Below are 56,943 nucleotides of genomic sequence, written 5' to 3'. Positions count from 1 at the left end.
CCCGGCCGCGGCCAGGCACCTGGCTACCCCGCCCAGTACGGGGGTGGCTACGGCTCCGGCGCGCCTGCCGCGGGCTACGGCCAGGCCGACAACACCGATACCCCGCCGACCGGGTTCCCGGCCTACACCCCGCCGTCGTCCGGGTCCGTTCAGCCGTCCGAGCCGTCCACGGACCCCTCATCGGGCTTGGGGTCTGGCGCGGCGCCGGGCTCGACCCAGCCCTGACCGGGCGCCGTTAGCCCGCGCAATTCCTGTTTGAGACGACGAGTGACACGGATCCAAGGAAGGGCGCCCACCGCGGTCGGCGCCCCGCAGTCCCGGGACCTGGTCCGGGTCGCGTTCGGCCCGTCGTTGTTGGCGCTCGTCGTCATCGCGGCGGTCGTCCTGGTCCAACTGGTCGTCGCCAACAGCGACCTGACCGGCACCTTCGGTGCGGTCGCCACGCTGTGGCTCGCCGTTCACGAGGTGCCGGTGAAGATCGCCGGCCAGCAGCTGGGGGCGCTGCCGCTCGTCCCGGTGGGTCTGATGGTCTGGGCGACCGCGCGCACCACCGCCCGCGTCACGCCTGACCGCGCTTCCTGGTTCGTCGTCCGCTGGATCATCGCCTCGGCGCTCGGCGGTCCGCTGCTGATCGCGGCGATGATGCTGGCCGTCATTCACGACGCGGCATCGGTGATCACCGATCTGCAGACCCCCAACGCTTTTCGCGCGTTCGTCGGGGTCGCGGCCGTGCACGGTCTGGGGGCGCTGATCGGAGTGTGGCCGCGAATCGGATCGCGGGTGTCGTCACTGCTCGGCCTGCCCCGGTGGGTCGGCGACGCGGTACGGCCCGCGATGATCGGTGTGGCGGCGCTGCTGGCGCTGTCGACGGCCGTCGTCGCCGCGTCCCTGGTCGTGCACTGGGGGACCATGCAGGAGCTGTACGGCATCACCGACTCGTTCTTCGGCCAGTTCAGCCTCACCGTGCTGTCGCTGCTGTACCTGCCCAACGTGGCGGTCGGTGCTGCCGCGGTGGCGGTCGGCTCCAGCGCCCACATCGGGTTCGCGACGTTCAGCGCGTTCACCGTCTTCGGCGGTGACATCCCGGCGCTGCCGATCCTGGCGGCCGCGCCCACCCCGCCACTCGGTCCGGTGTGGGTGGCACTACTGATCATCGGCGCCTCGGCAGGCGTTGCCGTCGGCCAGCAGTGCGCCCGGCGCCCGCTGCCGTTCCCCCTGGCCTTCGCCAAGCTCGCGGTCGCCTCGCTGCTGGCGGCTGTCGTGCTGGCGCTACTGGCCGTGGCGGCCGGCGGACCACTGGGCAACTTCGGCGATATCGGCGTCGATCAGACGACGTTCGCGCCGGGTGTGTTCTTCTGGTTCTTCCTCACCGGCGGGCTCACGGTGGCGATGGCCGGCGGCATCAGCGCGCGGCCGCCCCGACCCGCTCCGGTTCCTGCCCCGGTTCCCGCTCCGGTTCCGGTTCCCGACCCTGACGTCGAGCCTGCGCGCAGCGCGGAAAACGCCGCCGAATCCCGCCCTGAGCGCAGTGCCGACGAGGTTGGACCAGTGCCCGAGATGGAAGACGTCGAGGATCTGATGTTCGTCGACGCCGACATCGAAGTCGACCCGCAGCCGCCGGCGGGCACCGGATAACGGTCGTTGCCGCAGGTATCGCAGGGCGGGCTGCCCGGTCCCCGGCACCGACGAACTCCCGCCCCACCACTAGGCTCTTCGCCGTGGCTGAACCGATCCGCGTGCCGCCCAGCGCGCCGGCACGCGTGGTGGTGCTGGCCTCCGGCACCGGTTCGCTGCTGCAGTCGCTGCTGGACGCCGCGGTCGGCGACTACCCGGCCCGGGTGGTGGCGGTCGGTGCGGACCGGGACTGCCGGGCCGCGAAGATCGCCGCCGACGCCGGGATTACGTCGTTCACCGTCCGGCTGGGGGACTACCCCGACCGGGCCGCCTGGGACGCCGCGGTCTCCGACGCCACCGCCGAGCACAGTCCGGACCTGGTGGTTTCGGCCGGCTTCATGAAGATTCTTGGGCCGCAGTTCCTTTCCCGTTTCCCCGGCAGGGTGGTCAACACCCACCCGGCGCTGCTGCCGTCGTTCCCCGGAGCGCACGCCGTGCCGGACGCCCTCGCCTACGGGGTGAAGGTCACCGGATGCACGGTCCACCTGGTGGACGCTGGCATGGACACCGGGCCGATCCTGGCCCAGCAGGCCGTCGAGGTGCTGACCGGCGATGACGCAGAGACGTTGCACGAACGGATCAAGGCCGTCGAACGGCGGCTGCTGGTGGACGTGCTGGCCGCGCTGGCCACGCGCGGTGTGACCTGGACCGGAAGAAGGGCGACCCTGGGGATGGTGGAGGCATGACGGCTCAGACTGTGATCGGCAAGAAACCCATCCGGCGCGCGTTGATCAGCGTCTACGACAAGAGCGGCCTGATCCCGCTGGCCCAGGGCCTGCACGAGGCCGGCGTCGACATCGTCTCCACCGGATCCACCGCGAAAACCATTGCCGACAAGGGCATTCCGGTCACTCCGGTGGAGTTCGTCACCGGCTTCCCCGAAGTGCTCGACGGGCGCGTCAAGACCCTGCATCCGCACATCCACGCGGGCCTGCTCGCCGACACCCGCAACCCGGCACACCTGGCCGCGCTGGAGAAGCTCAAGATCGAGCCGTTCGATCTGGTCGTGGTCAATCTCTACCCGTTCAGCGAGACCGTGGACTCCGGCGCCGAGGTCGACGAATGCGTCGAGCAGATCGACATCGGTGGTCCGTCGATGGTGCGCGCGGCCGCCAAGAACCACGCCAGCGTCGCGGTGGTCGTCGAGCCGCTGGGCTATGACGGTGTGCTGGCCGCTGTCCGGGGCGGCGGCTTCACCTTCGAGGAGCGAAAAAAGCTGGCGTCGTTGGCATTCCGGCACACCGCCGAATACGACATCGCGGTGGCCGGCTGGATGGAGTCGACGCTCTCACCGGGGGCCGAGGCCGAACCGGGCTTTCTGCCCCGGTGGTTCGGTCGCAGCTGGCGGCGCACCTCGTTGCTGCGCTACGGCGAGAACCCGCACCAGCAGGCCGCCCTCTACAGCGACGAGGTGGGCTGGCCCGGACTGGCGCAGGCCGAGCAGCTGCACGGAAAAGAGATGAGCTACAACAACTTCACCGACGCCGACGCCGCCTGGCGCGCCGCATTCGACCACCAGCAGATCTGCGTGGCGATCATCAAGCACGCCAACCCGTGCGGCATCGCGGTCTCGGCTGAGTCGGTGGCCGACGCGCATCGCAAAGCCCATGCCTGCGATCCGCTGAGCGCGTTCGGCGGGGTGATCGCCGCGAACACCGAGGTCACCCGAGCGATGGCTGAGCAGGTGAGCGAGATCTTCACCGAGGTGATCATCGCCCCCGCTTACGAGCGCGGTGCGGTGGAGATTCTGGCCCGCAAGAAGAACATCCGGGTGCTGCTGGCGGCCGAACCGGCGGTGGGCGGTGCGGAGATCCGGCAGATCAGCGGCGGCCTGCTGATCCAGGAGCGCGACGAGATCACCGCTGCCGGCGACGACCCGGCCAACTGGGCCCTGGCCACCGGCGACCCCGCCGACGAGGCCACCCTGGCCGACCTGGCCTTCGCCTGGCGTACCTGCCGGGCGGTCAAGTCCAACGCGATCGTCATCGCCGGCGACGGCGCCACCATCGGGGTCGGCATGGGTCAGGTGAACCGGGTCGACGCGGCACGGCTGGCGGTGGAACGCGGCGGGGAGCGGGTCCGCGGCGCGGTCGCCGCATCCGACGCCTTCTTCCCGTTCCCGGACGGTCTGCAGGTGCTGACGTCGGCCGGGGTGACGGCCGTCGTCCATCCCGGCGGCTCGGTGCGAGACGACGAGGTCACCGCCGCGGCTGCGGCAGCCGGGATCACGCTGTACCTGACCGGCGCCCGGCACTTCGCGCACTAGATCGGCACCGGGTCGGCTTCGGCGGTCACCGAACGGTCAGCAGTCACCCGGGGCGCGCACTCGACAGCAGTCGTAGCGTGGAGGGCGTGACTTCTGCCCCCACCGAAGATTCCTCCCTGCCGACCACTCTGGGCGCCCTGCGCGCCTCCGGGTACCGGGAGCGCAGCGTCAAGCAGGAGATCAGGGAAAACCTCTTGACCGCGCTGGCTGGCGGTGACGACGTCTGGCCGGGCATCTTCGGGTTCGAAGACACCGTGCTGCCCCAATTGGAGCGGGCGCTGATCGCCGGACACGATTTCGTGTTGCTCGGCGAACGCGGCCAGGGCAAGACCCGGCTGCTGCGCTCGCTGGCCAGCCTGCTCGACGAGTGGACCCCGGTGATCGCCGGCTCCGAGCTGGGGGAGCATCCGTACTCGCCGATCACCCCGGAGTCGATTCGCCGGGCCGCCGAACTCGGCGACGATCTGCCGGTCGCCTGGCGGCACCGCAGCGAGCGCTACACCGAGAAGCTGGCCACCCCTGACACCAGCGTGGCCGACCTGGTGGGCGACATCGACCCGATCAAGGTGGCCGAGGGCCGGACCCTGGGCGATCCGGAGACCATTGCCTACGGGCTGATCCCGCGGGCGCACCGCGGCATCGTCGCGGTCAACGAACTGCCCGACCTGGCCGAACGGATCCAGGTGTCCATGCTCAATGTCATGGAGGAGCGGGATATCCAGGTCCGTGGGTACACCCTGCGGCTGCCGCTGGACGTGCTCGTGGTGGCCAGCGCCAACCCGGAGGACTACACCAACCGCGGCCGGATCATCACCCCGCTTAAGGACCGTTTCGGCGCGGAGATCCGCACCCACTACCCGCGCGAACTGGATGCCGAGGTGGGCGTCATCGAGCAGGAAGCGCACCTCACCGCCGAGGTGCCCACGTACCTGCTGCAGGTCATCGCCCGGTTCACCCGGCTGCTGCGGGAATCGCAGTCGGTCGACCAGCGGTCCGGGGTGTCGGCGCGGTTCGCCATCGCGGCGGCCGAGACGGTGGCCGCCTCCGCCCGGCACCGAGGCGCGATCCTTGGAGAGGACGAACCGGTGGCCCGGATGGTCGACCTCGCCACCGTGATCGACGTGCTGCGCGGCAAGCTGGAGTTCGAGTCCGGCGAGGAGGGTCGCGAACTGGCGGTGCTGGAGCACCTGCTGCGCCGCGCCACCGCCGACACCGCGCAGAAGGCGCTCGGCGGCGTCGACGTCGGCCCGCTGGTCAAGGCGGTGGAGGACTCCGAGGTGACCACCGGCCAGCAGATCTCGGCCAAGAACGTGCTCGCGGCACTGCCGAATCTGCCGGTCATCGAGAAGATCGCCGAACGGCTGGGGGCCAAGAGCGAGGGCCAGCGCGCCGCCGCGCTGGAGTTGGCGCTGGAGGCGCTGTATCTGGCTAAGAAGATCGACAAGAACACCGACGACGGCGAAACGGTCTATGGCTAGTCGGCACTCCCACGACCGCCGCTACTCGGCCTACACCGGCGGCCCGGACCCGCTGGCGCCACCGGTGGATCTGCGCGAGGCACTCGAACAGATCGGTCAGGACGTCATGGAGGGCGCCTCGCCGCGCCGCGCGCTGCAGGAGCTGCTGCGTCGCGGTAACAAGAACCTCAAGGGCGCTGATCGGCTGGCCGCCGAGGTGAACCGGCGGCGCCGGGAGTTATTGCAGCGCAACAATCTTGACGGGACGCTTCAGGAAATCAAGAAGCTGCTCGACGAGGCGGTGCTCGCCGAGCGCAAGGAATTGGCCCGCGCGCTCGATGACGACGCACGATTCGCCGAGATGCAGATCGAGTCATTGTCGCCGTCGCCGGCCAAGGCGGTTCAGGAGCTCTCCGAGTACCCGTGGCGCAGCCCCGAGGCCCGGCAGCGCTACGAGCAGATCAAGGACCTGATGGGCCGAGAGATGCTCGATCAGCGGTTCGCCGGGATGAAGCAGGCGCTGGAGAACGCCACCGACTCCGACCGCCAAGCGGTCAACGAGATGCTCAACGATCTCAACGAACTGCTCGACAAACACGGCCGCGGCGAGGACACGCCCGAGGACTTCCAGGACTTCATGGCCAAGCATGGCCAGTACTTCCCGGAGAATCCGCGCAATGTCGAGGAGCTGCTGGACTCGCTGGCCCAGCGCGCCGCGGCCGCCCAGCGGTTCCGCAACAGCCTCACCGCTGAGCAGCGCGCCGAGCTCGATGCCTTGGCGCAGCAGGCTTTCGGCTCGCCGCAGCTGATGCAGGCGTTGAGCCAGCTGGACTCCCACCTGCGTGCGGCCCGGCCGGGGGAGGACTGGGACGGTTCCGCAGAGTTCTCCGGCGACAACCCGCTGGGCATGGGGCAGGGCGCGCAGGCGATGGCCGACATCGCCGAACTGGAGCAGCTCGCCGAACAGCTGTCACAGAGCTATCCCGGCGCCGCCATGGCCGACGTCGACCTGGATGCGCTGGCCCGCCAGCTGGGCGATCAGGCTGCCGTCGACGCGCGCACACTGGCCGAATTGGAGCGGGCCCTGATGAATCAGGGTTTCCTGGATCGCGGGTCGGACGGCAAGTGGCGGCTGTCGCCGAAGGCCATGCGTCAGCTCGGGCGTGCGGCGCTTCGCGATGTGGCACAACAGCTTTCGGGTCGTCACGGTGAACGGGAGACCCGCCGGGCCGGTGCCGCCGGCGAGCTGACCGGTGCGACCCGGGCGTGGGAATTCGGGGATACCGAGCCGTGGAACGTCACCCGTACCGTCACCAACGCGGTATTGCGCCGCGCGGGTGCGGCCGGCGGGCAGGAGCGCAGCGACCCGGGGATCAGGACCGTCGACGCGCCCCTGCGGATCGCCGTCGACGATGTCGAGGTCTCCGAGACCGAGACCCGCACCCAGGCGGTGGTCGCCCTGCTGGTGGACACCTCGTTCTCGATGGTGATGGAGAACCGGTGGCTGCCGATGAAGCGGACGGCTCTGGCGCTCAACCATCTGGTGAGCACGCGGTTCCGGTCGGATGCATTGCAGATCATCGCTTTCGGGCGGCACGCCCGCACCGTCACCGCCGCTGAGCTCACCGGGCTGGAAGGCGTCTACGAGCAGGGCACCAACCTGCACCATGCGCTGGCGTTGGCGGGGCGGCACCTGCGCCGCCACCCGAGCGCCCAGCCGGTCGTGCTGGTCGTCACCGACGGGGAGCCCACCGCGCACCTGGAGTCCTTCGAAGGGCGGCGCTCGCCGACAGTCTTCTTCGACTACCCCCCGCACCCTCGGACCATCGCCTACACGGTCCGTGGTTTCGACGAGGTCGCCCGACTGGGGGCGCAGATCACCATTTTCCGACTCGGAGACGACCCGGGGCTGGCTCGCTTCATCGACCAGATGGCCCGTCGGGTGGAGGGCCGGGTGGTGGTTCCCGATCTGGACGGGCTGGGGGCGGCCGTCGTCGGTGATTACCTGAGATCACGACGCCGCCGGCGCTGAGCGCCACGTCGCCGGTTCGTCCCGGCGGTTCTGCGGCCCCACCGCGGTAGGCGTGAACAGCGCGAATGCGCCGATTCATTGCTCAGTGGCCGTTACCGCCCTGTTATCTCGTGGTCACCCTACGGAACCGGTTCGGACCGAGTTTGCTGGCGGCTAATGGCGGGTCCGGGCGGAAGCTCCGTTCGCCCTGAGAGAACTGAACACCTTGGCAAACATTTACCGGCGCTTGGAAAACTGAGAGCAAGGTTAAAATTTGCCTTGTCTGCGCTGATGACGGCCAGCAAACTTCGCTGAGTCTGAAAAAAGGCCCGTTCACCGGGTGATGTACCCACGGCCTCTGAACTGGACGGGCGTCGACGCGGGTCGATCGATTTGCCCGATGGCAAACCTCGCCGTAGTATGTGACCGGCCATCTACGATGGAGCTCAGCAAAGCATTGAGCCCGCCGGTGCGGCGGGCCGAACGAAGGAAACAGGGATCCATGGCGACTCTTTCCAAGCCCCTCATTTCTGCAGCAGCGCTGGCGGGAGCCGCTGCGGTAGCAGTCGCCACCCCGGCGATCATGCCGTCGGTCGGTGCGCCCACCCCGACCGCTCTGTCGCGGGCCGCGGTCGAACTGACCACGCTCTCCGACGTGCTGAGCATCCCGCCGGTGGTGTGGACCGACGTTCTGTTCGGCAACCAGACCTGGGGCGGCACGCTGAGCTCCGAAACCTTCGGGCCGGCCTGGGCTCAGCCCGCCGACCAGTTCGGTCAGTCCGCCTACGTGAACCCCTGGGCCGCCTACTGCGACGGGCGCTGCGACCAGTCGGGTATCTCCGGCGTGAGCTATATGTTCTTAGACGCCCTGGTCAACGGCAACGGCAACGGCTACGCCGACTACGACAACTGGCCGATCGGCTTCGTCAACTACTTCGCCGAGCCCAACGGCTACTTCCGGATCGGTAGCGGCGGCGGCAGCTCGCCGAGCTACCAGTACGAGAGTCTGGGCTACAGCGCCGCGGCCTGGTACGTGCTGCAGGGAACGCTCGGCCAGGCGGTTCCGGAACTGACCGTTCCGATCGCCGCCCTGTTCTGGGGTCCCAACAACGTGACCGTCGGCTACAACCTGGCGCTGACCATCGCGGCGGCGGTGGCACAGCTGGTGCCAGTCGTCGGGCCCGTCACGGGCAACACCATCCTGGCCTACCTCGGTGACCTGTTGATCGATCCCACCGACCCCGACTTGGGCTACTACCAGTACGGTCTGTCCGGCGCGCTGAACTACTGGATCGACATCGCCACCGGTGCGGTGCCGTTCCCGACCGCGGCCGTGGCGGCCCCGCCCGCTGCTGCGGTGGCCGCGCCCGTCGAGGTCGTGAGCGCAGCTGCACCGGCTGTCGAGACCGGTACCGATGTCGCCGCGACCCCGGTGAAGCCGGACACCACCGCGATCGTCGTCTCCACCCCGGCGGTGGAGGCTCCGGTGGAGGCCCCGGCCGCTGATAACACGGCGGACGCACCGGAGGCTCCGGTGGAGACCCCGGCTGCTGAGGTTGTCGACTCCACCCCGGTCGACTCCACCCCGGTTGCCGACGTGACGGCTGACCTTCCGGAGGCTCCCGAGAGCAGCCCGGTTGTCGAGGTCACGCCGGATGCTCCGGAGAGCACCCCGGCCGCCGATGCTGAGCCCGTCGAGGACCCGGACGTCAAGGACCTGCCTGCCGCTGACGAGGCTGACAGCGCTCCCGCGGGCTCGTCGGCCGGTGCCGGTGACGAGCAGCCGTCCAAGGCCGACAACTCCGCTTCCGCCGCCTCGGACGCTTCCGACGCCGGTGCCGCGTCTGACGCCGGTGCCGCCAAGTCGGATTCGGCCGGCGGCGACGCGGGCGACAGCGCCGAGTAGTCAGCTGCACAACACATCGGCCCCCTCCAGCAGGAGGGGGCCGATGTGTCTTTTACGCAAAAACTAGGTGGCGCGGGCGCGGCGTTTGCGGCGCTTGATACCGACGTCGCCCCACAGTGAGAAACCCTTGATGGTCACCTTGGGCGCACCAGGTGTGCCGCTGCCGTCGACATCATGGTCGAAACCGCCCATCACTCCGTAGCCTTTGATGTCGACATTGACCTCGGGCGGCAGCAGGATGGTTTGCCCGCCGAAGATCGAATAGGCGTGGATCTCCACGTTCGGCGCGGTGAAGTCGGCGTAGCGCAAGTCCACCACGCCGCCGCCGAAGAGCGTGAACGTCGTCATCCGGCCCGGTACGTTCCAGCGCCCGCGCCGCTCGAATCCGCTGAGGATGGCCAGCAGCATGGTCGACGGGGCGGGTCGGCTCTTGCGGCGGCGGTACTCCAACGCCTCGGGCAGGTCGTAGGTGATCCGCTCCAGCTGCGCATACGACGTGGCGGCATAGGTCCGGGACAGCCGGGCCTCGTACTGCTCCAACGTGAGTCGCCCGTTCGCCGCGGCCTCGGACAGCAGCTGGGCCACCTGAATGCGGTCGTCGGCGGACGCCTGTGTCGACGTTCTCGACGGCATCGACGATTCCCGGGGAGAAAGGTTGCCGCTCATGTCCCTTCGAGCGTACGACCCGTCATCGCCAGGGCAAAAGGCCGTTCATCAGTTCGTGACCGGCCACTGTGGCTGCCGTTTCTCCAGGAACGCCAGCATGCCTTCGCGGGCCTCCGCGGAGACGAACAATCGCGCCGACTCCTCGGCCAGCCGTTCGGCATCGCGGTCGAATCCCGCCAGTACCCCGGCGGTGGTCAGCGCCTTGGACGCCGCCAGCCCCTGCGGTGAGCCCTTGGCCAGCTCAGCCGTCATCGCCTTGACGGCGAAGCCGACATCGCCGGCGGTGGTGGTGACCAGTCCGATCTCAACGGCCCGGCGGGCATTGAACGTCTCGCCGGTGAGGTAGTAGCGAGCAGCGGCCCGCGGCTTGAGTTTCGGCAGCAGCGTCAGCGAGATGATGGCCGGCGCCACCCCGATCCGCGCTTCGGTGAGTGCGAACGTGCATCGCGGCCCGGCGATCACGATGTCGCAGGCGCCGACGAGTCCCATACCGCCGGCCCGCACATGGCCGTCGACGGCGGCGATCACCGGCCTCGGGCATTCCACGATCGACCGCAACAGGCCGGCCAGTTCGTGGGCCCGGCCGGCGGCGGCCTCCTGCGGGTCGCCGCCGGTGGCTTCCGAGAGGTCCGCACCCGCGCAGAACGTGTTGCCGGTATGGCCCAGCACCACGGCCCGCACCGCCGGGTCGTTCGCGGCCCGATCCAGCCCGTCGCGCAGCTGACGCACCAGTGTCGACGAGAGCGCGTTGCGGTTGCGCGGAGAGTCCAGGGTGAGCCGGGCGACGCTGCCGTCGACGGCGTACTGAACGACAGTGTCGGACATCAGTATGACCGCGGCAGGCCGAGGGAGGTCTGGGCGATGAAATTCAGCACCATCTCCCGACTCACCGGAGCGATCCGCGACAGCCGCGATCCGACCAGCATCGCCGCCACCCCGTACTCCTGGGACAAGCCGTTGCCGCCCATTGACTGCACCGCCTGGTCCACGGCTTTGGTAGAGGCCTCACCGGCGGCGTACTTGGCCATATTGGCCGCCTCCGCGGCGCCCATGTCGTCGCCGGCGTCGTAGAGAATGGCCGCCTTCTGCATCATCAGCCTGGCCAGTTCCAGCTCAATGTGGTTCTGGGCCAACGGATGTGCGATGCCCTGGTGCGCCCCGATCGGAGTCTTCCACACCTGCCGGGTCTTGACGTAGTCGCAGGCCTTGTCCAGGGCCAGCCGGCCCATCCCGACCGCGCTGGCCGCGCCCATGATGCGCTCGGGGTTCAGCCCGGCGAACAGCTGCGCGATCGCGGCGTCCTGCGCGCCCACCAGCGCGTCGGCAGGCAGTCGCACCTCGTCGATGAACACCTGGAACTGGCTTTCCGGCATGGTCAGTTCCATCGGGATCTTGGTGAAGCTCAGCCCGGGTGCGTCGGTCGGAACCACGAACAGCGCCGGACGCAGATTGCCGGTTTTGGCGTCCTCGGTGCGGCTCACCACGAGAACGGATTGGGCCTGATCCAGTCCGGAGATCCACACCTTCTGACCGGACAGGATCCAGTCGCTGCCGTCGCGCCGGGCGGTGGTGGTGATGCGGTGCGAGTTCGATCCGGCGTCGGGTTCGGTGATGGCGAAGGCCATGGTGATCGACCCGTCGGCGATCCCGGGCACCCAACGCTTCTTTTGCTCATCGGTGCCGAACTTGGCGATGACGGTGCCGTTGATGGCGGGGGAGACCACCATCATCAGCAGCGGGCAGCCGCCGGCGGAGAGTTCCTCCATCACCAGCGCCAGCTCGTACATGCCGGCGCCACCGCCGCCGTACTCCTCGGGCAGGTTCACCCCGATAAAGCCGAGTTCGCCTGCCTCCTTCCACAATTCCTCGGTATGCCCGCCGGCGCGGGCCTTGCCGAGGTAGTAGTCCGGGCCGTAGTTGGAGGCCAATGCGGCGACGGACTTGCGCAGCGCCTGCCGCTCGGGGCTCTCGATGAAGTCGGTGCTCATTGCTGTTCTCCCTCGTGGTTTTCCGGACTGTCGACGCGCGCCAGCACAGCGCCCACCTCGACCTGCTGGCCGACGGCGACGTCGAGTTGGACGAGCACACCGTCAGCCGGCGCGGTGATGGTGTGCTCCATTTTCATCGCTTCCAACCACACCAGCGGTTGGCCGGCACTGACCGTGTCACCCAGGGCGGCACCCAGGCGGATCACCGATCCCGGCATCGGCGCTAGCAGCGACCCCTTCTCCAGCGCCGAACCCGCCTCGGGGAAACGGGGCACCCGGGTGAAGGCCACCGATCCCAGCGGGGAGTCGACCCAGACCTCTCCAGCCGCCTGGTCGCCGTAGCGGGACACCACGAACTCGGTGCCCACCCCGCCGTCGCGCAGAACCACCCTATCCATTGTGGCGCAGTCTAATTCGACGCCCGGGTCGTCCGGTAGGTGCAGGCCGCTGCGGGTGGACCGGTATTCGACGCGGTGCTCCGATCCCGCCGCGTCCCGGAAGGTCTTGTGCTGGTTGCCCGACACCACGTTGCGCCAACCGGAGGGCACCGCGGCCAGCACCGGCGCGCCGGCCCGGTTGGCGGCGGCGTCGGCCAGGGCGGCGGCGATGGCCGACAGCCGCACCGCGCGGTCGCCGGCCAGTGGCGCGGCGAGGGTTTCCAGGCCGTGGCTGTCGAAGAATCCGGTGTCGGTGGCGCCGGCGAGGAACGCCGGGTGGCGCAGCACGTTGACCAGAAGGTCCCGGTTGGTGCGCAACCCGTGCAAGCGGGTGCGGGCCAACGCCTCGGCGAGTACCTGCGTGGCGCGGGCACGGGTCGGTGCGCGAGCGATCACCTTGGCCAGCATGGGGTCGTAGTAGATCGACACCACCGAGCCGTCCTCGATGCCGGAGTCCAGCCGGATACCGGTGGTGGGCAGCGGCCCGAACCGGCTCGCCGTACCCGGTACACCGAAGTGATGGACCCGGCCGGCTTGCGGCTGCCAGGACCGGGCGGGATCTTCGGCGTAGAGCCGGGCTTCGATGGAATGCCCCGTCGCACCGGGCGGTTCGCCTGGCAGCCGGTCCCCGTCGGCGATGCTGAGCTGAAGCTCCACCAAGTCCAGACCGGTGGTCAGTTCGGTCACCGGGTGTTCCACCTGGAGGCGGGTGTTCATCTCCAGGAAGAAGAACTCACCGGCATCGTCGGCCAGGAACTCCACCGTCCCCGCCCCGGTGTAGCCGATGGCTGAGGTCGCCAGCCGGGCCGCGTCGAACAACCGCTCCCGCATCCCGGGGACGCGCTCGACCAGCGGCGACGGCGCCTCCTCGATGATCTTCTGGTGACGGCGCTGGATCGAGCACTCCCGCTCGCCGACCGCCCAGACCGTTCCGTGCGCGTCGGCCATCACCTGCACCTCGACGTGGTGGCCGCTGGGCAGGTACCGCTCGCAGAACACGGCGGAATCGCCGAAGGCCGACTGTGCCTCCCGGCGGGCGGCCTGCACCTGCGTGTGCAGGTCGTCGAGTTCATCGACCACCCGCATGCCCCGGCCGCCGCCGCCGGCGGAGGCCTTCACCAGCACCGGAAGCTGTTCGGGGCGCACCGCGTCGGGGTCCAGTTCGTCGAGCACCGGGACGCCGGCCGCCGCCATCATCTTCTTGGCTTCGATCTTGGAGCCCATCGCGGTCACCGCCGCCGCCGGCGGGCCGATCCACGTCAGCCCGGCGTCGGTGACGGCCATCGCGAAAGACGCGTTCTCCGAGAGGAATCCATAGCCCGGGTGGACGGCGTCGGCGCCGGCGGCGCGGGCGGCGTCCAGCAGGGCGTCGATGTCGAGGTAGCTGTTGATGCACACCCGGGCGTCGGCCTCGGCGACATGCGGTGCGCCCGCGTCGTGTTCGGTGTACACGGCGACGGTGCCGATGCCCAAACGGCGGCAGGTGGCGAACACCCGGCGGGCGATCTCCCCGCGGTTGGCTACCAGAACTCGATCAATCATGGGTCATCACATCCGGAAGACGCCGAACTTCGACGTCCCCTCAATCGGGCCATTGGAGATGGCGGACAGGCACATTCCCAGCACGGTGCGGGTGTCGCGGGGATCGATGACTCCGTCGTCGTAGAGGCGGCCGGACAGGAACATCGGCAGTGACTCGGCCTCGATCTGCGCCTCGACGGCCGCGCGCAGGGCGGCGTCGGCCGCCTCGTCGACGATCTGCCCGCGGGCCGCCGCAGCGCCCCGGTTGACGATCGAGAGCACCCCGGCCAATTGCGCCCCGCCCATCACGGCGGATTTGGCGCTGGGCCAGGCGAACAGGAACCGCGGGTCGTAGGCGCGCCCGCACATGCCGTAATGGCCGGCGCCGTACGATGCGCCGATCAGCAGCGAGATGTGCGGGACGGCGGAATTGGACACGGCGTTGATCATCATCGAGCCGTGCTTGATCATCCCGCCTTCCTCATAGGCCTTACCCACCATGTAGCCGGTGGTGTTGTGCAGGAACAGCAACGGCGTATTGGACTGGTTGGCGAGCTGAATGAACTGGGTGGCCTTCTGGGACTCCTCGCTGAACAGCACCCCGCGTGCGTTGGCCAGGATCCCCACCGGGTAGCCGAAGACGCTGGCCCACCCGGTGACCAGCGAGGCGCCGTAAAGCGGCTTGAACTCGTCGAAGTCCGAGCCGTCGACGAATCGGGCGATGACCCCCCGCGGATCGAACGGGATACGCAGATCCGCCGGGACGATGCCGAGCAACTCGTCGGGGTGTGCGAGTGGTTCGGTGAACGGCCTTGGCGCTGGGCCCTTCTTGACCCAGTTAAGCCGGGCGACGATGCGCCGGCCGATGCGCAGCGCGTCGAGTTCGTCGGCGGCGAAGTAGTCGGCCAACCCCGAGATTCGGGCGTGCATCTCCGCCCCGCCCAGCGACTCGTCGTCAGACTCCTCACCGGTGGCCATCTTCACCAGCGGCGGTCCGGCCAGGAACACCTTGGAGCGTTCCTTGATCATCACCACGTAGTCGGACATGCCCGGAACGTAGGCACCACCCGCGGTGGAGTTGCCGAAAACCAAAGCGATGGTGGGGATCCCGGCTGCCGACAGCTGAGTCAGGTCGCGGAACATCCGCCCGCCGGGGATGAAGATCTCCTTCTGGGTGGGCAGATCCGCGCCGCCGGACTCCACCAGGGAGATCAGCGGCAGCCGGTTCTCCATCGCAATCTGGTTGGCCCGCAACACCTTCTTCAGCGTCCACGGATTCGAGGTGCCGCCTTTGACGGTCGGGTCGTGGGCGACCAGCATGCACTCGGTGCCTTCGACCACCCCGATGCCGATCACCAGGCTGGCGCCCACCTGGAACTCGGTGCCGTAGGCCGCCAGCGGGCACAACTCCAGGAAGGGGGAGTCGGGATCCACCAGCAGCTCGATCCGCTCGCGGGCGGTGAGCTTGCCGCGGGCGTGGTGGCGCTCGACGTATTTCGCGCCGCCGCCGCCGAGCGCCTTGGCAAGTTCGACGTCGAGTTCGGCGAGCTTGGCCGACATCGCGGCGGCGGCATCGGCGTAGGACGGTGCTGAGGTGTCGACAACGCTACGCACAGTCGTCATTTCCGATCCGCTCCGCTTCTCGTCGAGGCCGTCACGCCTGATACCCGAGTGTCTTGGCAGCCAGGCTGGTCATGATCTCCGTGGTGCCGCCACCGATACCGAGAATCCGCATGTCGCGGTACTGCCGCTCGATCTCGGACTCCGCCATGTAGCCCATCCCGCCGAAGAGCTGCACCGCCTGGTTGGCCACCCATTCACCGGCCTCGACCGCGGTGTTCTTGGCGAAACACACCGGGGCGATCAGATTCTCATCGGCGATCAGATTCTCATCGCCCGCCAATTGCCGCTCGACGACGTGGCGGGAGTACACCCGCGCCACGTCGATCCGCCGGGCCATCTCAGCGAGGGTGTTCTGCACACTCTGGCGGGCGATCAGCGGCTTGCCAAACGTCTCCCGGTCGCGGCACCACTGCGCGGTGATGTCCAGGCAGCGTTGCGCGCTGGCATAGGCCTGCACTGCCAACCCGATCCGTTCGGAGACGAACGCCTGCGCGATCTGCAGGAAACCGGTGTTCTCGGCGCCCACCAGGTTCTCCGCCGGCACCCGCGCGTCGGTGAAGGACAGCTCGGCGGTGTCGGAGGAGCGCCAGCCCATCTTGGCCAGTTTGCGGCTGACCTCGAAGCCGGGTGTGCCCTTCTCGACCACCAGCAGCGAGATGCCCGCCGCGCCCGGTCCTCCGGTGCGCACGGCGGCCACCACGTAGTCGCCGCGCACGGCCGAGGTGATGTAGGTCTTGGCGCCGTTGACCACGTAGTGATCGCCGTCCCGGACGGCGGTGGTGCGCAAATGCCCGACGTCCGAGCCGCCGCCGGGTTCGGTGATGGCCAGCGACCCGATGAGTTCGCCACGCAGCGTGGGTCTTACGAAGGTGTCGATCAGCCGTTGGTCGCCCGAGGCGATCATGTGCGGCACCGCGATACCGACGGTGAACAGCGACGCGAACACCCCGCCGGGCACCCCGGCCTCATGGAGTTCCTCGCAGACGATGGCGGTGTCGGCGGCGTCGCCGCCGTCGCCGCCGACCTCTTCGGGGAACCCGACGCCGAGCAGACCCGCCTCGGCGGTGCGTCGGCTCAGCTCCCGCGGCAGTTCACCGGCCTGTTCCCACTCGTCGACGTGCGGGAGGATCTGCCGCTCGGCGAAGGTGCGCACACTCTTGCGGAGCTGCTCGCGTTCCGGTGTGGTCCAGATGCTCATCTATCGGCGCTCCTCGAGGAGGTCCAGCGGAATGTCCACGTGCCGGCTGCGCAGCCACTCGCCGAGGCCCTTGGCCTGCGGATCGAACCGCGCCTGGTAGGCGACGCCCTTGCCCAGGATGCCGTCGATCACGAAGTTGACCGCCCGGATGCTCGGCAGCAGATGCCGGGTGACCGGCAGTTCGCCCGCTTCGGGCAGCAGTGCGCGGAGCAGGTCCACGGTCAGGGTGTTGGCCAGCCAGCCGTACTGCGCATCGGTGCGCACCCAGACGCCGATGTTGGCGGCGCCGCCCTTGTCGCCGCTGCGGGCACCGACGATGGTGCCCAGAGCAACGCGCCGGGTGGGGCCGGGTGGTGGCGGCGCGGGCGCCGGGACCTCATCCACCGCGGCCAGTTCCAGCGTCTCGGCGGCCGGCGGGATGGGGACGACGGTGCCGTCCTGCCAGACGGCCACGTGTTCCACCTGCTCGGCCGGCACGTAGCCCGGCGTGAACAGTCCGTAGACCGCGCCGTCCGCCGGAGGTGCGGTGGTGTGGAAGCCCGGGTAGCTGGCTAGCGCCAATTCCACTGCGGCAGAGGAGAATCGGCGACCCGCCTTCTCCGAACTCGGGTCGCGGACGGTGCAGGTCAGCAGCGCGCTCGCGGTCTGCTCGGTGTCGGCGTCCGGCTGATCGGTGCGGGCCAGCGTCCACTGCACCTCGGCCGGGGGGTCGGTCAGGGCCGCGTCGAGTTGCCGCCGCACCAGTGCGGCCTTGGCGTCGATGTCGAGTCCGGTGAGCACGAACGTCGCCGCGTTGCGGTACCCGCCGATGCTGTTCAGCGAGACCTTCAACGTCGGTGGTGGCGGCTCACCGCGCACGCCGGCGATGCGAACCCGGTCGGGGCCGTCGTCGCTGAGTTCGATGCTGTCGAACCGGGCCGTCGCGTCCGGGTTGGCGTAGCGGGGACCGGTGATCTCGTAGAGCAGCTGCGCGGTGACGGTGCCCACGCTGACCTGCCCGCCGGTGCCCGGATGTTTGGTGATCACCGAGGAGCCGTCGGCGTACATCTCAGCCAGCGGGAAGCCGGCGTAGTTCAGATCGGGAATCTCGGTGAAGAAGGCGTAGTTGCCGCCGGTGGCCTGTGTGCCGCATTCGATGACGTGCCCGGCGATCACCGCCCCGGCGATCCGGTCGTAGTCGTGGCGCGCCCAGCCGAAGTGGGCGGCAGCCGGGCCGACCACCACCGAAGCGTCGGTGACCCGGCCGGTGACGACGATGTCAGCGCCTGAGTTCAGACACTCGACGATGCCCCAGGCGCCCAGGTAGGCATTGGCGGTCAGGACGCCCGGGAAGCCCAGTTCGTCGGCTCGCGGCAGCAGATCATCGCCCTCTACATGTGCCACCGTGACGGCGACGCCGAGCTTGTCGGCCAGCGCCCGGACCGCGGTGGCCAGGCCGGCGGGGTTGAGGCCGCCGGCGTTGGTGACGATGCGCACACCGCGTTCGGCAGCCAGGCCCAGGCATTCCTCCAACTGGGTCAGGAAGGTCCTGGCGTAGCCCCGCTCGGGGTACTTCATCCGATCGCGGCCCAGGATCAGCATTGTCAGTTCGGCGAGATAGTCGCCGGTCAGGTAGTCCAGCTCGCCGCCGGTGAGCATCTCCCGCATCGCCGACACCCGGTCGCCGTAGAAGCCTGAGCAGTTGCCTATCCGCACGGGTCCGGGGGCAGCTGTCATTGATGCGTTCTCCCTCGGCGCGTCGGGCAGACCGACAACCGGCCAACCAACCGGTAGGTTATCCGCTGCGGCGGGGCCGGTGTCAACGGTTGCCCGCTTTGGCGAAGCCGCACATGGCGGCTATCCTTTGAGGCTGGCCGCGCCGGATGTCTGCGTGGCAGCACTCACGAGGAGACCTTTCGTCATGGCTGTGCCCAAGCGCCGGATGTCGCGTTCGAACACCCGTAGTCGGCGTTCGCAGTGGAAGGCGACCGAGCCCGGCCTCGTCACCGTGTCCGTCAGCGGCCGTCAGCACAAGGTGCCGCGTCGCCTGCTCAAGGCCGCCCGGCTCGGTCTGATCGACCTCGACAAGCGCTGACGTCGCCATCGCCGGGCGCGAACGCCGCGCTGGCACCGGCGCGTCTCTCAGCCGAATCTAAGTCGATTGGTTGAGACTAGGCCCCGTGCGAATTCTTGTGGTCGATGACGACCGAGCGGTGCGGGAGTCCCTACGCCGGTCGCTGTCCTTCAATGGGTATACCGTCGACCTGGCCGAGGACGGTGTCGAGGCGCTGGAGGCGATCACCAACGAGCGGCCCGACGCGGTCATCCTGGACGTGATGATGCCGCGGCTGGACGGCCTGGAAGTGTGCCGCCAGTTGCGCAGCACCGGTGATGACCTTCCCATCCTGGTCCTGACCGCCCGCGATTCGGTTTCCGAGCGGGTTGCCGGTCTGGATGCCGGCGCCGACGATTACCTGCCCAAGCCGTTCGCCCTCGAGGAACTGCTGGCCCGGCTGCGCGCGCTGCTGCGCCGCACCGGTCCGGACGAGTCGGCCGAGAGCGCGGTGATGACGTTCGCCGACCTCACGCTGGACCCGGCGACCCGTGAGGTGCACCGCGGCAAGCGGGGGATCAGCCTTACCCGCACCGAGTTCGCGCTACTGGAAATGCTCATCGCCAACCCGCGCCGGGTTCTGACCCGCAGCCGGATACTGGAGGAGGTGTGGGGGTTTGACTTCCCCACCTCGGGTAACGCGCTGGAGGTGTACATCGGCTATCTCCGGCGTAAGACTGAGGCCGAAGGAGAACCGCGACTGATCCACACCGTTCGGGGTGTGGGTTACGTCCTGCGTGAGACTCCTCCCTAAATGTTTGGACCCTAAAATGTTTGGACCCTAAATGGTTGGACATTGATGCTGGGATTGAAGCCGCGCACCCAGGCCATCGGTGTGCCGGCGAAAGCCACCACATCGTTGTCACTGCGCTGGCGGGTGATGCTGCTGGCCATGTCGATGGTGGCGATGGTGGTGGTGTTGATGGCCGTCGCCGTCTACGCCGTGGTGTCCGCCGCGCTCTATGCCGATATCGACAACCAACTGCAGAGCCGCGCCCAACTGCTGATCGCCAGCGGGTCGCTGGCCGCCGACCCCGCCAAGGCCATCGAGGGCACCGCCTATTCCGACGTCAACGCCATGCTGGTCAATCCCGGCCGCTCCATCTACACCGCCAATCAGCAAGGGCAGACGCTGCCGGTCGGTCAGCCGGAGAAGGCCGTCATCCGCGGTGAATTGTTCATGTCCCGCCGCACCGTCGGAGACCAGCGAGTGCTGGCCGTGCACCTGCCCAACGGCAGTTCGCTGCTGATATCCAAGAGCCTGCAGCCCACCAATACGGTGATGACCAAGCTCAAATGGGTGCTGCTGGCTGTCGGCGGCGTCGGCGTCGCGATCGCGGCGGTGGCCGGCGGCATGGTGGCCAGGACCGGTCTGCGACCGGTGGGTCAGCTCACCGAAGCCGCCGAGCGGGTGGCCCGGACCGACGACCTGCGGCCCATCCCGGTTTTCGGCAGCGACGAACTGGGCCGCCTGACCGAAGCCTTCAACGCGATGTTGCGCGCGCTGGCTGAATCGCGGGAACGTCAGGCCCGCCTGGTCGCCGACGCCGGCCACGAACTGAAGACGCCGTTGACGTCATTGCGGACCAACGTCGAGCTACTGATGGCCTCCAGCGCGCCCGGAGCGCCACCGATCCCGGAGAGCGAACTGGCCGAACTGCGTTCCGACGTCATCGGCCAGATCGAGGAATTGTCCACCCTGGTCGGAGATCTTGTGGATCTCACCCGGGAGGACAACGCCCATGCCGCGGTGCTTGAGGTCGTCGAGATGACCGATGTGATCGACCGCAGTCTTGAGCGGGTTCGACGCCGCCGCAACGACATTGCTTTCGATGTCGATGTCGTCGGCTGGCAGATTCACGGTGACGCGGCGGGTCTGTCGCGAGCGGTGCTGAACCTGCTCGACAACGCCGCGAAGTGGAGTCCGCCAGGCGGGACCGTGGATGTGCGACTACGAAGGGTCGATGCGGCACAGGCCGAGTTGATCGTCTCCGACCAGGGCCCCGGCATCGCGCCTGACGAAAGGCATCTGGTGTTCGAGCGGTTCTACCGGTCCACCTCGGCGCGGGCGATGCCCGGTTCCGGCCTCGGACTGGCGATCGTGAAACAGATCGTCGTCCGGCATGGCGGAGCGATCCGCATCGGGGAGACGAGCCCGGGAAGCGAACCGCCGGGCACGACGTTCTACGTACTGCTGCCTGGAACTCCAACAGCAAGCGGCCTGTCCCGGCCGTCTGCCCACAGCGAAATCGCGGCAGTAAAAGGCGAAGTCGTCGTTAACGAGAGGAACGCAACAGTGCTGCCGAGTGTCATCTCAGTCGATTCTCAGTAGTACCCGGCAGGCTGGTACCACCAGCGACGCGAGTTCGCGTCGCCAACGAGAAAGAGCAAAACAGCGACAATGACAGACGACCAGCGGTACCTGCCCCCGCAGTCCGGCCAGAACGCGCCGAATCACCAAGCGGCGCCTGGCTACAACCAGGGCGGCTACCAGCAGCAGTACGACTGGCGGTACTCGAACCCCCAACACCCCTACGACCCCTACCGCGCTGCGCGCGCCGGGAACACCTCGGTGCTGCCGCCGGTCCCGGAGGAACCGCGCCGGAAGCGTTCTCGCTCAATCGCTTTGGGTGCCGGTGCACTCGCCATCGCTGCGGTGTCGGCGGGTGTCGGCGGAGCGGTGGCCACGCTGGCGCACCCCGACGCCCGCTCCACCTCAACCGTGACCACAGCCGCCGCGGCCCCTGGCTCGCGAACGGTCCCGACCGCCAACGTTCCTGTCGGCTCGGTCGAGCAGGTGGCCGCCAAGGTAGTGCCCAGCGTGGTCAAGCTCGAGACAAAGATGGGCCGTGCTTCCGAAGAGGGCTCGGGCATCATCCTGTCCGCCGACGGTTTGATTCTCACCAACAACCATGTCGTGTCGGCGGTCCAGGGCCTGCCTGCCGGGCCCAAGGCTCCGAGTGCTCCCAAGCCCCCAGGCCTGCCGGCGCCCGACCCGGCCAAACCCGGCGACCCGCCGGTCAAACCCGCCCCCGGCGGCCCGCTCACCACGGTGACCTTCGCCGACGGCCGTACCGCTTCGTTCACCGTCGTCGGCACCGATCCGGCCAGTGACATCGCCGTCGTTCGTGCCGAGGGAGTATCCGGCCTGACCCCCATCACGCTCGGCTCGTCGGCCAGTCTGCGGGTCGGCCAGGACGTGGTGGCAATCGGTTCGCCGCTGGGACTGGAGGGCACCGTCACGACCGGAATCGTCAGCGCGCTGAACCGTCCGGTGTCTGCCGGTGGCGACGCGAGCAATCAGAACACCGTGCTTGACGCCATTCAGACCGACGCCGCGATCAACCCGGGCAACTCCGGCGGCGCGCTGGTGAATATGGCGGGTGAGCTGGTGGGGGTGAACTCGGCGATCGCCACCCTCGGTGGGGATTCGCCGGAGTCCCAGAGCGGCTCGATCGGACTCGGTTTCGCCATCCCGGTGGATCAGGCCAAGCGGATCGCCGACGAATTGATCAGCACCGGAACCGCCTCGCACGCGTCGCTCGGCGTGCAGGTCAGCAATGACGTCGCCACCCACGGCGCCAAGATCGTCGAGGTAGTTAAAGGCGGCGCGGCTGCGAATGCCGGCCTGCCCAGCGGTGTGGTGGTCACCAAAGTCGACGACCGGGTGATCGGCAGCGCCAATGCGCTGGTCGCGGCGGTCCGTTCGCGGGCGCCGGGGGAGAAGCTGTCGCTGACCTACCTGGACCCCGCCGGCAACCCCCAGACCGTCGAGGTGACTCTCGGCAAGGCCGACGAGTGATCCGTGTCGTGACCGACAGTCCGGCCACGATCGACGAGTCCGCCCGGTCGGCACGGCCTGGATATACGGTGACACCCATGGAGCAGCCGGCTGGACGGGCTTTGGTGGTAGTGGTCGACGATCGTCAGGCCCGGGGCGTCGCTGACGACCACAGCGGTGCACTGGTGACCGAACTGCTCTACGAGGCCGGATTCGTCGTCGACGGGGTCGTCGTGGTCGCCGCCGACGAGGTGGAGATCCGCAACGCCCTCAACACCGCCGTGATCGGCGGGGTCGACCTGGTGGTTTCGGTGGGCGGCACCGGCGTGACGCCGCGCGACGTGACCCCGGAGGCCACCCGCGCCCTGCTGGATCGCGAGGTGCTGGGCATCGCCGAGGCGCTTCGGTCGTCCGGGCTGGCGGCCGGCAGCACCGATGCGGGGCTCTCCCGCGGCCTGGCGGGAGTCTCGGGCAGCACGCTGGTGGTCAATCTGGCGGGTTCCCGGGCAGCCGTCCGAGACGGGATGGCCACGCTGTGCCCGATGGCCGCGCAGGTCATCTCCGAGCTGTCGAGCCTGGAGCTGTAACCTGCTGGTTAACGCCCGGTGAATAGCACTGGTGCGGCTCGTGACATGCACAAACGCGAGAGCTGTGACGTTCGTCACGCAGCGGGAGGTGCCGATGGATTCTGAACGGCCGGACAGGGCCGCAGTTAATGCGATCTTCGGCACGGAGCTGCCTCAGGAGTCCTCCGACGAACGGGAGACCGCCGGGGCGGCCGAAGCCTCGGAGCGTGACCGCTGGCTGCGGGAAAACGTTCCCCCACACCACATTTGATCGTCGCGCGCAATCGCCGGTCCGCCCGCGCCCGGGCTTCGGCGGGGTACGGCATCGCCGTTCGGCAAATTGTCCGACTTTTCGTCTAGCTGCCAGGTGGGCCTCAGCAAAAGGTCGGATAAGCCTGAGAATTGGCACGAATACGCCGTTCGCGTTGCTCAGAGCGTTGCCGTACCGATATCTTCCTCCTGACAGAAATGCCGATCGTCGCGATCCAATGGGGGATGCGGCGCTACCGCCGGTGAGCAACTCACCGCCGAACAAGCTTAGGGAGACCATGAAGGGTATCGGTCGTGTTCTGGTGGCGCTGTCCGCCGCGGTTGCGGCGACGCTCGCCGTTCCGGGCACCGCTCAGGCGGGGATGGACAACCAAATGAGTCTGGTCGACGGCGGCGGCCGCACCATGACCGTCCAGCAGTGGGACACCTTCCTGGACGGGGTCTACCCCCTGGACCGCAACCGGCTGACCCGCGAGTGGTTCCACTCCGGCAAGGCCAAGTACAACGTCGCCGGCCCCGAGGCCGACAAGTTCGAGGGCACCCTGGAGCTGGGCTATCAGGTCGGCTTCCCGTGGTCGCTGGGTGTGGGCATCAACTTCAGCTACACCACCCCCAACATCCTGCTCGACGACGTCAGCATCTCCCCGCTGGGCTTCGACCCGCTGGCCTCGGTCATCACCCCGAACCTGTTCCCGGGTGCCTCGATCAGCTCGGACCTGGGCAACGGCCCGGGCATCCAGGAGGTCGCCACCTTCTCGGTCGACGTCGCAGGTCCGGAGGGCTCGGTGGCCGTGGCCAACGCCCACGGCACCGTCACCGGCGCGGCCGGCGGCGTGCTGCTGCGCCCGTTCGCCCGGCTGATCTCCCAGACCGGCGACAGCGTCACCACCTACGGCGAACCCTGGAACATGAACTGAGCAACAGCCAACGCGATAGTGCCCCGGACCAGTGGTCCGGGGCATTATTCGTTTCGGTCGGATCCCATCCGGTGCGCCCTTCGGCGCCGCAGAACATGAAAATGCCCCCGGCGGGGTCGCCGGGGGCATTTCCAGGATGAGCCGCTACTTGCGCGGCCGCACGTTGACTTCGTCGGACTCGGCGACGGGCCGCCGGCCGCCGGCCAGCGAGTCGCGGATCTCGGTGAGCAACCGGGTCTGCGCGTCCTCGGCCGACTCGGGGGTGTCGGCCTTCTTGCGGAACTTGTTGTAGGGCAAAACGATAAGGAAGTAGATCGCCGCGGCGACGATCACGAAGTTGATGAACGCCGATAAAACGACATTCAGGTCGATGACCTGCCCGCCGCCGATGTTGATCTTCAGGAGGCCGACGTTGGACTCCTTGCCGGCGCCGATCCGGCCAAGCAGCGGCTCGATGACACTCTCGGTGAACTTCGTCACCAGGCCGGTGAACGCCGCACCGATGGCGACCGCGACTGCCAGATCGATGATGTTCCCCCGCAGGAGGAACTCTTTGAAACCTTTTACCACGCTTGGAGCCTCTCTTTGCTGATGTTGGTCTCGATCTGCGAAAGATTAGCGTATTGAGTTCCGACGGCCAGTTGCCGGAAGTGTGCCGTAAGCAGATTGTGATGGGTCGTTTGACCGTCAGTGAATGGTGAGGGTGACGCTGTGCACCAAGGTCGCCCCGGCCAGTGCGGTGGCCCTCGCCATGGGCAGCGCCACCAGCACGATTCGGTCGTCGCCGCCGACTGCCGGCTTGGCCGAGACGAGGACGACGACCGCGTCGGTGGCCACCACGCGCGGACGGGAGTCGCTGTCGCCGGGTGGTGACCCCAGAACGTCGACGACGTCACCCGGCCGGAGCAGGTCGGCCACCGCCGCGTCGGCCAGGTGAACCGGCACCACGCGGGCGTCGGGACCGGCGCTGAGGCCGGTGAGCCGGGAACCCAGCACGCGCGCGTCGGTCAGCACCTCCCCGCGCCGCGACGGGCCGGCCAGGGTGGCGCCCACGACGGCATCCAGTGTTGTCGCCGCACCGTCGGGAAGCGTCGTAGCCGGCCGTTGCAGGAGTGCGACATCGTCGGCGGTCACCGTGATCCCAGGACTGAGGTCACGAAGGGCGACCACGACATCCCGCGGCGTGCCGGCGGGATCCGGCCGCAGTGCTGCGACGACGGCCAGCGCCACCAGCAGCGCCGCCGCTGCGCGTCGAGCCCTGACCGTGCGCGCAAAGTCCGGCCGGACGGCATGCGAGATTCGGTTCAGCAGAGTGGGATTGAGAGACTCGCCCATGCGCTCACGGTAGGTCCGCGGACGCCGGCGCGGATTCGCCGCCGGGTGGCTTTGTGGATGACTCTGTGGATGAAAACGGCTACCCGGAGGTGGTGGCCGGAGCCGAACTGCTCGACGCCGACGAACTTGACGAGCCGGAACCCGCGCTGTCGCCGCCGGGCGACTTCGCCGGCGCCGAGGACTTCTCGGGGGACGACGTCTCCGTACCGGACGCCGAACCCGACGACGACCCGTTCTTGGTGGTCTTCCCGGACTCCCGGCTGTCGGTCCGGTAGAAACCGCTGCCCTTGAAGACCACGCCCACCGAATTGAACAACTTGCGCAGCCGGCCCGAGCACGTCGGGCACTCGGTCAAGGCGTCGTCGGTGAACGCCTGAACTGCGTCGAACCGGTTGTCGCACTCGGTGCAGGCATAGCTATAGGTCGGCACATCAACCTCCGGGGAAACTTAGATGGTTAGCACTCTACCGGGTCAAGTGCTAGGTCTGCCATCGTCGACCGAGCCCCCGCCCAGCGGTACCAGGCCGCGCCCGGGCGTCAGCGCATGGGTCATCGGAACGTCATGCGGCTCAGCGTCCAACCGGTCGAGAACCTCGGTGTCCCGGACCACCGCCACGAGCCGGGCGCCCGGCGCGCACAGCGGCAGGGAACGGTCGTAGAAGCCGCCGCCGCGGCCCAGCCGGACACCGCGCCGGTCCACCGCGAGGGCCGGCACCAGCACCACGTGCGCGTCGCGCAACGCCGACGCCGGTAGCCACGGCTCGGCGGGCTCCCGCAATCCGAACCGTCCGGCGACCAGCCCGCCCGGCACGTAGCGGCCCCACTGCAGCGGCAGGTGTTCGCCGTCCGAGCCGACGCGGGCCACCGGCAGCAAGACCGTCTCGCATCGCTCGGCCAGCGCGTCCAGGATTGCTGGTGAGCCGGGCTCACCCCCGATTGAGCCGGGCTCACCCCCGATCGGCACATAAGCCGCCACGATCGTCGCCGCGCCCAGCGCGTCGGCCAGATGCACACAAAGCTGCTCGGACTCGTTCCGGCGCACGTGTTCAGGAACCTCGCGACGTGCCGCCAGCAGTTCACTGCGCAGCGCTGCCTTCGCCGGGTGGATCATGGTCTACACCTTGTCAGCGGTGCAGCCACCTCGCGACAGAAGCGACGAGTTAGGGTTAGCCCATGCTCGACCGACGGGTTCCCATCCCGCGCACGGCCATTGTTCCGGCGGCGGGTCTGGGCACGAGATTCCTGCCAGCGACCAAGACCGTGCCGAAGGAACTGCTTCCTGTCGTCGATACCCCGGGTATCGAGCTGGTCGCCGAGGAAGCGGCCGAGGCCGGGGCTGAACGGCTGGTCATCGTGACCTCCGAGGGCAAGGACGGCGTTGTCGCGCACTTCGTCGAGGACCTCGTGCTCGAAGGCACTTTGGAGGCCCGCGGGAAGAAAGCAATGCTGGCGAAGGTGCGTAGGGCGCCCGCGCTGATCAAGGTCGAGTCGGTCGTGCAGGACGAACCGCTGGGCCTCGGCCACGCGGTCGGATGCGTGGAATCGGTGTTGGCCCCCGACGAAGACGCGGTGGCAGTGCTGCTGCCCGACGACCTGGTGGTGCCCAGCGGCGTGCTGGTCACCATGGCCAAAGTGCGGGCGAAGCGCGGTGGCACGGTGCTGTGCGCCATTGAGGTGAAGCCGGAGGAAGTCAGCGCCTACGGCGTCTTCGATGTCGAGATCGTGCCAGATGCCACCAATCCCGACGTGCTCAAAGTCATCGGCATGGTGGAGAAGCCGGCCCGGGGGGAGGCCCCGTCGAACTACGCGGCGGCCGGGCGTTACCTGCTCGACCGTGCGATTTTCGACGCCTTGCGCCGGGTCGAGCGCGGCGTCGGCGGCGAAATTCAGCTCACCGACGCGATCGCCCTGCTGATCGCCGAGGGACACCCGGTGCACGTCGTCGTCCATCGCGGTTCTCGACACGACTTGGGAAATCCCGGCGGCTATCTGAAGGCTGCGGTTGACTTTGCCTTGGACCGGGACGACTACGGGCCCGAGTTGCGGCGGTGGCTCACCGACCGGTTGCGCCTGACCGAGCAGTAAGGCTGCGGCGGGGGAGTCCGGCAGGGGAGAAAGGCGCGCGCTGTGCGTTCGGTGGAGGAACAGCAGGCCAGGGTGACGGCTGCGGCGGTCGCCCCGCGGCCGGTGCGTGTGCCCATCGCCGAGGCCCAGGGTCTGATGTGTGCCGAAGAGGTGGTCACCGAGCAGCCGATGCCCGGGTTCGACCAGGCCGCCATCGACGGTTACGCGGTTCGCAGCGTCGATATCCAGAGCGCCGGCGACGGCGCCGACGTCGTCTTGCCGGTGATGGGCGTCATCGAGGCCGGCGCCCGGATGCCGAGCCGACTGCAGCCCAATCAGGCCGCGCGCATCCAGACCGGGGCGCCCATGCCGACGCTGGCCGACGCCGTCCTGCCGCTGCGCTGGACCGACGGCGGGGCAGTCCGGGTGCGGGCGCTGCGCGGGGTCCGGTCCGGGGCTTATGTGCGGCGGATCGGTGACGACGTGCAACCCGGTGACGTCGCGGTGCGCGCCGGTGCGATCATCGGGCCGGCGCAGGTCGGGCTGCTCGCTGCCGTCGGCCGGGAGCGTGTGCTGGTGCATCCACGGCCGCGGGTGTCGGTATTGAGTGTGGGCGGCGAGCTCGTCGACATCTCCCGCACCCCGGGCAACGGGCAGGTCTACGACGTCAACTCCTACGCGCTGGCTGCCGCCGCCCGCGACGCCGGTGCGGACGCGACCCGGGTGGGCATCATCAGCAGCGACCCAAAAGAACTGCGCGACGTAGTGGAAAGCCAGCTCAGCCGCAGCGAGGTGGTGGTGATCGCCGGCGCCGTGGGCGGCGCGGCGGCGGAGAACCTGCGTCAGGTGTTGTCCCAGTTGGGCAGTATGGAAGTCGACCGGATCGCCATGCATCCCGGATCGGTCCAGGGCTTCGGACAGCTTGGGCCAGAAGGGGTTCCGACGTTCCTGCTGCCGGCCAACCCGGTGAGCGCGCTGGTGGTGTTCGAGGTCATGGTCCGTCCCCTCATCCGGCTGTCGCTGGGTAAGCGGCAACCCATGAGGCGGATGGTCCGCGCCCGCGCGCTGGCGCCGATCACCTCGGTAGCCGGTCGCACCGGCTTCCTGCGCGGGCAGCTGCTGCGTGACCAGGAGACCGGTGACTACCTCGTCGAGGCCATCGGTGAGGCGCCGGGTGGATCGTCGCATCTGTTGGCCTCACTGGCCGAGGCGAACTGTCTGGTGGTGGTGCCCAGCGAGGTCACCGAGGTTCTGGCCGGTGAGTTTGTGGACGTCGCGTTCCTGGCGCAGCGGGGTTGAGACGCGCGCGTGTTCGGAGCCAACCTGTGGGGCCGCGGTCCGGCGCACCCGGGGTGGCCCGATTCGGCGGGGCCCCTGCGAGTTCCCGGCGGGACGGTCCGGCTGAGGCCGGCGAGGATGCGCGACGGCGCCACCTGGAGTCGAATCCGTCTGGCCGAGCGAGACAATCTGGAGCCGTGGGAGCCGTCGGCTGAGCTGGATTGGACTGCGCGCCATTCACTTTCGGCGTGGCCGCAGATGCGCTCCGGACTCCGGGCCGAAGCCCGCAAGGGCCGCATGCTGCCCTACGTCATCGATGTCGACGGCCGCTTCCGCGGTCAGTTGACCATCGGCAACGTGACCCACGGAGCGTTGCGATCGGCCTGGATCGGTTACTGGGTGTCCAGCGAGGTCACCGGCGGCGGCATCGCCACCGGGGCGCTGGCGCTGGGGCTCGACCACTGCTTCGGTCCGGTCGGCCTGCACCGGGTTGAGGCGACCGTGCGTCCGGAGAACCACGCCAGTCGGCGGGTGCTGGCCAAGGTGGGATTCCGCGAAGAAGGGCTGCTCAAGCGTTACCTCAACGTCGACGGCGACTGGCGCGATCACCTGCTGGTGGCGATGACCGTCGAGGACCTCGACGGATCCGTGGTCGCCGGTTTGGTGCGCCGCGGACTCGCCGACTGGCGCTGAACGCAATACCCGCTGTTAAAACTGTGACTTTTGAGGCGTGTGGTGCTTGTTTTCCAGGAATTACACGTGTGTAATTGGCCCGGCGCGCCGCCACTGAATGCGGACGTCACCGACCTAGCCTGGTCGTGAAAGGAGCAGGCCCCATGCCAAGCATCCCCCAGTCATTGCTCTGGATTTCACTTGTGGTGCTCTGGCTCTTCGTCCTGGTGCCGATGCTCATCAACAAGCGAGACACCGTTCGTCGCACCAGTGACGTCGCGTTGGCCACCCGGGTGGTCAACGGGCGCGACAAGTCCCGTCTCATCCGACGCACCGGCCCCGCGACCGGACACCGCCACGATCCGGAGTGGAAGCCCCAGGACCAGTTCGTCGAGGACTACCCCGATCTGGTCGAGGCGGAGATGGAGTTCGCCGAACAGCGCGATGTGATCAGGGAGTACGACGACGCGATCCGGGAGGCCCGGATGGGCGTTCGCACCCGTTCGATGGTCGTCGTCGCAGCGGTGAGCGAGCAGCGCATCGTCGAGCCCGACTACCTCGACGTCGACATCGTCGACGAGAACTCCGGAGCGCTGCCCGTGGGCGAGGTGGCCGCGCGGGCCGGTACGCCCGAAGCGCGCACGGAGGACGCCTCCGCCGAACCGGTCACCGAGGCCGTCACCGAGGCCTTCGCCGTCCAGTTCGCCGTCCAGTTCGCCGAGGCGGCCGCCGAGGCGGTCGCCGAGGCGGTCGCCGACGTGGCTGCCGACGTGGTCGACGAGGCGGCCGCCGACGTGGCCGCCGACGTGGTCGCCGAGGCGGTCGATGAGGCGGTCGAGCAGGAGCCGGTGGCAGAGCCGGCCGGGAAGCCGATCCAGGAGCCCGTACCGGCCGACGAGCGCAAAGCCGACGAGCGCAAAGCTGACGAGGGCAAAGCCGACGAGGGCAAAGCCGACGAGCGCACAGCAGCTGAATACGAATACATCGATGACACTTCGGGTCTGGAAGCCGAGGCAGAGACTGAGGTTCCCACGGCGCCGGCTGCCGGGCGCTCGGCCAGCCGCGAGCGGCGTCTCAGCGCCACCTCCGCGGCCGCGGTAGAGGCACGCAAGTACAAGTTCCGCAAGCGCGTCCTGGTGGCCATGGGCGCGCTGATGGCGCTGAGCACGGTGCTGTCGTTCGCTGTCAGCCCGACGCTGTGGTGGTCCTGCGGTGCGGTCGCCGGCGTTACGGTGCTCTACCTGGCGTACCTGCGTCGCCAGACTCGCATCGAGGAGCAGATCCGTCGACGCCGACAACAGCGGATGGCTCGATCGCGTCCGGTTGTCGACGAGCCCGCTGCGCGGGGGCCGGAGGTCGACGATTTCACCGAGTTCCCTACCCGACTCCAGCGCCCCGGCGCGGTGGTGCTGGAGATCGACGACGAGGACCCGGTTTTCGAACATCTCGACGAGGTGGCCTACAGCCGTCGGCCGTACGGCAGGACGCAGGGGCCGAGCCGCGGATCGACCCGGGACTTGCCGAGGGCGTCGGGTCTGTAGGAACCCTGACCCGGCGGGGCTGGTAACCTGCTAGCGACCGCGGGGCTATGGCGCAGTTGGTAGCGCGACTCGTTCGCATCGAGTAGGTCAGGGGTTCGATTCCCCTTAGCTCCACACAAGGAAGACCCCCGCTTGCGGGGGTTTTCCCGTTTCTGCCTCTCGGCAACTGCTCACTCGTGCTCGGTGCTGGCGAACCGACACGACTTCTCAGTCGATGCGCCATTTCCGGCATTCTTGCAGCTCCAAGGCCTGTGAATTATTCGTCGGCGCCGCGCCAGGCAATGATCCGTGCTTTTCAGCGGTTTTCCGTTATGGTTTCGTGATGTTTTATCCGCGGTCGAATAATGCACGAGTGAACTGGTCCGGGTTGGTGGCTTCGGTGATGGTTCCTGGCCTTGTTTCAGCGGCCTTGGTGTCGGCCCCCGGCGCCGGCGCCGATCCGAACAATGCGGAGCAGCCCAGCGTCCCGGTGGTCGACGTCGTGCCGGTGGCCCTGCCGCCGGTTCCTGGGGTTGCTCACGCTCCCGAGGTTGCTCATTTCCCGGTGGCCGTTGCGGCTCCTGCTCCTGAGGCGGCTCCGATTGTCGAGGCTCCGGTTGTCGAGGCTCCGATTGTCGAGGCGTCGGGGCCCGTCATCGTTCCGGCTGCCCACGTCGGAGCCAATGCGCGTCTGTTGGGCCCCGGGGTGTGCGACGAGGACGGCCTTCAGGTCAAGACAATCCTGGCTGAGCGTGCCGTCAGCGCCGCTTTCCCGCAGATTCGGGACATGATCGGCGTCCGCCCGGACTCCAAGCCGTGGCACCCGTCCGGTCGGGCCATCGACATCATGATCCCCGACCCGGGAAGTGACGAGGGCATCGCACTGGGCGATGCGATCCTGGACTTCGCCATGAAGAACGCCGACAAGTTCGGTGTGCAGGATGTCATCTGGCGCGGCACCTACTACACCCCGGCCAATGGCCCGAGCGGATCCGGCTACGGCCACTACGATCACGTGCACATCACCACCTTCGGCGGCGGGTACCCGACCGGCAACGAGGAGTACCTGGCCGGCTGACGGCTACCGCGACGGGACTGACGGGGATTTAGTTCTCTTTTCAACCTAAAGGTTCATGGCGGAATCGACCAACAGTCAAGAGAATTGGCAGTATGTCTCCGTCCGGGTCTACTTCCGGGTCTACTTCCGGGTCTACTTCCGGCCGTCGGCACTGGCGCCACTGGGCTGCCAGGGCGGGAGTGATGCAGGCGCCGCAACTGCGTGTCCCGCAACTGCGCACCCGCGCAGACCTGCGGGCCGTCATCGCCGAGGATCTCCGGGCCCACGGGGTTGATCGTTATCGCTGGTACTACCGCTTCACCCACCGGATCATCCACTTCCAGGTGCTTCTCCGGCACGCCGAATACTGGGACGGCTGCGGACGCTTGTGCGCTCTGCTGGTTGCGCCGCTATTCCGTCTGCGCGCGGTGCGGCTTGGCGAACTCCTCGGCTTCACCGTGCCGATGCATGTAACCGGGCCCGGGTTCAGCATCGCTCACGCGGGCACGGTGACCATCTCGCACCTTGCTTCCATCGGCAGTAACTGCCGCGTCCATACCGACGTCTGCATCGGCGAGGTCGAGGAATCGGCCCCCATCATCGGTGACGATGTCTGGATCGGCCCCGGCGCCAAGATCTTCGGGCCCGTCACGGTGGGTGACGGGGCAGTCATCGGCGCCAATGCCGTTGTGCTCGACGACGTCCCACCCGGGGTCACCGTGGCGGACGCTCCGGCGCGGATCGTATCCAGCCGGGATTCGTCGCGACTCATGGGAGTCGTGACCTCGGCGAATACTCGCTAAGGCACCGAGTTGGACAGGCAGCTCAGCGGTTTCGCAGTGTGCGCTCCAAGCCCTTGTTGATGGCTTTCAGCGTGGCCACCCGGGCGAACTGCTTGTTGTTTGCCGGAATGATGTGCCACTGGGCTATGTCGGAGGTGGTTCGCAACACCATCTGGTCGATGGCCTGGACATACTCATCCCAGCGCTCCCGGTTACGGTAGTCCTCTTCGGTGATCTTGTGCTTCTTGTACGGGGTGTCTTCGCGGGCCTTGAAGCGGGCGAGTTGCTCCTCCGGGGACACGTGCATCCAGAACTTGGCCACATAGGACCCGTGCTCGGCGATCTGACTCTCGAAGTCGTTGATCTCGTCGAAGGCGCGCTGCCATTCGTTCGGCTTGGCGAAGCCCTCAAGTCGCTCCACCAGCACCCGGCCGTACCAGGTCCGGTCGAAGATGACGACCTTGCCGGCCGCCGGCAGGTCGCGCCAGAACCGCCACAGGTAGTGGTACTTGCGCTCATCCTCGGTGGGGGCGGCCACCGGGATCACCCGGTAGTCACCGGCCTCCAGGCCCTGGGTGATGCGGCGGATCACGCCGCCCTTGCCGGCCGCGTCCCAGCCCTCCAAAGCCAGCACCGTACTGACGCCGCGCTTGCGGGCCTCCAGAGCGAGCTTCTTGAGTTTGGCCTGTTCCTTGGCCAGCTGCGTGCGGTACTCCTCCCTGGTCAGCGTCTGGGTCAGATCCACCCCGGACAACACATTCGACGTCGTATCGACGTCGCCGAACACCGACTCCGCCAGCGCCGGCCCGCGGTGCTGGTGTGCCTCAGCCAGGCGGGCGGTGAGCGCGCCGAGAATGCTGCGGGCGACGGTGAGCTCCCGGTAGCGGGCGTCGGTGGCCTCGATGATGTTCCACGGTGCCCCGGTCCCGCTGGTCTCACGCAGGATCCGCTCGGCGATCGGCAACACCGGCCCGAGGGAATCCAGCGCCGCCCAGTCGCGCTTGTCCACCTGCCAGCCGGCGAGTGGATCTTTCTTCGCCTTCTTGAGCTTCATCTTCTGCACCTTGGCCGGGGTGTGCAGGAAGTACTTGAGGATCAGCGCGCCATCGGCCACAAGTTCGTTCTGCATGTTGGCGATGTGGCGCACCCAGGTCGAGAACTGCGGCTCGTCTATCTCACCCTCGGCCCGCTGGATGGCCGCGCGCATCAGGCCTCCGACGAAGAACGCGGCGCGACCCTTTGGCGGCAGTGAGCGCCACAACCGCCACACTTGCGGGCGCTGGGCCTCCTCCGCAGTGGGATCGGCGAACACCCGGGTGTCGGCGAAGCGCGAGTCCATCCACTCGTTGAGCCGGTTGACCAGTTCGTTCGCGGCAAGCCGATCGTCCCCGGCGATCCAGATGATCACCGGAAAATTCGCGTCGCGCAGGTCGTACTGCGCGTTGATCAGACCCACCCGGAGATCGGGAATCGCCGCGTCGTAGTCCTCTTTGCTGACCTTGTTGCCGACTTCGCAAACTTCTAGCACGCTCGACTCCTCCGCTTTTCCTGGTGAACGCCAGGTGAACACTTTCTCATTACCTGGCGTTCCGCGGGCGGGAATCCGCCGGTCGACGCGAGCAGGAACGCGCCGAGGTACGCGGCGGAGCAGGAACGAGGCGGCGGGTCCAGCAAGCAGCGGAGTTGTCCGGCAGTCGGTAAAACCGTCCGGGAATCGGTTACGTTGCGCTGCGTTCGTCGTGCTCCAGCGCGCCGAGAACCAGGATCCGGGCTTCCATCTCGTCGGAGCTCTCGATGGCATGAGCGGTGCTGCCTTTGCGTAGCAACTCCCGCATCGTCTCCTGGTCGTGCTCGGCCGGGGCGGTCGAGTCGATGAAGTCCCCGACGAGGTCGATGAACCGTGCCGGATCGTCATGATGCGGGAAGTGCGCCGAGCCCGGGAAGATCTCCAGCCGTGAGCCCGGCATCGCCGCGTGGACCATGTGGGCGTGCTCGACCGGGATGACGGGATCCTTCTCGCCCCAAACCAATTGCACCGGAACGGGTTCAGCCAGATAACAGCGATCCAGCATGGTCACCACCTGGCCGCGCCAGTCCACCACCGCGCGCAGCGTGCGGGTGAAGGCCCTCGACGCGGTCGGTTCGGGCAGCTCGCCCAGAATCCGGAGCAGGTTGGGGATATCACGGCCGACGCCGGTGGAGCTGAGCACCGGCCCCATCAGCCGTCCGAGAACCTGCAGCACCGGCAGCATCAGGGGCAGCCGCAGCAGTGCCAGGGGGGCCTCCCCGCCTACCGGCAGCGAGGCCAATCGCAGGACGATGTTCACGTCCTTGGTGACCCCGCCGGCGCCGACGAGTATCAGGCGGTCGACCATCTGGGGGAATTGGTAGGCGAACTGCATCGCCACACCGCCGCCGAGCGAATGGCCGACCACGGTGACCCGGTCGATGCCGAGCACACTGAGCAGGTCCCGCATGCCGTTCGCGTAGGCCGCCACCGAGTAGTCCGCCCGCGGCTTATCCGACTTTCCGTGGCCCAGCAGGTCGGGGGCGATGACAGTGAACCGGCGGGCCAGGTGGGCGTGCACCGGTTCCCAGGACGTCGAGTTGTCGCCGATACCGTGGATCAGCAGAACGACCGGGCCCGATCCGGCGATGCGGAATGCACGGCGGTACCCGTGGATGGTCCTGAACTGCAGTTCCGGCACCGGATCATCGAGCCCGATCCGACGCGGTTCGGGATTGGGATGCGCCATATCCACCTCGACGTCCGGGGCCGCACGCTGTTCTCGCGGCGACGTCGTTGAATAGTAGGCCCGGCGGCGCACCCTTTCCAGTTATAGCGCCGTGTGGTGGCCTACTCGTTGTCCCCACCGGTCGCCAGCGTCGCAGCCACCGACGACTCGCCGGCGATACCGCGGGCCGCCGGCCACACCCAGTCCCGGACCTCCGGGATGTCGTCCCCGTGCTCGCGGGTGTACTCCCGGGCCTCAATGCGCTTGTCCATCATCTTCTGGCGCAGGCCGGCGTATCGCGAGCCGAGGCTGGGCACCCGGTCGATGGTGTCGATGACCAGGTGGTAGCGGTCCAGGTCGTTGAGCATCACCATGTCGAACGGGGTGGTGGTGGTGCCCTCCTCCTTGTAACCGCGCACGTGGATGCGGGCGTCGTTGGTGCGGCGGTAGCACAGGCGGTGGATCAGCCACGGGTAGCCGTGGTAGGCGAAGATCACCGGCTTGTCCGCGGTGAAGACCATGTCGAACTCGCGGTTGGACATCCCGTGGGGATGCTCGGAGGCGTCCTGCAGGCGCATCAGGTCCACGACATTGACGAACCGGACCTTGCATTCGGGGATGTGCTGGCGCAGCAGGTCCACCGCGGCCAGCGCTTCCAGGGTCGGCACGTCTCCGGCGGCGGCCAGTACGACATCGGGGTCGCAGCCGTCGTCCTCACAACCGGCCCACTCCCAGATCCCCACTCCGCGGGTGCAGTGCGCCACCGCCTCGTCCATGGTCAGAAAGTTCGGGTGCGGTTGCTTGCCGGCGACGACGACGTTGACGTACTGCCGCGACCGCAGGCAGTGGTCGTAGGTCGACAGCAGAGTGTTGGCGTCCGGCGGAAGGTACACGCGCACCACTTCGGCACTCTTGTTGACCACATGGTCGATGAAGCCGGGGTCCTGATGGCTGAACCCGTTGTGGTCCTGGCGCCAGACATGGCTGGACAGAAGATAATTCAGGCTTGCGATCGGCCGCCGCCACGGAATGTCGTTGGTGACCTTCAGCCACTTGGCGTGCTGGTTGAACATCGAGTCGATGATGTGGATGAAGGCCTCGTAGCAGTTGAACAGGCCGTGCCGGCCGGTCAGCAGATAACCCTCCAGCCAGCCCTGCATCTGATGTTCGGAGAGCATCTCCACGACCCGCCCGGTGCGAGCGAGGTGCTCGTCGACCTCGGGGCCGAAGAACTCGGCGTTCCACTGCTTATCGGTCACCTCGAACACCGGCTGAAGCCGGTTGGAGGCGGTCTCGTCGGGGCCGAAGATGCGGAAGTTCTCCGGGTTGAGCCGGACCACGTCGGTGAGCCACTGCCCGAGCACCTTGGTGGCTTCGGCCAGGGTGGCACCCGGCGCCGGGACGTCCACGGCGTAGTCCCGGAAATCAGGCAGGCGAAGGTCTTTGAGCAGCAGTCCGCCGTTGGCATGCGGGTTGTCGCTCATCCGCAGTCGGCCCTTGGGCGCGAGATCGGCGATCGACGGCCGAATCCGGCCGTCCTCGTCGAACAACTCGTGCGGACGGTAGGAGGCCAGCCAGTCGGCGAGCACCTGCAGGTGCTCGGGGGTGTCGCGGGCGCTGGCCAGCGGAACCTGATGCGCGCGCCAGGAACCGGTGGTCTTCTTGCCGTCGATGTAGGCCGGCCCCGTCCAGCCCTTGGGGTGGCGGAAGACGATCATCGGCCAGGACGGACGCGATTCGTCGCCGGCGGCGGCCCGGGCCTTGATCGCGGCGATCTCGTCGAGCGCGTCGTCAAGCAGCCGGGCGAAGCGCCGGTGGTCGTCGAAGTGGTTGCCGTCGTCGGTGGCTTCGAAGAAGTACGGGTTGTGTCCGTAGCCCACCATCAGGCTGCGCAGCTCCTCGTGCGGAATACGATCCAGCACAGTGGGATTGGCGATCTTGTACCCGTTGAGGTGCAGGATCGGCAGCACCACGCCGTCCTGGCGTGAGTTCATGAACTTGTTGGAGTGCCAGCTGGTGGCCAGCGCGCCGGTCTCGGCTTCGCCGTCGCCCACCACCGCGGCGACCAGCAGGTCCGGGTTGTCGAACGCGGCGCCATAGGCGTGTGAGAGCGCATAGCCCAGCTCGCCGCCCTCGTGGATCGAGCCCGGCGTCTCCGGGGCGACGTGGGACGGGATACCGCCCGGGAAGGAGAACTGCCGGAACAGCCGGCGCATGCCCTCGGTGTCGCAGGTGATATCGGGGTAGTACTCGGTGTAGGTGCCGTCAAGGTAGGCGCTGGCCACCAGCCCGGGGCCGCCGTGTCCGGGGCCGGTGATGTAGATGGTGGACTGGCTGCGGTCCTTGATCGCCCGATTGAGGTGGGCGTAAAGGAAATTCAGGCCCGGTGTGGTGCCCCAGTGGCCGAGCAGCCTCGGCTTGACGTCGTCGCGGGACAACGGTGTCCGCAGCAGCGGGTTGTTCAGCAGGTAGATCTGGCCGACCGACAGATAGTTGGCGGCGCGCCACCAACCGTCGAGCTGGGCGACCACCTCGTCGGTCAGTTCGCCGTGCGTGCCGGTCTGCCACGTGGTGTGCTTCGTCGTCGCCATCGCTACCCTTTGATCGTTACGGGCTGAACATTCCAAATCTCGTCGCAGTACTCGGCGATCGAGCGGTCGGAGGAGAACTTTCCGCTGCGCGCGCTGTTGAGGATCGACATCCGAGCCCACGCGCGCGGGTCGCGCCAGGTGCGGTCGACCTCGCCCTGGCACCGGATGTAGTCGGCGTAGTCGGCGAGCACCAGGAACGGGTCGTGGTCGACGAGGTTGGACACCAGCGGGGCGAACACCTCGGTGTCGCCGTGGGAGAACCTGCCTTCGCTGATCAGCCCGATCGCCGTGGCCAGTTCGGCGTTGCCGTCGGCGATCCCGCGCGGGCGGTAGCCCTCGGCAAGCACGTGGTGGACGTCGTCGACCGTCATCCCGAACAGGAAGAAGTTCTCCGGTCCGGCTTCCTCGCGCATCTCGACGTTGGCGCCGTCGAGCGTGCCGATGGTCAGCGCCCCGTTCATCATGAACTTCATGTTTCCGGTGCCCGACGCTTCTTTACCGGCGGTGGAGATCTGCTCGGAGAGGTCGGCCGCCGGATAGATCAACTGGCCGTTCTGCACGTTGAAGTTCGGGATGAAGGCGACCTTCATCTTGCCGTTGACATCGGGGTCGTTGTTGACCGTCTCGGCGACGGAGTTGATCAGCTTGATGATGAGCTTGGCGATGAAGTAGCCGGGAGCGGCCTTTCCGCCGAAAATGAAAGCACGCGGGGCGATTTCGAGATCGGGGTTCTGCTTGAGCCGGTTGTAGAGGGTGATGATGTGCAGTGCGTTGAGGTGCTGGCGCTTGTACTCGTGGATCCGCTTGACCTGAACGTCGAACATCCAGTCCGGGTTGAGTTCGGTGCCGGTCTTGTCGGCCACGTACTGCGCGAGCCGGGCCTTGTTCTCCCGCTTGACGGACACCCACCGCTGCTGGAACGACGGGTCGTCGGCGTGGCGTTCCAGGCCGCGCAGTTTGTCGAGATCCACCATCCAGCCCTCGCCGATGGTCTGATCGAGCAGCCTGCGCAGACTGGGATTGGCCAGACCGATGAAGCGACGCGGGGTGACGCCGTTGGTCTTGTTGAAGAACCGCTCGGGCCACATGTCGTAGAAGTCTTTGAGAATGGTGGTCTTGACCAATTCGGAGTGCATCGCGGCGACGCCGTTGACGGCGTGGCTGCCGACCGTGGCCAGGTGCGCCATCCGAATGTTCTTGGTGCCGCCCTCACCGATCAGCGACATCCGCTGGACCCGGTCCTCGTCGCCGGGGAAGCGGGCGCGCACCTCGTCAAGGAACCGGCTGTTGATCTCGTAGATGATTTCGAGGTGGCGCGGCAGGAACCGCTCGAACATCGCCAGGGGCCAGGTCTCCAGCGCCTCGGGCAGCAGGGTGTGGTTGGTGTAGGCGAAGGTCGCCACGGTGATGCGCCAGGCCTCGTCCCAACCGAAGTCGCGCTCGTCGATCAGCAGGCGCATCAGCTCGGCGACGGCGATGGAAGGGTGAGTGTCATTGAGTTGCACAGCAACCCGGTTGGGCAGCTCGCGGGCGGTTATGCCGGCGAAGTCTTCGAGCAGATGCAGGATGTCCTGCAGTGAGCAGGACACGAAGAAGTACTGCTGCAACAGCCGCAGCTGCTTGCCGACCTCCGGCTCGTCGTTCGGGTAGAGCACCTTGGTGACGTTCTCCGAGACCACCTGTTCCTCGACCGCTCGGTAGTAGTCGCCGGCGTTGAAGGCCTCCAGCGCCAGCGCGTTGACCGCGTTGGCGCTCCACAGCGTCAAGGTGTTGCAGGTGTTCACCCCGTACCCCTGAATCGGGGTGCCGTAATAGACGCCCTTGACGATCCGCTCCGGCGCCCAGCGCACCTGCGGTTCGCCTTCGGCGTCGGTGTAGTGCTCGGTGTGCCCGCCCCAGCCCACGCGATAATTCAGCTCGGGCTTGGCTATCTCCCAAGGGTTTCCGGCGGCCAGCCAGTTGTCGGTGCGCTCGACCTGCCAGCCGTCGCGGATCTCCTGATCGAAGATGCCGAACTCGTAGCGGATGCCGTAGCCGATTGCCGGCCGCTGCAGGGTGGCCAGAGAATCCAGGTAGCAGGCAGCCAGTCGGCCCAACCCGCCATTACCCAGGCCCGGCTCCTCCTCGCACGCCAGTACGGCGTCGAAGTCCTGACCAAGCTCGGCCAGCGCGGCGCGGGCCTCATCCTCCAGGTCAAGGTTGAGCAGGTTGTTGCCCAGATGCGGGCCGAGCAGGAACTCCGCGGACAGATAGACGGCCACCTTGCGGGACAGGTCGAGGTAGGTCTGGGTGGTGTCGGTCCAGCGCTTCTGCATGCGGTCCCGCACGGCGAGCGCCAGCGCGTGGTAGTAGTGCTGCGGTTGCAGCAGTTGGGCCGGGCGGCCGAGGGTGTAGCGCAGGTGGTCCTCGATCGCCGTGCGCAACGACGGCGCCGTCATGCCGGTGCGGACGTCGTCGTAGTGGGCGGGCGTTCCGACGGCATCATTCATGAAAAAGTCTCCCCGTTGGATTCCGACCGGCCTCTTTGCCTGCGAGTATGGCACCGGCACGAGGTGCTCACCGGCGGTTCGGGTAACTGGAAGGTGAACTCTGATGTCCCCCTTGGGAGCATTCGACCGGCGGCAACTGTTGATCGGGGCACTGGCCCTGGGAGGTGCCGCGGCGCTGAGCGGCTGTGCGCAGGAAGAGTCCGGCGCGGGCGACCCGTCACCGTCGGAACCGCCCTCCGGCGATCGCTCGGTCGATGTCCTGGTGATCGGCGCCGGCATCGCCGGCCTGGCAGCGGCCCAGCACGTCGTCGGTGCGGGGCGCAGGTGTGCGGTGCTCGAGGCGCGCGACCGGGTGGGCGGACGGATCTGGACCTCCGGCGCCTGGAGCGATGCGCCGGTGGACCTCGGCGCCTCGTGGGTTCATGGCACCGACGGCAATCCGGTGTACGACGAAATCAATCGGCTCGGGATCACGACCACGGTCTTCGACGTCGGTTCGTTCGAGGGTGCGGGCTCGGCCGAGTACTACGCCCCGGACGGGAAAACCGTTGGACGCCGACGAGATCGACGCGCGGGTGGCCGCACTGGTCGCCGCGCTGGAGCGCGCCGCGGGAGACGACGGGGCCGGGCGGACATCGATGCGGGAATTCAGCCGCGGTTCATACTCGTTCACCGCCGTCGGGTCCGGTGAATCCGATCGGGAGGCGCTGTCCGAACCGATCGACGGCCGGCTGTGGCTGGCCGGCGAGGCCTCGCACCCGACCTTCCACTCGACGGTGCACGGCGGCTGGCTGAGCGGACGGGCTGCGGCCGAACAGGCCACACGTTAGCCGCCGGGCTAGCGTGTAAGCCGGACACACCCCGAGGCGGAGGATTCACCACGTGCTGGAACGAATCGCTCGACTGGCCGTGTCCTCGCCGCGGCGGGTGGTCGTCGTCGCCGCGCTGCTGGCGGTTCTGATCGGCGCTTTCGGCGTCCCGGTGGCCGACAAGCTCTCGCCGAGCGGATTTCAGGATCCCACCGCCGAATCCTCGCGGGCCGCCCGGATGCTCACTGAGAAGTTCGATCAGGGCAACGTGCCGCTGGTGTTCGTCATCACCGCCCCCGACGGTTTCGACAGCCCGCAGGCGCGGGTTGCGGCGACCTCGGCCATCGACGTGCTCGCCAAGTCCGGGCACGTCGCGGCCATCAAGTCGGCCTGGACAACACCCGGCCCCGCCGGGGCGGCGCTGGTCAGCACCGACAAGAAGTCCGGTCTGATCGTGACCGGGGTGGTGGGCGCCGAGCGCCAGCTACAGACCTACACCAAGGAACTGACCGATGCGCTGGTCGGCGACAGCGGCGGCGTGCAGGTGCGCGCCGGCGGCACCGCCATGGTCAACCTGCAGGTCACCGAACAGTCCAAGCGGGACCTTCTGCTGCTGGAGGCGATCGTCGTACCGCTGAGCTTTCTGGTGCTGATCTGGGTGTTCGGCGGACTGTTCGCCGCGGCGCTGCCGCTGATGGTCGGGGTGATGACGATCCTGGGTTCGCTGGCCGTGCTGCACGCGGTCACCTTCGTCACCGAGGTCTCGATCTTCGCCCTGAACCTCACCACCGCAATGGGTTTGGCGTTGGCCATCGACTACACCCTGCTGATGATCAGCCGCTACCGCGACGAACTGGCCGCCGGCTCCCCCCGTGAACGGGCGGTGGTCACCACCATGGCCACCGCCGGCCGCACCGTGCTGTTTTCGGCGGTCACCGTGGCGTTGTCGATGGCGGTGATGGTGCTTTTCCCGATGAACTTCCTGCGGTCGTTCGCCTATGCCGGTGTCGCCACCGTGGCGTTCGCGGCGATATCCGCAGTCATCGTGACGCCCGCGGCGATCATGCTGCTCGGCGACCGGTTGGATAAACTGGACGTGCGCCGCGGGCTGCGGCGCCTGCTGGGCCGTCCGGAGCCCGCACCACTGCCGGTGGAGCGACAGTTCTGGTATCGCTCAACGAAATTCGTGATGCGGCGAGCTGTGCCGATCGGGCTGGCGGGGGTGGCGCTGCTGGTTTTCCTGGGCGCCCCGTTCCTGGGTGTGCGCCCAGGTTTCCCCGACGACCGGGTGCTGCCGAAGTCGGCCTCGGCCCACCAGGTCGGGGATATGCTGCGGTCGGATTTCGCCGTCGACAGCGATTCCGAGGTACCGATCGTCATCGCCGACTCCAACGGCCTGGCTCCGGCCGAGGTGGACCGCTACGCCGCCGAACTGTCCCGGGTCGTCGACGTCAATTCGGTGTCGGCGCCCAGTGGCACCTATGTTCGGGGCGCCCTGTCCGGTCCGCCGCTGACCGCCACCGGCCAATCGGGCGGCAGCACATTGCTGACCGTCGCCAGTTCGGTCCCGCTGTTCTCCGAGGACTCCGAGACCCAACTGAGCGAACTCCACGCCGTCTCGCCCCCGGGCGGCCGGACGGTCGAGTTCGGCGGTCTGGCCCAGACCAACCGCGACAGCGTCGACGCGATCACCTCGCGCCTGCCCATCGTGCTGGGCTTGATCGCCGTGATCATGCTGGTCCTGCTGTTCCTGCTCACCGGCAGTGTGGTGCTGCCGGTCAAGGCGCTGATCCTCAACATGCTGTCGCTGTCCGCGGCCTTCGGCGCGACCGTGTGGATCTTCCAGGACGGAAATCTTGGTGCGCTCGGGACCACCCCCACCGGCACGCTGGTGGCCAACATGCCGGTGCTGCTGTTCTGCGTGGCGTTCGGGCTCTCGATGGACTACGAGGTGTTCCTCGTCTCACGGATCCGCGAATTCTGGCTCGCGTCACGAAAAACGGCGGCAGACAATGACGAAAGTGTGGCGTTGGGCCTGGCCCACACCGGTCGGGTGATCACCGCGGCCGCACTCATCATGGCGATCACCTTTGCTGCCCTGATCGCCGCGCAGGTGGCGGTGATGCGGCTCTTCGGCCTCGGACTGACGCTCGCGGTGCTGGTAGACGCCACATTGGTGCGGCTGATCCTGGTGCCGGCCTTCATGCATGTCGCAGGTCGCTGGAATTGGTGGGCGCCAAAGCCATTGCGCGCGTTGCACCAGAAATTCGGAATCAGCGAGGCAGGTCCGGCGCGGCATACTGGTTGAGTGTCAAGCAATTCTTCACCCCTTGCGTCCCAGCGCAGTTCAGCCCCGACCAGCGTCATCGCCGGAGTCCAAGGCGCTCTTCCGCCGCACCGCTATAGCCAGACCGAGATTCTCGAAGCGTTCGTGGCCCGGCCGGGCTTCGAGGAATTCGAGGACATCACCCGCAAGATCTTCCGGGCGGCCAAGGTCGAGCATCGCAATCTGATTCTGCCGATGGAGCGTTACTTCACCCTCAGTGACTTCGGTGAGACCAACGACCTGTTCATCGAACACGCGGTGGAACTCGGTTGCGCGGCGGTGTCGGCGGCCCTGGACGAAGCCGGGCTGGCGCCGTCCGACGTCGACTTGATCGTGTCCACCACGGTGACCGGCCTCATGGTCCCGTCCCTGGAGGCGAGGGTGGCCAGCCGCCTGGGCATGCGGCCGGACGTCCGGCGGGTGCCCATCTTCGGCCTCGGTTGCGTGGCCGGAGCGGCCGGAGTCGCCCGACTCAACGACTACCTGCGCGGCGCGCCCGACGACGTCGCCGTGCTGCTGTCGGTGGAACTGTGCTCGATGACCTTCCCCGCGATCCCGCCCACCATCGTCGGACTGGTCGGCACCGCCCTGTTCGGCGACGGCGCCGGCGCGGTGGTGGCCGTCGGTGAGCGGCGGGCCGAGAAGATCGGCGCGCGCGGACCGGGCGTCGTCGACTCCCGCAGCAGCCTTTATCCCGATTCGCAGCGCACCATGGGCTGGGACATCGGGTCCAGAGGTCTCGAGCTGGTGCTCTCCGCCGACGTGCCAGACGTGGTCCGGCGCTACCTGCGCCACGACGTCACCGGTTTCCTCGGCGACCACGACCTCACCATCGACGACATCGGCACCTGGGTGAGCCACCCCGGCGGCCCGAAGATCATCGAGGCGATCGTCGAGACCCTCGACCTGCCCGACGACGCGCTGGAGCTCACCTGGCGCTCGCTGGCCGACATCGGCAACCTGTCGTCGTCCTCGGTACTGCACGTCCTGCGCGACACCATCGCCAAGACGCCGCCCGCCGGACCGTCGGTGATGATGGCGATGGGCCCCGGATTCTGCTCCGAACTCGTTCTCATGCAGTGGAATTGACGCTGCCATGAATTGGTATGTCGTGCTGGTCGCGGTGGTGGGCGTCGAGCGGCTCGCCGAACTCGTCGTCGCTCAGCGCAACCTGGCGTGGAGCCGGGAGCGCGGCGGTGTGGAGTTCGGCTCCGCGCACTACCCGGTGATGGTGGTGCTGCACACCGGATTGCTGGCGGGCTGTCTGGCGGAGGTGTTCTGGCTGCACCGCCCGTTCATCCCGGCCCTGGGCTGGCCGATGCTGGCCGTGGTGATCGCCGCGCAGGTGCTGCGCTGGTGGTGCATCACCACCCTGGGGCGGCAGTGGAACACCCGGGTGGTGGTCATCCCCGGCGCCGAACGTGTCAGCGGCGGTCCGTACCGGTTGATGCCGCATCCCAACTACGTGGCGGTGATCGCCGAGGGCATCGCCCTGCCCCTGGTGCACTCCGCGTGGATCACCGCGGCGGTGTTCACCGTCCTCAACGCCGTCCTGCTGTACACCCGCGTCAACGTCGAAAACGCCGCCCTCGCGAGGTTGACATGATCGACCTCCTGGTGGCCGGTGGCGGACCGGCCGGAATGGCGGCCGCCATCCACGGTGCGCGCGCGGGGCTGGAGACCGTCGTGGTCGACCGGCGTCCGGGCCCGATCGACAAGGCCTGCGGCGAGGGCCTGATGCCGCACACCGTCCGGCAGCTGGAGAGCATCGGTGTGCCGTTGCAGGGCAAAGCCTTCCGCGGCATCGCCTATCAGGACTCCCGCCGCCGCGTCGAGGCGCACTTCCGGTCCGGAAGCGGTCTGGGGGTGCGGCGCACCGCGCTGTCCGAGGCGCTGCACGAGACGGCGTCGGCGGCCGGCGTGCGGATCGTCAAAGGCGAGATCGGCGCGATCACCCAGGACGCCGGCTCGGTGCGGTGCGGCGATCTCCAGGCCCGCTATCTGGTCGCCGCCGACGGTCTGCATTCGCCGATCCGGCGCTCCCTCGGGCTGGACCGCCCCGCGCCGAGTCGTCGCCGCTGGGGTATTCGCCGGCACTACCGGATCGCGCCCTGGAGCGACACCGTCGAGGTCTTCTGGGCGTACGACACCGAGGCCTACGTCACCCCGGTGGCCGAAGACATGGTCGGGGTGGCGATCCTGACCTCACGGCAGGGCAAGTTCGGCGACCAGTTGCTGGAATTCCCGGCGCTGATGGAACGGCTGGACGGCGTTCCGCACGGATCCGACCGCGCCGCCGGGCCACTTCGCCAGCGCGTCCGCGGCCGTACCGCGGGCCGGGTGATGCTGATCGGCGACGCCGCCGGATACGTCGACGCGCTCACCGGGGAGGGGATGGGCATCGCGTTCGGCAGCGCCGAACTGGCGGTGCGCTGCGCCGTGGCGGGCACCCCGCAGGCCTACGACCGCCAGTGGCGGGCGATGTCGCGTCGCTACCGGGTGCTCACCGCGGGCCTGCTCCATGCCAGCGCGGTGCGGCCGGTGCGGGCGCTGATCGTGCCGGCGGCCGACGCGCTACCCAGGGTGTTCGGCGGAATCGTCAACCTTTTGGCGTATTAGCCGCATGATCAGACGATGACTGCCACACAGGGCGACAACGACGGCACCAGCCCGGCGTCGGCGCTCGGAGACAACCCCGAACTCACCGCGCTGCGCGCCGACGATCTCGCCAGCATGGATCTGTTCGGGGAGTGCTCGCCCGAGGATCTCGTTCCGGTGGCCGCCCGGCTGCACCCGTTGCGCGCCGAACGCGGTCAGGTGCTGATGCGCCAGGGCGAGGAGGCGGCGTTCTTCGTCCTGATCCAGAGCGGAGAGGTCGAGGTCAGCCACAGCGGCGACGACGGCTCCGTGGTCTGGGGTGAGGCGTCGGCCGGAGTGATCGTCGGCGAGATCGCGCTGCTGCGCGACAAGCCGCGCACCGCCACCGTCACCGCCACCGCTGAGGTGACCGGTTTCGTCGGCGACGAGAAGGCGTTCGCCGCGATCGTCGATCTGCCCGGTGTCAGCGATCATCTGCTCAGAATCGTCCGCCAGCGGCTGGCCGCGTACATCACCCCGATCCCGGTGCGGTTCAAGGGCGACACCACCTTGCTGCTGCGGCCGGTGCTGCCCGGTGATACCGAGCGGATCACCGCACCGACGGTGGAGTTCTCCGCCGAGACCCTCTACCGGCGTTTCATGTCCACCCGCGCGCCCACCCCGTCGCTGATGAACTATCTGTTCCACGTGGACTACGTCGACCATTTCGTGTGGGTGCTCGTTGACGGCGAGGACGGACCGGTGGTGGCCGACGTGCGATTCGTGCGCGCCGAGGACAACCCGGCTGTCGCCGAGATCGCGTTCATCGTCGCCGACGACTACCAGGGCCGGGGGATCGGCAGTTTCCTGATGGACGCGGCCGTCATCGCCGCCCGGGTCGGGGGCATCCAGCGGTTCACCGCCCGGATGCTGTCCGAAAACAACTCGATGCGCTCTATTTTCGATCGTTTCGGCGCCGAGTGGGAGCATGACGAGCCGGGAGTGGTGCTCACCGAGTTCGACGTGCCGCCCATCGAGGCCGTGCGCATCGACCCCGAACTCGTCGATGAAATCCGCGCTATGACAAGAGAAGTGCTTCGGGCCTCCGGTAGCTGATAGCGGGCCACGGTTTTCGATAAGACTCGCGAAACCGACCGGTAGCTTGGAGTCATGCGCACGGCACTGGTGGGAACGGGATTGGCGACGGCTGCGGCGGCCGTCGTGGGCAGCGTGGCCAGCAGGGAAGGCGTTGCGGGCTGGTACACCACCATTCGCAAGCCGGACTACGTGCCGCCCAACGCGGTGTTCCCGATCGCCTGGACCGCGCTCTACGCTGACATCGCGGCTACCTCTGCGGCGGCGATCGAGCGGTTCCGCGCCGACGGCGAGAACTCCAAGGCCATGGCGTACGCCGCGGCGCTGGGCGCCAACCTGGCGCTCAACGCCGGCTGGAGCTGGACCTTCTTCGGTCAGCGCCGGCTCGGCACGGCCTCGGTGGTCGCCGTGGCGCTGGCCGCGAGCAGCGCCGATCTGGCCCGGCGTGCCGCCGACGCCGACGTCAAACTCGGAGCCGCGCTGGCGCCGTACCCGCTCTGGTGCACGTTCGCGGCGGTGATGTCCACCGATATCTGGCGGCTCAACCGCTGAAGCCTCCCGGCATTGAGTTCCGGCGCGCCGCCTCCGCGGAACGCCCCGGCCCGGGCGGTACATTGGCGCCGATGCTGATCCGCAACCTCGCCGTCGCCCTCGGGTGCGCCGCCGCGCTGGCCGGCTGCCGCGTTTCCGCGCCGACCGCCGACATCGCGAAGATCACCGACCTGAAGTCCAGCTTCGGGCCGCAGTTCGCTCTCACCGACGTCCCGCCGACGGGCATCGACCCCAAGTTCCTCACCGGCCAGAAACTCCCCGACGGCCTCAAATTCGAGCCTCCCGATTGCGCGAAGTTCGCCACTGGACAGCTGGTGCCCCCTGGGACCCAGGGCAACATGGCAGCGGTGTCGGCGGAGGGTGAGGGCAACCGCTTCATCGTCATCGCGGTCCAGACCAATGAGCCGGTGCCGGTGACCGAACCCGGAGCCGACTGTCGCAAGGTGGCCTTCGGCGGCGGCGCCGTGCGCGGCACCGTCGAGGCGGTCGAGGTGCCCAAGATCGACGGCGCCACCACCATCGGGGTGCACCGGGTGTTACAGACGGCGGTCGACGGCAAGCCCCGCACCGGCGAGGTCTTCAACTATTCCGCGCACTTCGGCGACTACCAGGTGATCGTCTCGGCGAATCCGCTTGTGCTGCCGAATAAGCCGACGGTGCCGGTGAACACCCAGCGGGCCCGCGATCTGCTGATCGCCGGGGTCAACGCGATCCGCAAATAGCTGCCTTCAGCGCACCCCGCGCGGCCGGAACTGAATGCTGATCCGCGGGCCGGTCGGTGTGGCGGTCTTGGGCACCGCGTGCTCCCAGGTGCGCTGACAGGATCCGCCCATCACCAGCAGGTCGCCGTGCCCCTGCGGCAGGCGCAGCGACGAGCCGCCGCCGCGCGGCCGCATCGTGAACATCCGGGTGGCCCCTAAACTCACGATGGCCACCATGGTGTCCTCGGTGCTGCTGCGCCCGGCCCCCGAGCCGGGGATGCCGCCGGCGGAGCCGGTGGAGCCGGCGGCAGCGGAGCGAGGCAATCTAACCCTGTCGCCGTGCCAGGCCACGCTGTCGGAGCCGTCGCGGTAGAGGCAGAAGCCGGCCGTGGTGAACGGCCCGCCCAATTCGCCGGCGTAGATGTCGTTGATCCGCCGGCGCAGCCGGGCCACCGCCGGGTGCGGCGCCGGCTCGGTGGTCAGGTCGCAGAAGCTCACCAGGCGCGGGACGTCGAGCACCCGGTCGTACATCTTGCGGCGTTCGGCGCGCCACGGCACCGCCGTCATCAAATCCTCGAACAGGGTGTCGGCGCAGATGGCGCGGTCGTTCACCCAGCCCGAGCGTGCCTCGATCCACGCGCCGCCGCCCAACTCGCGGCGCTGGCAGTGGTCGAAAAGCGAGCCCTGAACCGGCATGGACACTCCGCCACCCTATCGCACATGCGTTCGAGTGATCCAGGTTGGCGCGCCCGGGCGTTACGGTGTCAGGCGTGACCGAGACGGTGTTCGGCGTCGACTCCGAAGTCGGTGTGCTGCGCACCGTCATCCTGCACCGGCCCGGTGCTGAACTGATGCGGCTCACGCCGCGCAACAACGACGCCCTGCTCTTCGACGGCCTGCCCTGGGTGGCCCGCGCGCAGGAGGAGCACGACGCGTTCGCCACTCTGCTGCGCTCGCGCGGTGTCGAGGTGCTGCTGCTGGCAGACCTGCTCGTGGAGGCACTGGCCAGTGGTGCGGCCAGGATTCAGGGCATCGCCGCGGCGGTGGACAGCCGCCGGCTCGGTCATCCGCTGGCGCAGGAGCTTTCGGCCTACCTCCGCGCCCTGGCGCCCGCCGAGTTGGCGCTCGTACTGACCGCCGGGATGACCTTCAGCGAACTGCCCTTCGACGCCCGCGGCGACAGTTCGCTGGTGCGGCGCATGCACCAGGGCGGGGATTTCGTGGTCGACCCGCTGCCGAACCTGATGTTCACCCGCGACTCGTCGTTCTGGATCGGCCCGCGGTTCGCCATCACCGCGCTGGCGCTTCCGGCGCGGGCGCGAGAGACCTCGCTGACCGACCTGATCTACGCGCATCATCCGCGGTTCCTCGGGGTGCGCCGGGCCTACGAGTCGCACACCGCGCCGGTGGAGGGCGGCGACGTGCTGCTGCTCGCTCCCGGCGTGGTCGCCGTGGGGGTGGGGGAGCGCACCACCGCCGCCGGCGCCGAAGCGTTGGCCCGCAGCCTGTTCGACGACGATCTGGCCCACACCGTGCTGGCGGTCCCGATCGCCCAGGAGCGTGCCACCATGCATCTGGATACCGTCTGCACCATGGTCGACGCCGATGCGGTGGTGATGTATCCGGCGGTGCGGCATTCGTTGTCGGCGTTCACCATTGCGCGCGGCCCAACTGGTGTGTGTATCGGTGACGAGCAGCCGTTCGTCGACGCCGCCGCCGCGGCGATGGGCATCGAACGGTTGCGGGTGATCGACACCGGCCTTGACCCGGTCACCGCTGAACGCGAGCAGTGGGACGACGGCAACAACACCCTGGCGCTCGCGCCCGGAGTGGTGGTGGCCTACGAGCGCAACACCGAGACCAACGCCCGGCTGGCCGACGCCGGGATCGAGGTGCTGCCCATCGCCGCGGCGGAATTGGGTACCGGGCGCGGCGGCCCGCGGTGCATGTCGTGTCCGGCGGCGCGGGATCCGCTGTAGCGCTTATTTTTCGGCTAGTTCCGCGCCAACCCCGCCAGATACTCGTCGGTGAAGTCGGTCTTGATCTCCACCCACAGCGGGTAGTGGTCGGACATCTGCCAGGTGCGCCAGCGGTGGTAGAAGGCCAACGGGTCCGCCCCGGTGTCCCCGGGCTCTTCCGGGTCCGGCGGCTTGTCCTTGTTCTTGGCGATGCTGGCCTGCGCCTGCGCGAGGTCGGTCTCATACGCCGCGATGTCTTCGTCTCGATAGACGTAGTCGTAGACGTCGAACATGCCGCCGCTGAGGACTTCGAATCGGGGGTCGGCCACCCGCACCGCGATCTGGTCGTAGAAGTGCGGACGCCGGGTGGGATCGCTGGAGTTGATCTGGTCACCTTTGATGGCGTCGGGCACGGTGAAGCCCTGGTCTTCGAGCGCCTGCATTGTCTCGTGTTCGGGGCTGACGACGTTGAAATCGCCGAGCAGGATGTAGTTTTCGGTCTGACCGGGGGCGAACTTGCCGCCGCTGTCGGTCACCGCTTTCTTCCGCTGCCGTGTCTCGCTGTCCTGCCGGCGGGCGAAGAACGCCACCAGTTTGCGGATCTCATCGATGCGCTGCCGAAGTCCGGCCCCGGATTCCGAGCCGTAGTAGATGTGGACGGTGCACAGGTTGAACCGGAACCAACCGGAGGCGAAGGCGACCAGAAATGGGGTGCGGGCGAATTGGCCGTTTCCCTTGGCGGTCTTCTTGGGTTCGGGGACTGGATTGTTGCCGACGATCGTCTGCCCCTCGGGTAGCACCACTTCGCCGGCGATCTTACGGAAGTACACGCCGGATCGGTTGTAGAGGAACCCCATTCGCTCGCCGTTGCCGCCCCTGCCCTCGGTGGCGTCGGTGACGATGTAGTCCCAGTCGGGTCCTAGGATGCTCATCAGGTTGACCAGGGGAGTCAGATCCCGGCTGATCTCCTGAACCGCCACCAGATCGAAGGCGCTGATGATCTCGGCCAGGTAATACATCGATTCAAGTTTGCGCGGGCCGAATCCGAACTTGTTGCTGTCGAAGTCGCGGATGTTGAAGGTGGCCAGCATCAGTGAGCCTTCATGACGGCGCACCGTGGACAATGCACTGCGCAGCGCGATCAGTCGCTCCGCGCAGCGATGCAGGCCCGCCTCGTCGTCACCGAAGCGCCGCCGCATCCCCGCGTAGTTATTGGACATCCGAACCCTCTATCCCCTTCGGTCCTTCGAGCTCAAGCACAGTCGGGCGGCCGGCCAGTTCCGGTCGGTACGGTGCGGCGGTCACCGCCGTCGCGGCAATGCGTTCCAGCACGCTGGGGGCGACCAGGTCTTTGTGCAGAACCCGTCGTGAACGCCAGCCCCCGAGCAGCCACCACATCCAGCTGTTCGTGTGGATGGTGCCCAAGGCGTCGTCGGTCGGAGGCGCTGTACCGACGGTGAGTCGGCGAAAGCGCTTGGCATCCAATCGAAGTCCATGCAGACCCGCCTCGGTGGCCATCCACGAGAAGGCGATGTCCGACAGCCGGTGGTCGTCGGCGAACTGTCCACCGACGTCACTGTGCACACCGGCGAACCACACCTCACGGAACCTCTCGGGATCGGTGGCCACGAGTTCGGGGTCGAACCGATAGGCAGCGTAGAAACGTCGCTTCTCGTCGATGGCCAACGCATGCCGGGCGGTTCCGACATTGGTGATCCGCGCGGTGAACGGCCAGCGCGCCACTTGCAGGTGCCCCCTCAGGTTCAGCCAGCCAACGCTCTTCACGGTGTCCCACACCCCGAGAAAGTGCACCTGATTGCGGTGCGGGTCGAACGGGTGTGGGAACTCAGGATTGCCGAACAAGCGACGGAAGTCGGCGCGCAACGCCCAGAACCGTTGCTGTGCAGCCTTCGCCGACTGGTCCGCGTCACCGTCCGGATCGGCCGTCGCGGCACTGGAAGAACCACTCTTGGCGAAAAGCTTCAAGGCGTAGGGGGCGAGGTTCTCGCAGCCGGGCCTCAGCAACCCGACGGTGCGCAGCATGCCGGTCAGCGCACGCGCTGTGTAGGCGCCGCGGGAGAAGCCGAAGACGTAGATGCGGTCGTCGCGCCGGTAGTTCTGCGCCAACCAGGTATACGCCTGCTCGATGTTGTCGCGGATGCCGTAGCCGGCGATCAGCCCGGCCACCCGCGACAGCGCTTGGCCCAACGGCGTCATCGCGGCGCGGGCGCCTAGAGTGCCCACACCGGGGTCGTAATAGACCAGTTGGGTGTCGTCCTTGACCGCGACGTCATACATTCGGGCGACATTCGTGGCGCCCTGCTCGGGCTCGTTGCTGGTGCCGTCTAGGCAGATCACCAGGTTGCGTGGTTCAGCCATCTCCCCAAGCCGCGTCCCCCGCGCCCGTCGGCGGGTTTACTCAATCCTAGACAATCGAGTCTGCACCGCCCGACCGCAACGCACCGAGTGAACAGGAATGCACCGATGGCCAACGACCCGATGAAACCCGACGACGTCACGCGCTTGGTACTCGACACCGCACGGGGGCTCTACGCCCGGCAGGGCTATCTGACCACGAGCATCAAGGGTGTCGCGTCGGCGGCCGGTGTTGCTCCGGATCTGGTCAAGCGCTACTACAACAACCGGGAGGAACTCTTCGCCGCCGTCCTGCGGCTGCCCTTCGACCCTGTCACCTCCATCGCCAAGCTGCTGAACCCCGGCATCGACGGGCTCGGTGAACGGCTCGTGCGGTGGACCATCGACATGCTCGATGATCCCGCGGTGCGTGAACAGATCATGCTCATGGTGCGCGACGCCAAGAGCGCCGCGAACGTGGTGACGACGCTGCGTGAGTTCGTCGAGACGGTGGTCATCGACCGGGTCGCCGCGACGCTGCGCGTTCCAGACGCCCGGATGCGGGTGGTGCTGGCAACGTCGTACCTGATCGGCGTGGCCGGCTCCCGCTACGTGCTGCGGATGGAGCCGCTGGCGTCGGCGTCGGCGGATGAGATTGTGCGGATGGTGGCCCCGGCGGTGCAGTCCGCCCTGACGGCTTCGTGGTCCCACTAGGTTCGTGGTCCCACTAGGTTCGTGGTCCCACTAGGTTCGTGGTCCCACTAGGTTCTTGGTCCTGCTAAGGCGGCGTCCAACGAAGGCGGCGTCCAACGAAGGCGGCTCACCGCCAGCTCGGCAGCCACATCTCCATGTTCCAGGTCTGCTGCGACACCGGTATTCCGGTCAGCACGGGGAACAACCAGGCGAAATTCGTGATCGCCAACGCCAGGTAGAAGCACACGACGAGCAGGCCGAGCGTGTGGCGCTCGGCGCTGCGCGCCGGCTGATACAGGATGTCGCCGAGGATCAGCGCGATCGCCATCATCAGGAACGGCGCCATCGGCACGGCGTAGAAGAAATACATCTGACGGTCGAGGTTGCCCAGCCATGGCAACCAGCCGGCCAGGTACCCCACCAGGACTACGGCGTAACGCCAGTCCCGGCGCACCACCGCCCGCCACAGCGCGTACGCCATCACCGGCACCGCGATAAACCACATGGTGGGAGTGCCGACCAGCAGCACCGCTTTGACGCAGGACGACGCCCCGCAGCCTGGTACGTCCTGGTTGTCGATGGCGTAGAGCACCGGCCGCAACGACATCGGCCAGGTCCACGGTTTGGACTCCCAGGGGTGATGGTTCCCGGCGGAGTTGGTCAGCGTGGAGTGGAAGTGAAACGCCTTATAGGTGTAGTGCCACAGCGACCGGATTGCGTCCGGTGGCTGCCACCACTGCCGCTCGCCGATCGACTGGCCGACCTCGTGGCGGTTCACCGCGGTCTCCGAGGCGAACCAGGGCAGATAGGCCAGCAGGTACACCGCCAGGGGAATCAGGCCGAAGACGTAGGCCGCCGGCCCGGTGTCGCGTCGCAACGTCCCGGCCCATGGCCGCGGAACCCGGTAGGCGCGGCGCGCGGCGACATCCAGGCACAGCGTCATCGCGCCGAAGAACGCGATGTAGTACAGCCCCGACCACTTCGTCGCGAACGCCAGCCCGAGCAGCACCCCGGCGCCGAAGCGCCACCACCGCACGCCCAGTCGTGGGCCCCAGGGTGTTTCGGCGATGCGCCCGTCGAGCAGGGCGTTGTGCATCCGCTCGCGGACCTGGTCACGGTCGACCATCAACGCGCCGAAGGCACCGACCACGAACACCGTGGTGAAGATGTCGAGCAGCGCGCTGCGGGCGGCCACGAAGCTCACCCCGTCGGCGACGACGAGCAGCCCCGCCGCGGTGCCGACCACCGTCGAGCGGCTGATCCGCCGCGCGATCCGGGTGACCAGGACCGCCAGCACCACGCCGAACACCGCGGCGGTGAACCGCCAACCCAGCCCGGTGTAGCCGAACATGGCCTCGCCGATCGCGATGAGCTGCTTGCCCACCGGGGGGTGCACCACCAGACCGAAGCCGGGGTTGTCCTCCACGCCATAGTTGTGCAGCAGCTGCCAGGCCTGCGGGGCGTAGTGCTTCTCGTCGAAGATCGGGGTGCCCGCGTCGGTGGGCGAGCCGAGGTTCATGAAGCGGGTCAGCGCGGCCAGGGACGCCACCAGCGCCGTCGTCGCCCAGCCTGCCAGCCGGTCGGTCGGCCCGAAGTCGGGGACGGGGACCAGCGGGCCGGGGCTGATGACGGGGGCGTGGCGCTCATCGAGCGGCGCCGCGGGGTCCTCAACCGTGGTGGTCATTGCCGTCAATCGTAGGGTGTGGGGGTGTCGACCCCCGGGCAGGAGCGCAGCGACTCGGGGTCAGGCACCGGCGGGCAGGAGCGCAGCGACTCGGGATCAGGCACCGGCGGGCAGGAGCGCAGCGACTCGGGGTCAGGCACCGGCCGCCTCCTCCTGGCCGCCACCCCCCTCGGCCAGCCCGCCGACGCCTCGAAACGCCTGATCGACGCGCTGTCGAGCGCGGACGTCGTCGCCGCCGAAGACACCCGCCGGGTGCGGGCGCTGGCTCAGTCGCTGGGCGTCGTGATCGGCGGGCGGGTGGTGAGCCTGTTCGACCAGAACGAGGCCGGCCGGGTGCCGGCGCTGGTCGCCGACGTCTCGGCGGGGGCAACCGTGCTGGTGGTCAGCGACGCCGGGATGCCGCTGATCAACGACCCCGGCTACCGGCTGGTCGGCGGTTGCATCGAGGCGGGCCTGCCGGTCTCCTGCCTGCCCGGCCCGTCGGCGGTGACTACGGCGCTGGCCGTCTCCGGTCTGCCGTCGGACCGGTTCTGCTTCGAGGGCTTCGCCCCGCGCAAACAGTTCGCGCGGCGCTCCTGGCTGGCCGGGCTCGGTGCCGAACCGCGCACCACGGTGTTCTTCGAATCCCCGCGCCGGCTCGCCGACTGCCTGCACGATGCCGTCGAGCAACTCGGCGACCAGCGCCGCGCGGCGGTGTGCCGGGAGCTGACCAAGACCCACGAGGAGATCCGCCGCGGGACGCTCGGAGAGTTGGCGCTCTGGGCGGCCGACGGCGTGCTCGGTGAGATCACCGTGGTCCTCGCCGGGGCGACGCCGGTGGCCGACGTGGACGCGCTGGTGGCCGCGGTCACCGTTCTGGTCGACGAGGGGATGCGGGTCAAGGACGCCTGCGCAACGGTGATCGAGGCGCATCCGGGCGCGCCGTCGCGCCGCGCGCTCTACGACGCGGTGCTGCGCTCGCGCGACTCGCGCTGAATGATCGCCGCCGCCTTGTCCAGGCACTCCTGCCATTCGGCGTCCGGATCGGAGTCGGCGGTGATGCCCCCGCCCACGCCCAGCACCACCCGGGAGTTCGCGTCGAACTCGACGGTGCGAATTGCCACGTTGAGCTCCCAGCCGGCCACCGGTGAGGCCATCCCCACGGTGCCGCAGTAGACCCCGCGCCGGTGCGGTTCCCACTCTGACAGCAATTCGCGGGCCCGAATTTTCGGGGTCCCGGTGACCGACGCCGGAGGAAACGTCGCGGCCATCAACTCGGCCGCGGACACCTCGGCCGGAACGCGCGCCGACACGGTCG

General features: G+C 68.1%; 51 protein-coding genes, 1 tRNA gene and 1 pseudogene (1 of these 53 only partly in view). 33 read left to right on the top strand and 20 right to left on the bottom strand.

Features of this window, described 5'->3' with window-relative positions; genetic code table 11:
• The 7 genes from ADBZ6I_RS00785 to ADBZ6I_RS00755 form a co-directional block, all read left to right on the top strand.
• A protein-coding gene (locus tag ADBZ6I_RS00785) for a DUF5336 domain-containing protein (protein ID WP_526379872.1) crosses the window boundary here: on the top strand, window positions 1–225 show its final stretch. Its footprint begins 561 nt before the window's first position; the window shows 225 of its 786 coding nt (coding positions 562–786); the start codon falls outside the window, past its left edge; it ends in the stop codon at window positions 223–225.
• A 42-nt stretch (window positions 226–267) separates the two neighbouring features.
• Entirely contained in the window at window positions 268–1,635 is a 1,368-nt protein-coding gene (locus tag ADBZ6I_RS00780; RefSeq protein WP_526379870.1) for a cell division protein PerM, read from the top strand.
• A gap of 83 nt (window positions 1,636–1,718) precedes the next feature.
• The gene (gene purN / locus ADBZ6I_RS00775; protein WP_526379868.1) at window positions 1,719–2,360 is read left to right on the top strand and encodes a phosphoribosylglycinamide formyltransferase; all 642 of its coding nucleotides are present in this window, start codon (window positions 1,719–1,721) and stop codon (window positions 2,358–2,360) included.
• Window positions 2,357–3,940, top strand: coding sequence for a bifunctional phosphoribosylaminoimidazolecarboxamide formyltransferase/IMP cyclohydrolase (purH, locus tag ADBZ6I_RS00770; protein ID WP_526379866.1), 1,584 nt, complete (start codon window positions 2,357–2,359; stop codon window positions 3,938–3,940). The genes purN and purH overlap by 4 nt, the downstream gene beginning before the upstream one ends.
• An 86-nt stretch (window positions 3,941–4,026) precedes the next feature.
• Window positions 4,027–5,418: a sigma 54-interacting transcriptional regulator gene (locus ADBZ6I_RS00765; protein ID WP_526379864.1), complete on the top strand. Its 1,392-nt coding sequence runs from the start codon at window positions 4,027–4,029 to the stop codon at window positions 5,416–5,418.
• Window positions 5,411–7,429: a VWA domain-containing protein gene (locus tag ADBZ6I_RS00760; RefSeq protein WP_526379862.1), complete on the top strand. Its 2,019-nt coding sequence runs from the start codon at window positions 5,411–5,413 to the stop codon at window positions 7,427–7,429. The genes ADBZ6I_RS00765 and ADBZ6I_RS00760 overlap by 8 nt, the downstream gene beginning before the upstream one ends.
• A 481-nt stretch (window positions 7,430–7,910) precedes the next feature.
• Window positions 7,911–9,314, top strand: a complete 1,404-nt coding sequence (locus tag ADBZ6I_RS00755; RefSeq protein ID WP_526379860.1) for a hypothetical protein — start codon at window positions 7,911–7,913, stop codon at window positions 9,312–9,314.
• Window positions 9,315–9,377: 63 nt separating this feature from the next.
• Here the strand turns inward: ADBZ6I_RS00755 and ADBZ6I_RS00750 are convergent, their stop codons facing one another.
• The 7 genes from ADBZ6I_RS00750 to ADBZ6I_RS00720 are packed head-to-tail and all read right to left on the bottom strand — an operon-like array spanning window position 9,378 to window position 18,442.
• Window positions 9,378–9,980, bottom strand: coding sequence for a DUF1707 domain-containing protein (locus ADBZ6I_RS00750; RefSeq protein WP_526379858.1), 603 nt, complete (start codon window positions 9,978–9,980; stop codon window positions 9,378–9,380).
• A gap of 48 nt (window positions 9,981–10,028) precedes the next feature.
• Complete coding sequence (locus tag ADBZ6I_RS00745) at window positions 10,029–10,805, bottom strand: enoyl-CoA hydratase family protein (RefSeq protein WP_526379856.1); 777 nt, start codon at window positions 10,803–10,805, stop codon at window positions 10,029–10,031.
• Complete coding sequence (locus ADBZ6I_RS00740) at window positions 10,805–11,968, bottom strand: acyl-CoA dehydrogenase family protein (protein WP_526379854.1); 1,164 nt, start codon at window positions 11,966–11,968, stop codon at window positions 10,805–10,807. Before ADBZ6I_RS00740 ends, ADBZ6I_RS00745 begins: the two co-directional genes overlap by 1 nt.
• Window positions 11,965–13,947: an acetyl/propionyl/methylcrotonyl-CoA carboxylase subunit alpha gene (locus tag ADBZ6I_RS00735; RefSeq protein ID WP_526379852.1), complete on the bottom strand. Its 1,983-nt coding sequence runs from the start codon at window positions 13,945–13,947 to the stop codon at window positions 11,965–11,967. Before ADBZ6I_RS00735 ends, ADBZ6I_RS00740 begins: the two co-directional genes overlap by 4 nt.
• 6 nt (window positions 13,948–13,953) lie before the next feature.
• Window positions 13,954–15,549: an acyl-CoA carboxylase subunit beta gene (locus ADBZ6I_RS00730; protein ID WP_526379850.1), complete on the bottom strand. Its 1,596-nt coding sequence runs from the start codon at window positions 15,547–15,549 to the stop codon at window positions 13,954–13,956.
• Between the two features lie 31 nt (window positions 15,550–15,580).
• The gene (locus tag ADBZ6I_RS00725) at window positions 15,581–16,747 is read right to left on the bottom strand and encodes an acyl-CoA dehydrogenase family protein (protein WP_526379848.1); all 1,167 of its coding nucleotides are present in this window, start codon (window positions 16,745–16,747) and stop codon (window positions 15,581–15,583) included.
• Window positions 16,748–18,442: an acyclic terpene utilization AtuA family protein gene (locus ADBZ6I_RS00720; protein WP_526379889.1), complete on the bottom strand. Its 1,695-nt coding sequence runs from the start codon at window positions 18,440–18,442 to the stop codon at window positions 16,748–16,750.
• Window positions 18,443–18,647: 205 nt separating this feature from the next.
• Here ADBZ6I_RS00720 and rpmF point away from each other — a divergent pair, with 205 nt between their 5' ends.
• The 7 genes from rpmF to mspA all read left to right on the top strand — a co-directional run bounded on the left by rpmF (window position 18,648) and on the right by mspA (window position 24,373).
• Entirely contained in the window at window positions 18,648–18,821 is a 174-nt protein-coding gene (gene rpmF / locus ADBZ6I_RS00715) for a 50S ribosomal protein L32 (RefSeq protein ID WP_313676300.1), read from the top strand.
• Between the two features lie 85 nt (window positions 18,822–18,906).
• Entirely contained in the window at window positions 18,907–19,593 is a 687-nt protein-coding gene (locus ADBZ6I_RS00710; RefSeq protein WP_526379845.1) for a response regulator transcription factor, read from the top strand.
• Window positions 19,594–19,638: 45 nt separating this feature from the next.
• Window positions 19,639–21,171: a HAMP domain-containing sensor histidine kinase gene (locus ADBZ6I_RS00705; protein ID WP_526379843.1), complete on the top strand. Its 1,533-nt coding sequence runs from the start codon at window positions 19,639–19,641 to the stop codon at window positions 21,169–21,171.
• A 69-nt stretch (window positions 21,172–21,240) separates the two neighbouring features.
• Entirely contained in the window at window positions 21,241–22,641 is a 1,401-nt protein-coding gene (locus ADBZ6I_RS00700; protein ID WP_526379841.1) for a S1C family serine protease, read from the top strand.
• Between the two features lie 77 nt (window positions 22,642–22,718).
• A complete protein-coding gene (locus tag ADBZ6I_RS00695) occupies window positions 22,719–23,207 on the top strand; it encodes a MogA/MoaB family molybdenum cofactor biosynthesis protein (RefSeq protein WP_526379839.1) in 489 nt (162 codons plus the stop codon).
• 64 nt (window positions 23,208–23,271) lie between these two features.
• Entirely contained in the window at window positions 23,272–23,457 is a 186-nt protein-coding gene (locus tag ADBZ6I_RS00690; RefSeq protein WP_526379837.1) for a hypothetical protein, read from the top strand.
• 277 nt (window positions 23,458–23,734) lie between these two features.
• Entirely contained in the window at window positions 23,735–24,373 is a 639-nt protein-coding gene (gene mspA / locus ADBZ6I_RS00685) for a porin MspA (protein WP_526379835.1), read from the top strand.
• 144 nt (window positions 24,374–24,517) lie between these two features.
• Here the strand turns inward: mspA and mscL are convergent, their stop codons facing one another.
• The 4 genes from mscL to ADBZ6I_RS00665 all read right to left on the bottom strand — a co-directional run bounded on the left by mscL (window position 24,518) and on the right by ADBZ6I_RS00665 (window position 26,819).
• Window positions 24,518–24,943 (bottom strand): large-conductance mechanosensitive channel protein MscL, encoded by a 426-nt coding sequence (mscL, locus tag ADBZ6I_RS00680; protein WP_526379833.1) that lies wholly within the window; start codon window positions 24,941–24,943, stop codon window positions 24,518–24,520.
• Window positions 24,944–25,060: 117 nt separating this feature from the next.
• Window positions 25,061–25,708: an SAF domain-containing protein gene (locus tag ADBZ6I_RS00675; RefSeq protein ID WP_526379831.1), complete on the bottom strand. Its 648-nt coding sequence runs from the start codon at window positions 25,706–25,708 to the stop codon at window positions 25,061–25,063.
• A 79-nt stretch (window positions 25,709–25,787) separates the two neighbouring features.
• A complete protein-coding gene (locus ADBZ6I_RS00670; RefSeq protein WP_526379829.1) occupies window positions 25,788–26,138 on the bottom strand; it encodes an FmdB family zinc ribbon protein in 351 nt (116 codons plus the stop codon).
• A gap of 42 nt (window positions 26,139–26,180) precedes the next feature.
• Window positions 26,181–26,819, bottom strand: a complete 639-nt coding sequence (locus ADBZ6I_RS00665) for a 5-formyltetrahydrofolate cyclo-ligase (protein WP_526379827.1) — start codon at window positions 26,817–26,819, stop codon at window positions 26,181–26,183.
• Between the two features lie 62 nt (window positions 26,820–26,881).
• On the opposite strand from ADBZ6I_RS00665, the gene ADBZ6I_RS00660 reads away from it, so the two are divergent.
• The 7 genes from ADBZ6I_RS00660 to ADBZ6I_RS00630 all read left to right on the top strand — a co-directional run bounded on the left by ADBZ6I_RS00660 (window position 26,882) and on the right by ADBZ6I_RS00630 (window position 33,102).
• The gene (locus ADBZ6I_RS00660) at window positions 26,882–27,793 is read left to right on the top strand and encodes a UTP--glucose-1-phosphate uridylyltransferase (protein ID WP_526379824.1); all 912 of its coding nucleotides are present in this window, start codon (window positions 26,882–26,884) and stop codon (window positions 27,791–27,793) included.
• A 42-nt stretch (window positions 27,794–27,835) separates the two neighbouring features.
• Window positions 27,836–29,071 carry a molybdotransferase-like divisome protein Glp gene (gene glp / locus ADBZ6I_RS00655; RefSeq protein WP_526379822.1) on the top strand — a complete coding sequence of 412 codons (1,236 nt, stop codon included), beginning with the start codon at window positions 27,836–27,838 and terminating at the stop codon, window positions 29,069–29,071.
• A gap of 9 nt (window positions 29,072–29,080) precedes the next feature.
• Window positions 29,081–29,743, top strand: a complete 663-nt coding sequence (locus tag ADBZ6I_RS00650) for a GNAT family N-acetyltransferase (RefSeq protein WP_526379820.1) — start codon at window positions 29,081–29,083, stop codon at window positions 29,741–29,743.
• Window positions 29,744–29,886: 143 nt separating this feature from the next.
• A complete protein-coding gene (gene sepX / locus ADBZ6I_RS00645) occupies window positions 29,887–31,263 on the top strand; it encodes a divisome protein SepX/GlpR (RefSeq protein WP_526379818.1) in 1,377 nt (458 codons plus the stop codon).
• A 41-nt stretch (window positions 31,264–31,304) separates the two neighbouring features.
• Window positions 31,305–31,377 (top strand) — tRNA-Ala (locus ADBZ6I_RS00640).
• A gap of 238 nt (window positions 31,378–31,615) precedes the next feature.
• On the top strand, window positions 31,616–32,320 hold the full coding sequence (locus tag ADBZ6I_RS00635; protein ID WP_526379816.1) for a VldE C-terminal domain-containing protein: 705 nt from the start codon (window positions 31,616–31,618) through the stop codon (window positions 32,318–32,320).
• Window positions 32,321–32,502: 182 nt separating this feature from the next.
• Window positions 32,503–33,102 (top strand): serine O-acetyltransferase, encoded by a 600-nt coding sequence (locus ADBZ6I_RS00630; RefSeq protein ID WP_526379887.1) that lies wholly within the window; start codon window positions 32,503–32,505, stop codon window positions 33,100–33,102.
• A 22-nt stretch (window positions 33,103–33,124) separates the two neighbouring features.
• On the opposite strand, the gene pap is transcribed toward ADBZ6I_RS00630, so the two are convergent.
• The 4 genes from pap to ADBZ6I_RS00610 all read right to left on the bottom strand — a co-directional run bounded on the left by pap (window position 33,125) and on the right by ADBZ6I_RS00610 (window position 40,896).
• On the bottom strand, window positions 33,125–34,609 hold the full coding sequence (pap, locus tag ADBZ6I_RS00625) for a polyphosphate:AMP phosphotransferase (RefSeq protein ID WP_526379814.1): 1,485 nt from the start codon (window positions 34,607–34,609) through the stop codon (window positions 33,125–33,127).
• 190 nt (window positions 34,610–34,799) lie between these two features.
• Complete coding sequence (locus ADBZ6I_RS00620; protein WP_526379812.1) at window positions 34,800–35,837, bottom strand: alpha/beta fold hydrolase; 1,038 nt, start codon at window positions 35,835–35,837, stop codon at window positions 34,800–34,802.
• Window positions 35,838–35,938: 101 nt separating this feature from the next.
• Complete coding sequence (locus ADBZ6I_RS00615; RefSeq protein WP_526379810.1) at window positions 35,939–38,407, bottom strand: phosphoketolase family protein; 2,469 nt, start codon at window positions 38,405–38,407, stop codon at window positions 35,939–35,941.
• A gap of 2 nt (window positions 38,408–38,409) precedes the next feature.
• Window positions 38,410–40,896, bottom strand: a complete 2,487-nt coding sequence (locus ADBZ6I_RS00610) for a glycogen/starch/alpha-glucan phosphorylase (RefSeq protein ID WP_526379808.1) — start codon at window positions 40,894–40,896, stop codon at window positions 38,410–38,412.
• Between the two features lie 103 nt (window positions 40,897–40,999).
• Here ADBZ6I_RS00610 and ADBZ6I_RS00605 point away from each other — a divergent pair.
• The 9 genes and pseudogenes from ADBZ6I_RS00605 to ADBZ6I_RS00565 form a co-directional block, all read left to right on the top strand.
• Window positions 41,000–41,395 (top strand): annotated as a pseudogene (locus tag ADBZ6I_RS00605) (FAD-dependent oxidoreductase); the annotation flags it as partial.
• A gap of 49 nt (window positions 41,396–41,444) precedes the next feature.
• Window positions 41,445–41,726, top strand: a complete 282-nt coding sequence (locus ADBZ6I_RS00600; protein WP_526379806.1) for an FAD-dependent oxidoreductase — start codon at window positions 41,445–41,447, stop codon at window positions 41,724–41,726.
• Between the two features lie 52 nt (window positions 41,727–41,778).
• Entirely contained in the window at window positions 41,779–44,013 is a 2,235-nt protein-coding gene (locus ADBZ6I_RS00595) for an MMPL family transporter (protein WP_526379804.1), read from the top strand.
• Window positions 44,014–45,120 carry a type III polyketide synthase gene (locus tag ADBZ6I_RS00590; protein ID WP_526379802.1) on the top strand — a complete coding sequence of 369 codons (1,107 nt, stop codon included), beginning with the start codon at window positions 44,014–44,016 and terminating at the stop codon, window positions 45,118–45,120.
• A 7-nt stretch (window positions 45,121–45,127) separates the two neighbouring features.
• On the top strand, window positions 45,128–45,637 hold the full coding sequence (locus ADBZ6I_RS00585; RefSeq protein ID WP_526379800.1) for an isoprenylcysteine carboxyl methyltransferase family protein: 510 nt from the start codon (window positions 45,128–45,130) through the stop codon (window positions 45,635–45,637).
• Window positions 45,634–46,650 (top strand): NAD(P)/FAD-dependent oxidoreductase, encoded by a 1,017-nt coding sequence (locus ADBZ6I_RS00580; RefSeq protein WP_526379798.1) that lies wholly within the window; start codon window positions 45,634–45,636, stop codon window positions 46,648–46,650. Before ADBZ6I_RS00585 ends, ADBZ6I_RS00580 begins: the two co-directional genes overlap by 4 nt.
• Before the next feature lie 114 nt (window positions 46,651–46,764).
• Complete coding sequence (gene pat, locus ADBZ6I_RS00575; RefSeq protein ID WP_526379885.1) at window positions 46,765–47,724, top strand: acetyltransferase Pat; 960 nt, start codon at window positions 46,765–46,767, stop codon at window positions 47,722–47,724.
• Between the two features lie 54 nt (window positions 47,725–47,778).
• On the top strand, window positions 47,779–48,255 hold the full coding sequence (locus ADBZ6I_RS00570) for a tryptophan-rich sensory protein (protein ID WP_526379796.1): 477 nt from the start codon (window positions 47,779–47,781) through the stop codon (window positions 48,253–48,255).
• 77 nt (window positions 48,256–48,332) lie between these two features.
• On the top strand, window positions 48,333–48,977 hold the full coding sequence (locus tag ADBZ6I_RS00565; protein WP_526379883.1) for a DUF5642 family protein: 645 nt from the start codon (window positions 48,333–48,335) through the stop codon (window positions 48,975–48,977).
• 6 nt (window positions 48,978–48,983) lie between these two features.
• Here ADBZ6I_RS00565 and ADBZ6I_RS00560 read toward each other — a convergent pair whose 3' ends face one another.
• Window positions 48,984–49,658: an alpha-ketoglutarate-dependent dioxygenase AlkB gene (locus ADBZ6I_RS00560; protein WP_526379794.1), complete on the bottom strand. Its 675-nt coding sequence runs from the start codon at window positions 49,656–49,658 to the stop codon at window positions 48,984–48,986.
• A gap of 80 nt (window positions 49,659–49,738) precedes the next feature.
• Between ADBZ6I_RS00560 and arcA the strand changes: the two genes are divergently transcribed.
• The gene (gene arcA / locus ADBZ6I_RS00555; RefSeq protein WP_526379881.1) at window positions 49,739–50,935 is read left to right on the top strand and encodes an arginine deiminase; all 1,197 of its coding nucleotides are present in this window, start codon (window positions 49,739–49,741) and stop codon (window positions 50,933–50,935) included.
• A 14-nt stretch (window positions 50,936–50,949) separates the two neighbouring features.
• On the opposite strand, the gene ADBZ6I_RS00550 is transcribed toward arcA, so the two are convergent.
• Together ADBZ6I_RS00550 and ADBZ6I_RS00545 are read right to left on the bottom strand one after the other, a co-directional pair.
• Entirely contained in the window at window positions 50,950–52,134 is a 1,185-nt protein-coding gene (locus ADBZ6I_RS00550) for an endonuclease/exonuclease/phosphatase family protein (RefSeq protein WP_526379792.1), read from the bottom strand.
• On the bottom strand, window positions 52,124–53,293 hold the full coding sequence (locus tag ADBZ6I_RS00545; RefSeq protein ID WP_526379790.1) for a T6SS phospholipase effector Tle1-like catalytic domain-containing protein: 1,170 nt from the start codon (window positions 53,291–53,293) through the stop codon (window positions 52,124–52,126). The genes ADBZ6I_RS00550 and ADBZ6I_RS00545 overlap by 11 nt, the downstream gene beginning before the upstream one ends.
• Before the next feature lie 105 nt (window positions 53,294–53,398).
• On the opposite strand from ADBZ6I_RS00545, the gene ADBZ6I_RS00540 reads away from it, so the two are divergent.
• Window positions 53,399–53,983, top strand: coding sequence for a TetR/AcrR family transcriptional regulator (locus ADBZ6I_RS00540; RefSeq protein WP_526379788.1), 585 nt, complete (start codon window positions 53,399–53,401; stop codon window positions 53,981–53,983).
• A 106-nt stretch (window positions 53,984–54,089) separates the two neighbouring features.
• Here the strand turns inward: ADBZ6I_RS00540 and ADBZ6I_RS00535 are convergent, their stop codons facing one another.
• Complete coding sequence (locus tag ADBZ6I_RS00535; RefSeq protein WP_526379786.1) at window positions 54,090–55,646, bottom strand: dolichyl-phosphate-mannose--protein mannosyltransferase; 1,557 nt, start codon at window positions 55,644–55,646, stop codon at window positions 54,090–54,092.
• A gap of 153 nt (window positions 55,647–55,799) precedes the next feature.
• On the opposite strand from ADBZ6I_RS00535, the gene rsmI reads away from it, so the two are divergent.
• Window positions 55,800–56,621: a 16S rRNA (cytidine(1402)-2'-O)-methyltransferase gene (rsmI, locus tag ADBZ6I_RS00530; RefSeq protein WP_526379878.1), complete on the top strand. Its 822-nt coding sequence runs from the start codon at window positions 55,800–55,802 to the stop codon at window positions 56,619–56,621.
• Here rsmI and ADBZ6I_RS00525 read toward each other — a convergent pair.
• The coding region (locus ADBZ6I_RS00525) for a chorismate-binding protein (protein WP_526379784.1) at window positions 56,585–56,943 on the bottom strand (359 nt) is incomplete at its 5' end. The two genes, rsmI and ADBZ6I_RS00525, sit on opposite strands and share 37 nt — an antisense overlap.

Origin of the sequence: Mycobacterium sp. (genome assembly GCF_044342925.1) — a bacterium.
GTDB lineage: Bacteria > Actinomycetota > Actinomycetes > Mycobacteriales > Mycobacteriaceae > Mycobacterium.
This window is presented reverse-complemented; position numbering and strand designations above follow the sequence as displayed.

What these genes read in the sequence shown, in the direction of transcription:
- ADBZ6I_RS00615 (WP_526379810.1), bottom strand. Translation starts at nt 38,407, where the DNA reads ATGGCGACGACGAAGCACACCACGTGGCAGACCGGCACGCACGGCGAA.
- ADBZ6I_RS00735 (WP_526379852.1), bottom strand. Translation starts at nt 13,947, where the DNA reads ATGATTGATCGAGTTCTGGTAGCCAACCGCGGGGAGATCGCCCGCCGG.
- ADBZ6I_RS00695 (WP_526379839.1), top strand. Translation starts at nt 22,719, where the DNA reads ATGGAGCAGCCGGCTGGACGGGCTTTGGTGGTAGTGGTCGACGATCGT.
- ADBZ6I_RS00620 (WP_526379812.1), bottom strand. Translation starts at nt 35,837, where the DNA reads ATGGCGCATCCCAATCCCGAACCGCGTCGGATCGGGCTCGATGATCCG.
- ADBZ6I_RS00760 (WP_526379862.1), top strand. Translation starts at nt 5,411, where the DNA reads ATGGCTAGTCGGCACTCCCACGACCGCCGCTACTCGGCCTACACCGGC.
- ADBZ6I_RS00755 (WP_526379860.1), top strand. Translation starts at nt 7,911, where the DNA reads ATGGCGACTCTTTCCAAGCCCCTCATTTCTGCAGCAGCGCTGGCGGGA.
- ADBZ6I_RS00675 (WP_526379831.1), bottom strand. Translation starts at nt 25,708, where the DNA reads ATGGGCGAGTCTCTCAATCCCACTCTGCTGAACCGAATCTCGCATGCC.
- ADBZ6I_RS00740 (WP_526379854.1), bottom strand. Translation starts at nt 11,968, where the DNA reads ATGAGCACCGACTTCATCGAGAGCCCCGAGCGGCAGGCGCTGCGCAAG.
- ADBZ6I_RS00545 (WP_526379790.1), bottom strand. Translation starts at nt 53,293, where the DNA reads ATGGCTGAACCACGCAACCTGGTGATCTGCCTAGACGGCACCAGCAAC.
- mspA (WP_526379835.1), top strand. Translation starts at nt 23,735, where the DNA reads ATGAAGGGTATCGGTCGTGTTCTGGTGGCGCTGTCCGCCGCGGTTGCG.
- ADBZ6I_RS00730 (WP_526379850.1), bottom strand. Translation starts at nt 15,549, where the DNA reads ATGACGACTGTGCGTAGCGTTGTCGACACCTCAGCACCGTCCTACGCC.
- ADBZ6I_RS00585 (WP_526379800.1), top strand. Translation starts at nt 45,128, where the DNA reads ATGAATTGGTATGTCGTGCTGGTCGCGGTGGTGGGCGTCGAGCGGCTC.
- ADBZ6I_RS00550 (WP_526379792.1), bottom strand. Translation starts at nt 52,134, where the DNA reads ATGTCCAATAACTACGCGGGGATGCGGCGGCGCTTCGGTGACGACGAG.
- rpmF (WP_313676300.1), top strand. Translation starts at nt 18,648, where the DNA reads ATGGCTGTGCCCAAGCGCCGGATGTCGCGTTCGAACACCCGTAGTCGG.
- ADBZ6I_RS00630 (WP_526379887.1), top strand. Translation starts at nt 32,503, where the DNA reads ATGCAGGCGCCGCAACTGCGTGTCCCGCAACTGCGCACCCGCGCAGAC.
- ADBZ6I_RS00535 (WP_526379786.1), bottom strand. Translation starts at nt 55,646, where the DNA reads ATGACCACCACGGTTGAGGACCCCGCGGCGCCGCTCGATGAGCGCCAC.
- pat (WP_526379885.1), top strand. Translation starts at nt 46,765, where the DNA reads ATGGATCTGTTCGGGGAGTGCTCGCCCGAGGATCTCGTTCCGGTGGCC.
- ADBZ6I_RS00660 (WP_526379824.1), top strand. Translation starts at nt 26,882, where the DNA reads ATGCTCGACCGACGGGTTCCCATCCCGCGCACGGCCATTGTTCCGGCG.
- ADBZ6I_RS00700 (WP_526379841.1), top strand. Translation starts at nt 21,241, where the DNA reads ATGACAGACGACCAGCGGTACCTGCCCCCGCAGTCCGGCCAGAACGCG.
- ADBZ6I_RS00570 (WP_526379796.1), top strand. Translation starts at nt 47,779, where the DNA reads ATGCGCACGGCACTGGTGGGAACGGGATTGGCGACGGCTGCGGCGGCC.
- ADBZ6I_RS00745 (WP_526379856.1), bottom strand. Translation starts at nt 10,805, where the DNA reads ATGTCCGACACTGTCGTTCAGTACGCCGTCGACGGCAGCGTCGCCCGG.
- ADBZ6I_RS00705 (WP_526379843.1), top strand. Translation starts at nt 19,639, where the DNA reads ATGCTGGGATTGAAGCCGCGCACCCAGGCCATCGGTGTGCCGGCGAAA.
- ADBZ6I_RS00725 (WP_526379848.1), bottom strand. Translation starts at nt 16,747, where the DNA reads ATGAGCATCTGGACCACACCGGAACGCGAGCAGCTCCGCAAGAGTGTG.
- ADBZ6I_RS00580 (WP_526379798.1), top strand. Translation starts at nt 45,634, where the DNA reads ATGATCGACCTCCTGGTGGCCGGTGGCGGACCGGCCGGAATGGCGGCC.
- purH (WP_526379866.1), top strand. Translation starts at nt 2,357, where the DNA reads ATGACGGCTCAGACTGTGATCGGCAAGAAACCCATCCGGCGCGCGTTG.
- sepX (WP_526379818.1), top strand. Translation starts at nt 29,887, where the DNA reads ATGCCAAGCATCCCCCAGTCATTGCTCTGGATTTCACTTGTGGTGCTC.
- ADBZ6I_RS00540 (WP_526379788.1), top strand. Translation starts at nt 53,399, where the DNA reads ATGGCCAACGACCCGATGAAACCCGACGACGTCACGCGCTTGGTACTC.
- ADBZ6I_RS00610 (WP_526379808.1), bottom strand. Translation starts at nt 40,896, where the DNA reads ATGAATGATGCCGTCGGAACGCCCGCCCACTACGACGACGTCCGCACC.
- ADBZ6I_RS00665 (WP_526379827.1), bottom strand. Translation starts at nt 26,819, where the DNA reads ATGATCCACCCGGCGAAGGCAGCGCTGCGCAGTGAACTGCTGGCGGCA.
- ADBZ6I_RS00750 (WP_526379858.1), bottom strand. Translation starts at nt 9,980, where the DNA reads ATGAGCGGCAACCTTTCTCCCCGGGAATCGTCGATGCCGTCGAGAACG.